The organism is Bradyrhizobium sp. HKCCYLR20261, from assembly GCF_051168435.1.
Lineage (GTDB): Bacteria > Pseudomonadota > Alphaproteobacteria > Rhizobiales > Xanthobacteraceae > Bradyrhizobium.
In genome coordinates, this window is record NZ_JBNPUZ010000002.1 from 623,254 (window position 1) to 680,000 (window position 56,747).

The following is a 56,747-nucleotide window of genomic DNA, read 5'->3' on the forward strand; positions in this document are numbered from 1 at the left end:
GACGCGCCGTGGCCCAGGATGTTATCGTTGAAGCGATAGGCCGGATGATGGCAGTCGTTGCCGTCGCCCATGCCGAGGAAGACGAAGGCGCCGGGACGGGCCTGCAGCATGAAGGCGAAATCCTCCGCGCCCATCAGCGGCGGTGCGTTGTCGACCACACGCTCGACACCGACCACGTCGCGAGCGACATCGGCGGCGATCACGGCTTCACGCGCGTGATTCATCGTGATCGGATAGAGCCGGGTGTATGTCGTCGTTGCCGTGCCGCCATAGGTGCGGGCGATGCCGTCGGCGACCTCGGCGATGCGGCGTTCGACGAGGTCCTGCACGTCGGGATCGAGCGTGCGCACGGTGCCCTTCAGCTCGACCGTCTCGGGAATCACGTTCATCGCCTTGCCGGCCTCGACCATGCAGATCGAGATGACGGCCGATTTGACCGGGTCGACATTGCGCGACACGATCGACTGCAGCGCGGTGATGATGTGCGCGGCGATCAGCACGCTGTCGACCGCCTTGTGCACGCCGGCGCCGGCATGACCGCCCTTGCCGTGCACGGTGATCTCGAGCTGATCGGACGACGCCAGCATCGGACCCGGGCGCAGCGCGAACATGCCCTCGGGCACCCCCGGCGCATTGTGCAGGCCATAGACCTCCTGGATGCCCCAGCGGGTCATCAGGCCGTCGTCGACCATCGCCTTGCCGCCGGCGCCTCCCTCTTCGGCCGGCTGGAAGATCACGATCGCCGTGCCGTCGAAATTGCGGGTGTCGGCGAGATGCTTGGCGGCACCGAGCAGCATCGCGGTGTGGCCGTCATGGCCGCAAGCATGCATCAGACCGGGCGTCTTCGAGGCATAGGGCACGCCCGAGGCCTCCTCGATCGGCAGCGCATCCATGTCGGCGCGCAGGCCGATGATGCGGCCGGAGTCGGTCTTGCGCCCGCGGATGACACCGACCACGCCGGTGCGGCCGATGCCCGTCACCACCTCGTCGCAGCCGAACTCGCGCAACCGATCAGCGACGATGCCGGCGGTGCGGTGCACCTCGTACATCAGCTCGGGATGTTCATGGAAATCGTGGCGCCAGGCCGCCATGTCGTCGGTGAGCGCGGCGATGCTGTTCAGGATGGGCATGGATGATCGTCTCGTTCAGGACATCGAAGCCCGGACCATGGCCGGAACAGCGCACGGACACAAGCTTCGGCCTCGCCCTGGCAAGCCCCCCACGTCCAGCGTCAGCCTCCCACCGGCGATTGCGACAGATACGCCAAGAGCTTCATCTCGCGCCGACCGCGCGTGACGGTGTCGAGCACCAGACCCGACGAGGCCGACAGCAGTGCCATGATCATCAGGCCCATCGACAGCACCGCCGTCGGCAGCCGCGGCACCAGACCTGTCTCGATGAAGGTGACGAAGATCGGAATAGCGAAGCCCACCGAGACCAGCGCGAAGAAGATGCCGATGGCGGTGAAGAAGCGCAGCGGCTTCTCGGAGCGGTACAGTTTCAGGATCGTGTTGAGGATGCGGAAGCCGTCGCGCCAGGTGTTGAGCTTGGAGACCGAGCCCTCGGGACGTGCGTAGTAAGGGGTTGCGATCTCGGCGACCGGCAGCGCCAGCTCCAGCGCATGCACGGTGAGTTCGGTCTCGATCTCGAAGCCGTCGGACAGCACGGGAAAGGATTTGACGAAGCGGCGCGAGAACACGCGGTAGCCGGACAGGATGTCCTTGAAGGCCTGGCCGAACACTTCGGCGAGGAAGCTCGTCAGCATCCAATTGCCGGTGCGATGCCCCATGCGGTAGGCGGCCTGCTCCTGGTCGACCCGCAAGCCCACCACCATGTCGAGCCGCTCGCTCACCAGACGCTCGATCATCGCGGGCGCGCTCGGCGCGTCATAGGTGGCGTCGCCATCGACCAGCACGTAGATGTCGGCATCGACGTCGGCGAACATCCGCCGGACGACATGGCCCTTGCCCTGCCGCCGCTCGCTGCGCACCTCGGCGCCGGCGGCGCGCGCGACCTCGACGGTGCGGTCCTTGGAATTGTTATCGTAGACGTAAACAGTCGCCGTCGGCAGCGCCTGCATGAAGTCGCGGACCACGGTCGCGACCGCCGCCTCTTCATTGTAGCAGGGCACCAGCACGGCAATCCGCATCGGTTGAGAACTCATGGACCCGTCTCCCATGGCCGGGAGATTGCCCGCATTCGGTGCAGAATCTCATAATGAGCCGGCGCGCTCGGGCCGCCATGTCGGAATGATCTTAACGCCATCCATCACCTCGCGCAGGCGGGACAGCGTGCCGAGCGTCGTTCCCTCCGGCAGGGCATCGCGGGCAAAAAAGCCGGTCTCGACGATCTCGCGGTTCGGCTCCGGCGGCCGGTCCTGCGTAAACCTCTTGATAACGAACACGGCGACGTGGTCGCGCGGCGAGACGTGGCTGTTGAGGAAGATGCCGTGCAGCTCCGGCTCGCCGGCCAGCGCGATCCGCCCCTCCTCGAACAGCTCCCGCTCCAGCGCCTGCATGAAGGTTTCGCCGACCTCGACGCCGCCGCCCGGCAGATGCCAGCCCGAGACATAGCCATGCCGGACCAGGAACACGCGGTTCTCGGCATCCAGCACCACGCCGCGGACGCCGAGCGTCATGCCCCTGGCGAAGCGCCAATAGAGATGGAATCCGCGCCGCAGCACCGGCTCGAACCGGATCCGCAACCTGCTGAGCTGTGTTGTCGTCAAATCGCGTCATCCCCGGTTGGTCTTGCGCTCGAAGGCCGGGCTTGCCATGAGAGCGCCAGCATGAGGGATAGCACGACATGATCGTTGAGCGCGCACGCATCCGCCATCGGCGCAGGGACCGGTGATGGCCGCCTTCACGCTCGCGCATCTGTCCGACCCCCACCTCGCCCCGCAATCGCGGCCGCGTCTGTCCGAGCTCGCGGGCAAGCGGGCGCTCGGCTATCTCAACTGGACGCGCAACCGCTACAAATATCACCGGCGCGACATCCTCGACCTCCTGATCTCCGACCTGCACACGCAGATGCCCGACCAGATCGCCGTCACCGGCGATCTCGTCAATTTCGCCCTGGAATCCGAATTCCCGATCGCCCAGGCCTGGCTCGAGACGGTCGGCCCGCCCGACAAGGTCACCGCCATCCCCGGCAATCACGACGCCTATGTGCGCTCGACGCGCCTGCGCTTCGCCGAGAGCTTTGCCGCCTATTTCGGCGGCGATGCCGAGGGCCCGGCGACGTTTCCGTCGTTGCGCCGGCGCGGCCCGCTGGCGCTGATCAGCCTCTCCTCTGCCGTGCCGTCTGCCCCGTTCATGGCCACGGGCAGGATCGGCAGCGCCCAGCTCGCGGCGCTGGATCAGCTGCTCGCGTCGCTGGCGCATGAGCCGCTGTTTCGCGTGCTGCTGGTGCATCATCCGCTGCGCTCGGCCAATCGGATGAAGCGGCTGACCGACTCCAAGGCGCTCATCGCGCTGCTCGCGCGGCACGGCGTCGAGCTGGTGCTGCACGGCCATGACCACGTGCATTCGACACTCTGGATCGATGGCCCGGAGCGCAAGATTCCGGTCGTCGGCGTGCCCTCGGCGTCGTCGCTCGCGCACGGCCACTATCCCGCCGCCGCCTACAACATTTTCGCCGTCGCGCCCGAAGGCAATCATTGGCGTTGCGAGATGACCGTGCGCGCCGTCAACGATGCGATGCGCGTGCGTGAGATCCGCCAGATCCGCCTGCTCTGAGCGCGTCAGAAGTTGATCGGCTTCAGGCTCTCGTAGAGCGCGATGCCGAACAGCGACAGCGCGCCGAGCGCGAAGCCGAGCACGAACGGCCAGAACCGTCCGCGCCTCGGCGTCTCGCTGCTCGCCTGAGCCTGCATGCGCGCCACGCCGAAGGCGCGCTCGCGCTCGACCATGCGGCGGGCGACGTAGTCGGTCACGGCCTTCACGATCGCGCCGATGTCGTGCGACTCGGCGAGCACGATGCGGCCGTTGCGGGTATCCTGCACGAAGCGGTACTGCCGCTTGTCGCGCCCCATCACGACATGGGCGACGACATCGATCCACAGCCGAGGCGTCTCGCCCTGGCTGATCGCGCGATCGAACAGGTCGATCTGACTGGGGATCTCGGCGAACAGCGGGTCGAGCGCCTCGTTGAGGATCTCCAGCCGCGCCACCTCGGCGTCGCGCAGATCGACCACCACGCCCGTCCGGTCGGCGGCCTCGATGCGGGCCTGGCGCAGCGCCTCGCGCAGGCGGACGGGACGCGGTTCGGTGCTGCTGTCGGGGGCCTCGGACATCGCTGACGCTTTCACGGTTCGGCCCTGGTTTCGCCAGGTTTTCTCCCATTAACCTATCAGTAACCCCGTATTCCGCAAACCCCATTTGTCTTCAATGGGTTATAAGCACGTTGATATCATCAGCGGCGCCTAAACGGACGTGGGCGGCCCCCTCCGGTGTGACCCGGCTGAGACCGCCCCGTCCTTGGGCTCTTCCTTGAGCTTTATTCAGATACCTGGCAGTGCCGTCCTTGCTGGCGGTCAGGCCGCCGGCGCGCGCTGCGGCTCCTCGACGATCGAGAAGCGGACGCCGGCCTTGTGACGGTTCTCCTCGGACACTTCGCGCCAGCAATCCTCGGCTTCCTTGCGCGACTTGAACGGCCCCTTCACCTGGGCCGAGCCCTCCACCAGCTTGTGGAAATTCATCGAGCCGAACTCGCCGCCGATCACCCAGAAATTGCTGGTCATGAGACCCTCCATCAACCGTCACAACTTTGACAGTGCATTGCGATTTGCGTGACCAGAGATAAACGCGAAACCGCCAGCTTCGTATAGAGGCCTTGTTTTTGAATGGTGATGTCATGTAACATCATCACTTGTCACAAATGTCATTTTGTAAATCTTGTCACAAATCGAGAGCCGGAGGGCTCTGAAGGGTCGCGATGCCCGGCGAATCCGGAAAGAAGCTGTTCGTCGGTCCGCGATTCCGGCGCATCCGCCAGCAATTGGGGCTGTCACAGACCCAGCTCGCCGAGGGGCTCGGCATCTCGCCGAGCTACGTCAACCTGATCGAGCGCAACCAGCGCCCTGTCAGCGCCCAGATCCTGCTGCGGCTGGCCGAGGTCTACGACCTCGATCTCCGCGACCTCGCCACTGCCGACGAGGACCGCTTCTTCGCCGAGCTCAACGAGATCTTCTCCGATCCCTTGTTCCGCCAGATCGAGCTGCCCAAGCAGGAGCTGCGCGACCTCGCCGAGCTCTGCCCCGGCGTCACCCACGCGCTGCAGCGGTTGTACGCGGCTTACGCCGAGGCGCGGCGGGGCGAGACCCTGGTGGCGGCGCAGATGGCCGACCGCAACGCCGGCGGCCATTTCGAGGCCAACCCGATCGAGCGGGTGCGCGACCTCATCGAGGCCAACCGCAACTACTTCCCTGAGCTCGAGCAGCAGGCGGAAGCCCTGCGCGACGCGCTCGACGTGCCGGCCGAAGGACTCTACGCCGCGCTCGCCGCGCGCTTGCGCGAAAAGCATTCGGTGCAGACCCGCGTGATGCCGGTCGATGTGATGCGCGAGACCCTGCGCCGCTACGACCGCCATCGGCGGCAATTGCTGATCTCCGAACTGGTCGATGGACCAGGCCGCACGTTTCAGCTTGCCGTGCAGCTCGGCATGGCCGAGTGCCTGCCGCAGTTCGAAATCATCATCGGCCGCGCCGGCGCGATCGACGACACCTCGCGCCGGCTCTACCGCATGACGCTGGCGAGCTACTACGCTGCCGCCGTGATGATGCCCTATGCGCCGTTCCTCGCAGCGGCCGAGGCGCTGAGCTACGACATCAACGTGCTGGCGCAACGCTTCAGCACTGGCTTCGAGCAGATCTGTCACCGCCTCACCACCTTGTCGCGTCCGAACGCGCGCGGCATTCCGTTCTTCATGCTGCGCGTCGACAATGCCGGCAACGTCTCCAAGCGCTTTTCCTCGGGAACTTTCCCGTTCTCCAAGTTCGGCGGCACCTGCCCGCTGTGGAACGTGCATTCGACCTTCGACACGCCGGACCGGCTCTTGAAGCAGATCATCGAGCTGCCGGACGGCTCGCGCTATTTCTCGATTGCCCAGATGGTCCGCCGTCCGGTGGCGCCGCATCCGCTGCCGCAGCCGCGTTTCGCCATCGGCCTCGGCTGCGAGATCCGCCACGCCGCGCGTCTGGTCTACGCCGCCGGCATGGACCTGGAAAAAACCGAGGGCACGCCCATCGGCGTCAACTGCCGGCTCTGCGAGCGCGAAAACTGCGCCCAGCGCGCCGAGCCGCCGATCACACGGACCTTGATCCTGGACGAGACGACGCGGCGTGTGAGTTCGTTCGCGTTCAGCAATGCGCGGGAGTTGTAGAGTCACACCCCTATCCTCCGTCATTCCGGGGCGCGCGCAGCGCGAACCCGGAATCCATTTAACAACACGGCCGGCGGCCCGATGGATTCCGGGTTCGCGCTGCCGCGCGCCCCGGAATGACAGCGAGTGTGTAGCACCGACCTCTCCGCGTCATTGCGAGCGCAGCGAAGCAATCCAGGGCTCCGGGCGTGACTCTGGATTGCTTCGCTGCGCTCGCAATGACGCGGACAGACGAAGACCCAAGGCGGAAACTTGTGACGCCGAGATATGCATGCGGTCACCCTCTCGCGGCGCATCCGCGCCCGAGCTTTGCTGTTCGTCTGCCCTCTTAGAAACAGAGGGCGCAGGGAAGACCGGGAGCGCGCCGCCCCCATGGCCCCCGTGCGTGAGAAAATGCACGGGGTAGGAACCACAGGTTCGGCTGGGACATCCCGGCCTTCCCTGCGCGATGGCTTTACGGCTTACTCCGTGCTCTCCCCAGGGACCGGCTGATTGACCCTGTCATCAGCGCCATCGTCGGCGCGAACTTGATCTCGGCACCGGGAGATCAGGACCACACGGCTTGACCGTGCGCGTCGGACCGTTCGTCGGCGCGATTGCTCACGCTGCGATCCAACACGCCCATCGCATCCCGCATCAACGCTCGTGACGACCGCGATACGCCCCTCCGATCGAGGCGGGACGGACGGAAAGATGCAGGTGATTTGGCCGACGCCACAAGCAGAATTTTTTCGCACGCCGATCTGGACGTCAGTTATCCAACTGACCGCCAACACAAAAATCGATTTAGAGCGTCAGAGGAATCTCGGGATGCCAAGCACAATCCTCGCTTCGAGCAGGCGACGCTTTGCCATGAGGGTGGCCGCGAGGTTCCACCGTGTTTGCGGGCGGAGCTGAGGCCCAGCCATATAACTGGGTCTTTCCTGTTACAGCTATCTCTTTGTCACCGTTTGCAGGACGGTGCCAATGACCTCCATCATGACCTTCTGCTGCTCAAGTTTCTGCACACGCTCTTTCTCGGTCTGCTCCAGCTTGACGACTTCCGCCTGATAACATTGGGCAGCCCCCACATGTCCTAACTCCGATGCCCGGCGGCAAAGCTCCATCTTCGTCTCCGACGGATTGGCGGGCGTGGCCTGCCCCCGATCCACCATCTCGGCCAAGCTGACCATTGAATCGACATCTCCAACCTGTACGCCAGCCCGAAACATCGTTACTGCCTGCGCAGGGTTGTTCTTGTCGGTCAGATGCATCCAGCCTAAATTGTCGTAGGATGCAGGGTATCGCTTTGATACCAGCTCTTGAAAAAGAGCGAACGCCCGCGTCCTGTCCGAGAACTGCAGTGCACGAGCGAGCTGATATTTGAAGCGTAACTCGTTCGGAGCCTGCCTCGTGGCGATCTCGCAGCTCTTGACCGCCTCGGACGCTTGGGACTTCAGAACAGCGAACGAGACCCCTCCACTCGCCTTGTTCTTGTCATTTGGGTTGGCAGCGAGTTCATCGCAACGTTGGCCGGCCTCCGACGCACGGGCCGCCTCCACTTCACGAGACTTACGCTCCTCCTCCTGCTTTTTCGCGAGCACCTCTTTGGCCGCAGCATCGCGCGCCTCCCGTTCCGCTCGTGACCTTTCCAACTGCTCCTTTTCCTTACGGATTGCATCCGCTCGCTCGGCATTTTGCTTTTCGAATTTCTTCGCTTCCTCACTGCCGAAAGGCAGCAGCTTCTCGCCGGTACGGGGATGAAACCCCGGACCATCGAAGAACTCGTAGTCGAGGTTGACGCGAGAGAACCAGAGAAGAGGCTTGCCGGTTGCCTGATCGAAGAAAGTCGTCTCGCGCTCGAGCGTCACCCGCTGCGGACCGCGCGCGTTATCGCCTCCGGACATCTTGCGTTCGGGTTGGCCATCCGCCCCTTTCGGCGTCGGATCGTCTGGCTTCCGGGACGCCCCCGTTCCAGCGTCTTTCTTTTCTAACCGTTCCTTTTGCAGGAAGAAGAACTCGCCCGCATTGTTCCGCACATTGAGGAGGTACTGTCGCGGCGACATCCGTTGCTTCATTCCCGAATTCGATCGATACTCATCGATCGACCGGCCAACATCCAGCATGATCTCGCTGAGCGACGCCACTCCATCGGGGGCCGGCCTTCGCGTCCCGCGAGCCGCCTCAATGAACGCCTTGGTGAAAAGACTTTCGCCTTGAACAGCAAAGCTGAGTTCGTTCTCGACCCCGGCCGTCACAAGTTGATGAGCTGGCTGAGAGAGGCGACTGATGGTTTGATCTCGGACGCTTCCCTTTGCTTGCCCTGCCGCAAGACCGCTGAAACAGGCATCAAGAATAAAAAGGCTATGGCGGGATTGGCCGACATTTTCCGCCCACTGCATGACGCGAGGCATATCCAACATCTCATCCCAATCCTCCTTCCCTGCGGGCTTTAGGATCAGATAACCTCGCTTCGAATCGCTAGCCAGCTTCCTGGTCTCTCCATGTCCAGAAAAGTACAGTAGAAACCGATCATTGGTCCCGACCAATTTCGGAAGCGTCTTTTCCATCAAGGTCTCGATCCTGGATCGAGATGCCCGCTCATCGGTCAAGGTGACGATGTAGTCGAACCCAGCATCGTCGCGCAGAAAGTCGCGCATCCGGACCGCATCAGCTGCCGGGGCATCGAGCTTGGGATAGATATCGTAATCCCCCACCCCGATGACAACGGCGTAACTCCTACCAAATTCGTTATTTCCGAAGAATTTCTTGTACACGTCGGACCAGGACGGCAGCCCGTCCGGGCGAACATAGGTCTCGTCGATCCCGGCCAAAGCACAGCCGCAGGACAGGGCTAGAATGGAAAGCGCAAGTGCTACCCGAAGCATGGGACCGCTACCCCTTGCGATGCTGGAGCACCTGAATAGTCGCGGATACGACACCTACGATCATGGAGATGATCGACGTGACAAGGGACGCGATGCTCACCCAATCGTCGCCGCCTTTTGCCTGCACGCCAGGCGGTAATCTGGTATCGTAATAAACATACAAAAGGATGGCAGCCAACAAGAGCATGCCGATAGGGAGTATCTTCCTCATGACGATCTCTGTCCGCCTCAATTCCCGCGGTGAGTGCGTCGCGATCGACTTCGCCACACCCCAGATAAACGCGCCGCATTTCCTCCGAGAGCATCATTGCACAGATAATCTGAAAGGGAATAAGAATAAGGTCTCAATCTCAAATTGACACACGCGTACGTGGTGTAAATATATAGATTCTCGATCAAGTCTGGCGACAGAAAAGCGGAAGTTGCAGTGGCGGACGCCGATCAGCGTCAGCCTCCGTCCGAGGCGGATGGCGCGGATATCTTTGTCGCCACGTCGCGATGCAATTTGCAGCGTCGTAGAATGGGCAAAACGACGGGTCGCAGGCCGGTCGTGTGCCCACCATCCATCCACGAGTCGTGGACATCATGGTGGGCGCGGCGCGCGAGAGAGCAGCGCAACACGCAAACAACGGTGCGCGCCTTTGCCCACCCTACGGACTGCACCCAAGCGGTTTTTTCGCGTAGGCCGCGCGCCGTGCCCATGGAGCTTCATCGCGCAGCAATCGCCACCGTGAACAAAACGGCAGCTGTAAGCGAGACGAGCGTCCGCAGATGATTCCACAGACTCCAGTCGCGGACGTAGCTCGCCCATAGCGCAGCGCCCTGCGGACTTGCCGGGTCGACGGCCGCCAGCGCATTGTTCAGCGGGACATTGAACGCCAGGGTGACGACGAACATTCCAAGCACGTAGAGGATGCCGGCCGTGAGCAGCGCGAGGGAGCCCGGCTCGCCCCAGCGCACGACGGCAAAGACCGCGAGCAACGCAGCCGCGAAGGTCGTCCCCATGAAGAGCGGGATGAAGAGCGAATTGACGATGTCGAGGTTGATCGCATTCATCGCGGCGATGCCGGACGCCGGCGGGATCCGCGACAGCGCCGCCATGACGAAGGTTGAGAAGGCGAAATAGACACCCGCCATCACGCCGCAGCCGATGGCGGCGAACCACAGCAGGCCGGAGACAAGCAAGGAGTTCATCGCGGCGCCTCGCTAAAATACGATAAAGTCTCGTATTCTAAAATGCGATAAACTCTCTTATTATGTCGGTCAAGTCTGATCTGGAGGCGTCATGGCAGGAAGGCGGGTGGGCCGGGGTTCGACAGACGCTCACACCGGTCGAGAGGACAGGATCGCACGGCTGGCGCCGAGCCAGCAGCGCAGCCGCGCGCGCTTCGAGCAGATCCTGGCCTGCGCCGTCGAGCTGATGGCCGAGAAGGGCAGCGACGCGCTCAAGATGAGCGACATCGTCGAGCGAACCGGAATCGGGTTCGGCTCGCTGTATCAGTATTTTCCGGACAAGACCGCCGTGATCGCCACGTTGGCCGAGCGCTACAATGCGATCGGTCGTGACTGCGTGCGCAAGGAGCTGACGCGCCTCGAGACCTTGGATGATCTGCAAAGCGTGCTGGGCCGCATCACCGACAGCTACTACCACTTCTTCATCGATGAACCCGTGGTGCGCGACATCTGGCATGTGACACAGGCCGACCGCGCCCTCCAGGCGCTGGACGCGGAGGATTTCACCGTTCTAACCGGCCTGCTGATCCAGGCCTTGCAGCCGTTCGCGCCGCAGCTTCGTGGGAAAACCCTCGACGAATTCTGTCAACTCATGATGGTCCTGATCGCGGCCGCCGTCCGGCACGCGGTCACGCTGCCGCCGAAGGACGGACGTCGCGCGCTCGCGCGCTTCAAGCAGCTGTTGCCCAGGACGATAGAGGGGTGACGTCGCTGCGGCAGTGACGCTTTCGGGCCCGAGGCCATCGGCACATCATTCCCACGCGAGCCGCAAGAGGCAGACTTCGCAGTAACACGCGCTTTCCTCAGGCATGGTCGTCTGGCCTGCCATTCACGCCATGGCTCCGCGCAAGGGTCATGGCCCGATCGCTGCCGTTCATGTGCCGTTCGGCTGCGCCGTTCCACTGTGCGAGCACGTCAAGCTCCCCCGTGAATGGAACCCGACGCCTCTCAGAATGTTGCTCCGCAGTTCCACTCAGCAAAGCGAGAATAAGTTGAATCGCCGTCAGTTCATTCAATCTGCGGCTGCGATCCCGGTCGTCGCATCCATGGCGCGGCCCGCATCGGCCGCAGCGCCTGCGGCGCAGCCGTTCAATGCGGCCTATGTGCGCGACCTCGCGCGCAATCTCGCGTCCAAGCCCTATGCCGCGCCCGACGACAAATTACCGGACGCGCTGGCGAAGCTCGACTACGACGCCTATCGCTCGATCCGTTTCCTGCCGGATCACGCGTTGTGGCGCGGCGACAATCTGCCGTTCCAGGCGCAGTTCTTCCACCGCGGCTCGATTTACAAGGACCGCGTCGACATCTACGAGGTCGCGGACGGCCAGGCCAAGCCTGTGGCATATCGTCCTGAGGATTTCGCGTTCGGCCAGCAGGTCCCGGCCTTTCCAGCCGCCGATCTCGGCTTTGCCGGCTTTCGCATTCACGCGCCGATGAACCGGCCGGACTATTACGACGAAGTCTGCGTGTTTCTGGGCGCCAGTTATTTCCGCGCGGTCGCCAAGGGCGAGCTCTACGGGTTGTCGGCGCGTGGGCTGTCGATCGATACCGGCGAGGCCAAGGGCGAGGAGTTTCCCGTCTTCAAGACATTCTGGCTGGAGAAGCCGACGCAGGGCGCGACCGCGATGGTCGTGCATGCGCTGCTCGACAGCAAGAGCGCGACGGGCTCGTATCGGTTCACCATCCGGCCCGGCGAGACCACCGTGTTCGACGTCGAGGCCTCGCTGTATCCGCGCGTCGAGATCGCGCATGGCGGGCTGGCGCCGATGACCAGCATGTTCTTCTTCGGACCGAACGATCGCGGCGAGGTCGACGACTTCCGCCCCGCCGTGCACGATTCCGACGGGCTCGCGATGTTCAACGGCAAGGGCGAGCAGCTCTGGCGTCCCCTGAGCAATCCGCGCGACCTCCAGGTCAGCGTGTTCAACGACCTCAATCCGCGCGGCTTCGGCCTGATGCAGCGCGAGCGCAAGTATAGCGCCTACCAGGATCTCGAATCGCATTTCGAAAAGCGGCCGAGCCTGTGGGTCGAGCCGATCGGCGATTGGGGCGAAGGCGCCGTGGTGCTGTTCGAGATCCCGACCAAGCAGGAGATTCACGACAACATCGCCGCGTTCTGGCGGCCGAAGGCGCCGCTCGCCGCCAAGGGCGAGCACAACATGACCTATCGCCTGCATTGGGGCCAGGACGCGCCGAAGCCGCACGCGCTGGCGCGCTTCACACGCACCGGAATCGGCGTTCACGGGGAAGGAAGGCTGTTCGTGCTGGAGCTCGAGGGCGACGCGCTCAAGGGGCTCGATCCGGCGCAGGTCAAGGGCGTGGTCAGCGCCGACAAGGCCGAGGTGACCAACATCGTCACCCAGCCCAATCCCGAGACCGGCGGATGGCGGCTGAGTTTCCAGTGCGCCGCCAAGGATGCGCCGGTCGAGTTGCGCGCCGAGCTGACGGCCGGCGACAAGCTGGTCTCCGAGAGCTGGATCTATCGATGGACGCCGTAGCCGCATCACAGATGCGCGTGCCGCGTCACGCGCCCGGCAACGGCTTCCTTCCCGCCGAGGCGCCGCTTCAGATGGAGCCGTCGCCGCTGCATCACGTCCCTGCCGCGCAGCAGGCGGTCTCGAGCGGACCAGGCGTCGCGCTACGGCGCGCGCTCATATTTGCCGGAACCGCCGGACTGACATTGGCCGGCTGTGTCAAGATGTACGAGGTCGTCGAGGTCGGCGGCGTGACCGTGCTGGAAGGCATGGTTCTCGTGCTGTTCTCGGTTCTGCTGGCCTGGATCGCGTTCGCCTTCGTGTCGGCGCTGGCCGGCTTCGTCGTGATGTTCGCGCGCCGGCGTGACACCATCGCCATCGCTATCGACGGGTCCCTGCCCGACCTTTCCAGCCGCACGGCGATGCTGCTGCCGACCTACAACGAGGATCCGCATGCCGTGATGGTGCGGCTGCGGGCGATGATCGAATCCGTCGCCGAAACCGGTCAGGCCGATCGTTTCGACTGGTTCCTGCTCAGCGACACCACCGATCCCGACATCTGGATCGGCGAGGAGGCCGCGTTCCTGGCGCTGCGCGAGGCCTGCGGCACCGCCCGTGTGTACTACCGGCACCGCGCCGACAATGTCGCGCGCAAGGCAGGCAACATTTCCGAGTGGGTGCGGCGCTTCGGCGCGGCCTATGATCAGATGCTGATCCTCGACGCCGACAGCCTGATGAGCGGCGCGACCGTGGTCCGGCTCGCCTACGCGATGGAGCATGCGCCGCAGGCGGCGCTGATCCAGACGCTGCCGGTGATCGTCAACGGCGCCAGCCTGTTCGCGCGCCTGCAGCAATTCGCCGGCCGGCTGTATGGTCCGATCATCGCCGCCGGCAATGCGTGGTGGTACGGCGCCGAAGGCAATTACTGGGGCCACAACGCGATCATCCGCGTCGAAGCCTTCGCGCAGGATGCCGCCCTGCCAGAGCTGCGCGGCCGCAAGCCGTTCGGCGGCCACATCCTCAGCCACGACTTCATCGAGGCCGCGCTGATGCGGCGCGCCGGATGGGGCATCTACATGACGGTCGATCTCGACGGCAGCTACGAGGAGGTGCCGCCGTCACTGATCGACCACGCGGCGCGCGACCGCCGCTGGTGCCAGGGCAATCTGCAGCATCTCGCGGTGCTGCCGGCGCGCGGCCTGCACTGGATCTCGCGGCTGCATCTCTTGATCGGCATCGGCGCCTACATCACCGCGCCGCTGTGGTTCGTGTTCCTGGTGCTCGGCATCCTGATCTCGCTGCAGGCGAACTTCGTGCGGCCGGAATACTTCCCCAAGGGCTTTGCGTTGTTTCCGAGCTGGCCGGCGCAGGATCCGGTGCTCGCCGCCCAGGTGTTTGGCGCAACGCTCGGGCTGCTCTTCATCCCGAAGCTGCTCGCCCTGCTGATCGCACTGGTCACGCGGGCGCGGCGCCGCGGCTTCGGCGGCGGCATCCGGCTGTGTCTCGCGGTGATCGTGGAGACCGTGCTGGCGGCGCTGATCGCGCCGTCGATGATGATCTTCCAGTCGGTCGCGGTGATCGAGATTCTGCTCGGACGCGATGCCGGCTGGCAGGTGCAGCGGCGCAACGACGGCGGCATCAGCCGTGCGGAGATCATGCGCAAGCTCGCGCTGCCGACCGCGTGCGGCCTCGTGATGGCAGCCAGCGCCTATGCCGTTTCGCTGCCGCTGCTCGCCTGGATGTCGCCGGTCGTCGCCGGCCTCATGCTGTCGATCCCGATCGGATTGCTGACGGGCAGCCGCCGCCGCGGCGCCGGCCTGTTCACCACGCCGGAGGATACCTCGCCGCCGCCGGTGCTGGTCCGCGCGCGGGAGCTCGCCACCACAGCTTCGCCCCACACCGGCGCCGCGCTGCTCGAACTGCAACGCCATGCCGGACTGCGCCGCCAGCATCTCGACGCGCTGCCGGCGCGGCCGCTGCGCAAGGCGGGGGATATCGACGTCGAGCTGACCACGGCGAGAGCGCGGCTCGCCGACGCGACTTCGGTCGCGCAGGCGGTCGGCTTCCTGTCCCGCCGTGAGACCATGGCCGTGCTGAACGATCGCGCCACGCTCGAGCAGCTCGCCGAGCTGCCCGAGGCGTGAGGCGGGACCGGCTTACTTGGTGAGATGTGCGGAGGCGATCGCCTGCTGGAACAGCGCGGTCAGGGCGGCGCCGATGCTACCGCTGGAGTCGACCTCGTAGTAGTAGCCCGGGCTGGCGCAGGACTTCATCACGGTGCCGATGTCGTTGCGCCACGGCGCGATATAGGTCGTGTACCAGCTATTGTTGGTGATCGCGAGATAGGTGGTGTAGAGCACCGCGATCTTGATGCCGCGCGCCTTCAGCGCGGTGCAGGTCGCGGTGTTCAGCGGCTCCTGGCAGCGTCCGCCGGAGACCGTCGTCTTGCTGCAGGTGGTCGGATAGTTGTAGTCGGCGACGCCGTCGGAGACGAAGAACAGCCACTTCTGCGGGCTGGTGGACGAGCCGTCGCCCTGCGCCGGGATGACGCCGCTGATGGCCGACATCGCGCCGTCGAAATCGGTGCACTGGTCGTTGTTGTAGCCGCTATAGGGAATGGTCATCAGGTCCAGCGAGCCGACCGACGACTTCACCGACGACATGCTCGACGACAGGCTGGCGACCGTCGTCAATCCCAGCGAGCCGCAGTCGCTGCCCAGGCTGTAGACCGCCATGCGGTACTGGTTGCTGACGACCTGGCTGGCGGTGGCGGTGTCCGTCAGCGATTGGGTCGCCGAGCGCACCACGTCGATCCGCATCGTCACGCCCTTGTTTTTGGCGATCTGGTAGTAGCTGTTGGTCTGCAGCGTCTTCTTCGTGCTCGACGTGTAGACGTCGTGGCAGGCGAAGGCGCATTTGTCCGACGTCGCGTTCTGCAGCTTGGTCATGTCGGCGGTCGTCGCGCCGAGGCCCTGTGACGGCGAATTGTCGACCAGCACGTAGAAGTCCATGTAGGTCGGGAACGACGCGGAAGCCGAGGACGAGGCCGAGACGGTCATGGTCGGGAAGCCGAACATATACATGAAGGCCGTCTTGACCACGACGCTGCCGGTCCCGGTCACCGTCCGGGCGCTCACGCTGTCGGTCACCGTGATGTTCAGCGAATCGGATTTCAGATTGTGCGCCGCCATCTGGCCGTTGAACATGTTGGTCGCAGCGGTCTTGGCGTCGGCCGTGGTTCCACGCATCGCGGTGTAGCCGGTTGCCGCCAGCATCGCGGCGTCGATCGAAGCCGACAGCTTCGCCTTGGCGCGCACCGCCATCGAATAGTCGATGGCCGAGCCGACGAAGGTGAGGATCGGCAGCAGAGCGAGCGCGAAGATGATCGCGATATTGCCATTCCGGTCGCGGCTGAAGCGCGACAGAAGCCTGAGGTATCGGTATCCGGGCCGCACGGCCGCAACTCCAACAAACGGTGATGTCGGCGGCGATGTTGCGGATCAACCGTTGCTTTGAAATTTATTGAATTGCCGAATCTCCGTTACGTTTCGTTTCCGAATGTCGTAAGCCGACTTGGAGCGGTGCCTTCGCACCAGCAGGCGCGGCATGACTGCCATGCGCGAGGGCGGTGGGCCGGCGGTCGCACGGTACGCGCTGGCCCCCTCCCTCGCGCCGGCCGCCCCCGGCGCATGCCCGCCCCTCTCATGGTACCCCGATTGCAATGCGGCCGCGCCGATTGCATAGTCCGCGCGCTTTGCAGCGCGGGGGAGCGCTGATTCTCTGGGGTTTGAGGACGACGATGGCGGATGCCGATCTTGATGCCGTGATCCGGCAACTGGCCAAGCAGCAGAACAAGAGCCTTCTGGCAGCGGCAAAGAAACGGAAGGACCGCTTCAACGGCTTGGCCATGAAGGCCAAGGACAAGGACGCCAAGGAGCGCTTCAAGCTGCTCGCCCGCGAGGTGGTCGAGCAGGCCAGCGCCGCGGCGCGCCGGCTCCTGATCTCCGCCGACAACGTCGCCGACAGCTACGCCCGGGCGATGCGCCAGGCGGCGGCCGCCGAGCTGCCGAAGAAGGCAGAACTCAAGAAGGCCGAGCCGAAGAAGGATGAGATCGCGCCGGCGAAGTCGAAGGCGGACAGCAAACCGGCGAAGAAGTCCGCAAAGTCCAAGAAGGCCGCCTGACCGCCGCCGCCTCCATCGTTGTTGCCTAGCGAAAGCCTGCGGAATCCTCTGGCGCGCATCTGCGCCGGCGGACAGCCTGACGTTGACTCAGATCAATGCGCACGTGCGACAGCGGGCCTTCCCTTCCCATCCATAGAGCTGGCATCGGCTCCGGGCGCATCGCGCGCCCGCCGACGTGGAACCGAAGCCGCCGCATCAGCGAGGGAGGTCACCCATGGCGCGTTTCCAGTCGCTCGTCCTGCTCGGCTCCATCATCCTCGTCTCCTGCGTTGCCTCGGCCGCACGCGCCGAGGTTCTCGCGCATTATGAATGCAGCATCATCGGCCCGTCGCTGCCCGAGCCGATCGGCGATCGTCCGGGACACGCGCTCGCCACGGTGCAGTTCTCCTGCTTTGCCGTCGACGGCGCCATGAAGGGCGCGGTCTACACCGCGGTCAACGTCGCCGAATGGGACGGTCCGAAAGGGACGTATCAGTTCGCCGGCGGCGTTCACCGCATCACGGGCGGCTTTGCTGTCACACAGATGAGTGAAGGCAGCGCGACCGTCGTGCTCAACGACGGTCAGCCGGCGGGCACGGCGGGCTTCGGCAAGGCGGTGATCAAATATGCCGCGGGCACGCTGGCGCAGCTGAACGGCAGGACCGTCGCCTTCACGACGAAGACCACCAGCCTCGGCCGCTTTAGCCTCGATTTCACCGACTGAACGCGGTGCATGCGCGCGGCGCAAAAACGCCGCGCCGCTAGCAACCATCCAGCGCTTGCCGACTTTCCCCCGGGACATTCTCCGGAGGATTGCATGAAGGCGCTGGTCTGGCATGGCAAAGAGGACATCCGCTGCGACACGGTCAGCGATCCCGAGATCGAGCACAGCAGGGACGCGATCATCAAGGTGACGAGCTGCGCGATCTGCGGCTCCGACCTGCACCTGTTCCACAACTACATCCCCGCGATGATGCCCGGCGACATCATGGGCCACGAGACCATGGGCGAGGTCGTCGAGGTCGGTTCCGGCGTCAACGGCAAGCTGAAGAAGGGCGACCGCATCGTCGTGCCCTTCACCATCATCTGCGGCGAGTGCGAGCAGTGCAGGCGCGGCAATTTCTCGGTGTGCGAGACCACCAACCGCAACAAGCACATGGCGGAGAAGGTGTTCGGCCACACCACCGCCGGCCTGTTCGGCTACACGCATCTCACCGGCGGCTATCCCGGCGGCCAGGCCGAATATCTGCGCGTGCCGTTCGCCGATGCTACGCACATCAAGGTGCCGGACAGCATGACGGACGAGCAGGCGCTGTTCCTCAGCGACATCTTCCCAACGGGCTGGCAAGGGGCGGCGCAATGCGACATCGAGCCAGACGATACGGTCGCGGTGTGGGGCTGCGGCCCGGTCGGCCAGATGGCGATCCGCAGCGCCATCCTGCTCGGCGCGAAACAAGTGATCGCGATCGACCGCATTGCGGAGCGGCTGGCGATGGCCGAGGCCGGCGGTGCGATCACGATCAATTTCGACAAGGAGAGCGTGGTCGGCCGGCTGAACGAGCTGACCGACAACAAGGGCCCGGAGAAATGCATCGACTGCGTCGGCTTCGAGAGCCATGTCAGCATGGCGCAGCCGGACAGCGTGCTCGACCGCGCCAAGCAGATGTTCATGCTCGAGAACGACCGGCCGCACGTGCTGCGCGAGATCATCTATGTCTGCCGGCCCGGCGGCATCGTTTCGATCCCCGGCGTCTACTCGGGGCTCTCGGACATGGTGCCGATGGGCGCGCTGATGAACAAGGGCCTGACGATCAGGACCGGCCAGACCCATGTCAACCGCTGGACCGATGAGCTCACGCGGCGCATCGAGGACGGCCAGATCGATCCGTCCTTCGTCATCACCCACACCGTACCGCTGGCGCAGGGCCCTGAGATGTATCGCGCCTTCCGCGACAAGCAGGATAGCTGCGTCAAGGTCGTGTTGAAGCCATAAGGGATCGCATCGCATGTTCCATTTTTCGAATCTCGTCAGGCCCAAGGGCGATCCGAAGATCATCTCGACCGGCCCGAGCTCGCTGACCTCAGCGGATCGTCTGGCCCGCGGCCTCGGCTGGTTCTCCATCGCACTCGGCACGCTCGAACTGCTGGCGCCGCACCGCGTCACCAACGCCCTCGGCATGCAGGGGCGCGAAGGCCTCGTGCGCGCCTATGGACTGCGCGAGCTGTTCACCGGCGTCATGACGTTGTCGGTGGAGAAGCGGGCCGGCCTGATGAGTCGCGTCGCGGGCGACGGGCTCGACATGGTGACCTTGGCGAGCGAGCTCAGGCCAAGCAACCCGCGCGCGGGCACCGTGCTGGCGGCGATGGTCATGGTCGGCGGCCTCACCGCGCTGGACTACATGTGCGCGCAGGACTTGAAGGCGCAGCATGATCCCAGGCGCGGCCGCAAGCGGCTGTACACCGACCGCAGCGGCTATCCGAAGGGCATTGCTGCCGCGAGGAAGGCCGCCTTGCCACGGCCGGCGCAGAGCACGGCCGCGAGCTAGACTACGCCCGAGCCAGACTGCGGCTCAAGGCTTCAGCGCGAGCGTGAACAGGCGGAAGCCCGCGATTTTCGGAAAGGCTTCCGCCGCCTCGGGCGACGCCAGCGCCACGACGGCTGCGTTCACCTCGCCGTTGCTGAGCCGGGTGATCGCCGTCGCCTGCCCCTCGAGCAGCAGCACCTCGGCGGCGCCGGCGGCATTGATGGCCGCGGTGATCTTGGCGTTCGACTTGGCATAGCGCTCATCGATCGCGATCACCTTGCCGGCCAGATCGCTCACGGCGTTCACCATGGGACGCGCGAGCAGCACGGCGACCAGACGAGTGTCGGCGGGCCCCTCGGGCACGCGCAGCGCCGTCATCCGCTCGGCCAATTCGGCCGCCACCTTCACCGCTGCGAGGGTCACCTCGCTCTGGATCTTGGCTGAGCTCGACGGATTCGCGGTCACGGGCGATGGGATCTTGACGACGGGAGCGGACGCGCCGTCGGCGGGCGGGAGCGGCTCCGGCCGCTTGTCTCTCGGCTTCTGTACGGGCGTCGCAACAACGACCTTCGCCGGCGTTTGCTTTTGAGCGGCCCGGGCGTGCTTGCGCTGGTGAGCCGCGCGGCGCGCGACGGCTGCTTTCCGCGTGACCTTCGCGGCGGCTTCCGGCAGCTTCGGCTGATCGACCGGCGGCACTTGCACGCAGGCTCTTCCGCTCTCGTCCACGCAAGGCAACGTTGCCTGCGGCGGTGGCTGATGGCTGCATCCGGCCAGTGCCAAGGTTGAAACGACGGCCAACGCGCCGAGACAAAGCGCTCTCACTTCCCCGCTCCTGACGACATCCCCTCGCGCAAACCGCGCGTCTTCGTTGGCCTCCTATTTCTCCTATGATGCGTTAAACTCAGCCTTAAACGACGCGGCTCGGTCCGCTCTCCGCACAAAGTGGTTAATGTCGCGCGCACAGGTCGGCCATTACTGCCATCGCGCGAGTGTCATCAGGTGGGGCTTCGACCCAGGCCGCCCGCAGCGGGCTTTGCGCGCGCAAGTCGCCCCCTCCCACAAATTCCATTGATCGGATCACCGCCGGCCGCCATGTTGGGCCGCCTGCCGGGTGGCGGCGGAACGAACCGCCTCCCCCGCTGTTTTTCGAACTTGCGAAGGATGCTCCATGGCCAAGACAGACCCCGCTGCCGGAAAGCCGATCGCCAACGCCGCGCTCGCCAACATTCCGCGGCTGATCACGGCCTATTATGCCCTGAAGCCCGATCCGCACGAGCCGACCCAGCGCGTCGCCTTCGGCACCTCGGGCCATCGCGGCTCGTCGCTGAAGACCGGCTTCAACGAGAACCACATCCTCGCCACCACGCAGGCGCTCTGCGACTACCGGCGCCAGCAGGGCCTCGACGGTCCGCTGTTCGTCGGCATCGACACCCACGCGCTCGCCGAGCCCGCGCTCGCCAGCGCGCTGGAGGTGTTCGGCGCCAATGGCGTGGAGGTGATGGTCGACAAGGACGGCGGCTACACGCCGACCCCGGTGATCTCGCACGCCATCATCTCCTACAACAAGGGACGCACGGCCCATCTCGCCGACGGCGTCGTCATCACGCCGTCACATAACCCGCCGGAGGACGGCGGCTACAAATACAATCCGCCGCATGGCGGCCCCGCCGACACCGACGCGACCGCCGAGATCGAGCGCCAGGCCAACGTCTATCTCGCCAACGACCTCGATGGCGTCTCGCGCATCAGCTACAAGCAGGCCAAGCAGCGCGGCTCGGTGCATGCGCACGACTACATCACGCCCTACGTCGCCGATCTCGCCAACACCGTCGATCTCGACGCCATCAAATCCGCCGGCATCAAGATCGGCATCGATCCGCTCGGCGGCGCGGCGATCGCCTATTGGGCGCCGATCATCGAGCGCTACGGGCTGAACGCCACGATCGTCAACGACCTCGTGGATCCGACCTTCCGCTTCATGACCGCGGACTGGGACGGCAAGATCCGCATGGACTGCTCGTCGCCCTATGCGATGGCGAGCCTGATCGGCATGCGCGAGCGCTTCGACGTCGCCTTTGCCAACGACACAGACGCCGATCGCCACGGCATCGTGACCCGCTCGGGCGGACTGATGAACCCGAACCATTATCTGGCGACCGCGATTGCCTATCTGTTCGCGCATCGGCCCGACTGGCGCGGCGATGCCGCGATCGGCAAGACCATCGTGTCAAGCTCGCTGATCGACCGTGTCGCGCAGAAGCTCGGCCGCAAGCTGGTGGAGACGCCGGTCGGCTTCAAATGGTTCGTCGAAGGCCTCGGCTCCGGCAGCTTCGGCTTCGCCGGCGAGGAGAGCGCCGGCGCGTCGTTCCTGAAGCGCGACGGCACGGTGTGGACCACCGACAAGGACGGCCTGATCCTCGGCCTGCTCGCCGCCGAGATCATGGCCAAGCGCGGCCGCGATCCGAGCGAACTCTACAAGGAGATGACCTCGGAGCTCGGTGCGCCGGTCTATGAGCGGATAGACGTGCCGGCGAGCCCGCCGCAGAAGGCGGCGTTGAAAGCGCTGACACCCGAAAAACTGAACCTCAAGGAGCTGGCCGGCGATCCCGTCCGCGTCGTCCACACCAAGGCGCCCGGCAACGGCCAGTCGTTCGGGGGCATCAAGGTCGAGACCGAGTACGGCTGGTTCGCCGCGCGCCCCTCGGGCACCGAGGACGTCAACAAGCTCTATGCCGAGAGCTTCCGGGATGCGGAACATCTGAAGCGCATCCAGAGCGAGGCGCAGGCGGCGCTGGCGAAGGTCGCGTAGCTTCGCGAACGAACGCATATCGACGAACAAGCCCGCAACGCAAACGCCTTGCGGGCTTTCGTTTTGCCCGAGTCGAGTCTCGGCACGCGCGCCTCACGCAGGCGCCGCAGCTGGGCGTCATTCGCAACGCCCGGCCCTCACGTGAGCCGCATCACATGCGCTCGCTGAACTTCGAGCCATGCTGCGCCCACCACCACGATCGACACCGACATCAAGATCAAGACGGGATCATCCCATGACCACACGCATCTGCTCGATCGCTCTGGCCGTTCTGCTCGGCCTCGCCGCCGGCACCGCAAGCCTCACCTCGGCCGACGCCGCCCAGAAGGTCGTGACCGGCCGGGAGTCCGCGACCGACATCCCCGACCGCCAGAGCGCCAAATCGCCCGTCGTCAAGACGACGGTGTCCCAGAGGCCGCCCTGCACCGGCGCGGTTCGCTGGCGTCCCTGCCGCAACTGACGGCTCGCGTTCGAGCAGATCAGTCCCTCCCACTCAGGACCTCAGCCCATCATGACCAGATCCATCTCCGCGGTCACAGCCGCCCTGCTCGCCATCGCAGTGACCTTCGCTGCCGCGCCGATTCCAGCCGAGGCGGGACGTTTCGTCACCGGACAAGGCGACATCAGCAACAAGCCGGTAACTTCCGTCAGGCTGCCCCCTCGCGTCAATCCAGACCTCACCAAGGAGCGCGTGTGTCGCGACAGATACGGCAGACGGGTGACGTGCCGCTGATCCGACAAGCGCGCCCATAGGCCAATCAAGGCATGATCCGCCGGCGCGCCCACGACACGTGCCCATGGCCGTTTCCCTTTTCCCCCGGTTCGGATATCGATGGAGGCACAAGGGATTAGACAGCCATCGGTGAGACCGGATGCGAAGCTCTTCGACTGCCTTGCGCGTGACCTTCAGCGCGCTCGCAACCTCCTTCATGCTGGCTGCGAGCGCGTCGGCGCAGATGGCACCGGAGGCGGCAGCGCCGCGGCCGAAGCCGGCGCCGTCGATGCGCGCCGCGGCCTGCCATAACGGCCAAAGCTTCGATCGCTTCCTCGCCGAGCTGAAGCAGCGCGCCATTGCCGACGGCGTCTCGCAGCGCGCGATCGCGTCCGCCGCGCCCTACCTCACCTACGACCAGGGCATCGTCAACCGCGACCGCGGCCAGCGCGTGTTCGGCCAGTTGTTCACCGAGTTCGCCGGCCGCATGGCGGCGGTCTACCGGATGCAGAACGGTCAGCAGCACATCAGGATGCATGCGGCGGCGTTCGCGCGCGCCGAGAAGGAGTATGGCGTGCCGCCGGCGGTCATCGCCGCGTTCTGGGGGCTGGAGAGCGATTTCGGCGCCAACATGGGCAATCTGCCGGTGCTGCCGTCGCTCGTGTCGCTGGCCTATGACTGCCGCCGCAGCGAGCGGTTCCAGAACGAGACCATCGCCGCGCTGAAGGTGATCGACCGCGGCGATCTCACGCCGACCGAGATGATCGGCTCCTGGGCCGGCGAGCTCGGCCAGACCCAGTTCCTGCCGACGCATTACGTGACCTACGCCATGGACTATGATGGCGACGGCCGGCGCGACCTCTTGCGCAGCCCCGCCGACGTCATCGGCTCGACCGCGAACTACATCGCCACGGGGCTGAAATGGCGTCGCGGCGAACCGTGGCTGGAGGAGATCCGCGTGCCCTCGAGCTTCCCCTGGGAGCAGGCCGATCTGACCGTCAAGGCGGCGCGCAGCAAATGGGCCGGTCTCGGCGTCACCTATGCCGACGGGCGGCCGCTGCCAAACGATGCGCTGGAAGCCTCGGTGCTGCTGCCGATGGGCCGCAACGGCCCGGCGTTCCTGGCCTACGCCAACTTCGCCGCCTACACCGAGTGGAACAACTCGCTGATCTATTCGACCACCGCGGCCTACCTCGCCACCCGCATCGCCGGCGCCGCCCCGATGCGCAAGCCCACCGCTCCCGTCGTCCAGCTGCCGTTCAACGAGATCAAGGAACTGCAGCAGCTCCTGGTGAAGGCCGGCTTCGACGTCGGCAAGGTCGACGGCGTGCTGGGACAGCAGAGCCGGATCGCGGTCAAGACCATGCAGCAGCGGCTCGGGCTGCCGGCGGATTCCTGGCCGACGGCGGAGCTGCTGGCACGAATGCGCGGCGGCACGCCGCGGGCGCAAGCCGCGCCGGCTCCTGCCACGGCGTCGCGCTGATCATCAACGTCGAAGGATAAGGCCAATGCCTCACGTCATCGTCAAGCTCTACCCGGGCAGGACCGAACAGCAGAAGCAGGCGCTCGCGAAGGCGCTCACCGAAGCGGTGATGCGCACGCTGAACTCCACCGAAGATTCCATTTCGGTCGGCATCGAGGATGTCGCCGCGAATGAATGGACGGCCAAGGTGTACGGGCCCGACATCATCGACAAGGCCGGTACGATCTACAAGAAGCCCGGCTACGAGCCGCAATGAGCTGATGGTGCCATGATCGCGCCCGGAGCGTTGTGATTTGCCGCTGCGACGATCGAGCGGGACAGCCTGACGCGTTCGGAGGATCATCCATGGCCATCGTCTTCATCACCGGCAGCACCGATGGGCTCGGCCGCGCCGCCGCGCAATCGCTGCTCGATCTGGGACATCGCGTGGTGCTGCACGCGCGGACAGCCGACCGCGCCGCAGTCCTGGGCGAGTTGGGATCGCGGGCGGCCGGGATCGCGGTGGGCAATCTCAGCAGTGCTGAGGAGACACGGCTTGTTGCAGACCAGATCAACGCCATCGGCCGCATGGACGCGGTCATCCACAATGCCGGCGTCTATACGCAGCCGGGCCGCGGCGACACTCCGGAAGGCCACGCCATCACCTTCGCCGTCAACACCCTCGCGCCCTACATACTGACCGCGCTGATCGAGCGCCCGGCCCGGCTGGTGTATCTCAGCAGCGGGCTGCATCGCGGCGGCGAAGGCTCGCTGGCGGATCTCGACTGGACCAAGCGGCCCTGGGATTCGGCCAAGGCCTATGCCGAGACCAAGCTGCAGGTCGTGGCCCTGGCATTTGCGCTGGCGCGACGCTGGCCCCAGGTGCTGAGCAACGCCGTCGACCCCGGCTGGGTGCGCACACGCATGGGCGGAGCGGGCGCGCCTGTCGACATCGACACCGGACAACGGACGCAAGCCTGGCTCGCCGTCAGTGAGGATGCCGAGGTGCAGGTCAGCGGCCGCTACTGGCATCACCTCCGGCAGCAGGAGCCGGCGCGCGAAGCGGCCGATCCGGCGTTCCAGGACGGGCTGATCGCGAGACTAGGCGAATTGACCGGAATTGCTCTGCCGTAGGCCCGCGCTCGTAGCTGTCGCGCTGTACCGCAACAGGCTTCTCGCTTGCCGGACGCGGAAGCCGAGACGGTTCCAACGCGACCGAATACCTCATGTCATACCGACCTCTTGACCATATATCCGGGGGGGATGACGAGAGGGACGATCATGACGCGACGACAGGCTGTGTTTCCCGCCGGGCGCCAAGCGCTGTACGACAAGTATAAATATTCGGCGGCGATCCGCTCGGGCGACCTCCTGTTCGTCTCGGGGCAAGTCGGGTCTCGCGAAGACGGCTCTCCGGAGCCGGATTATCAACGTCAGGTCAGGCTTGCCTTTCAGAACCTGGAGGCGGTGTTGAGTGCTGCGGGCTGCACCTCCGCAGATATCGTCGATGTCACGATGTTTCTCACCGATCCTCCATCGCAAATGGACACCCTGCTGAAAGTCCGCGACGAATTTCTTGGTGAACCACCCTATCCGAACATCACCGCTGTCGGCGTTAATTGGCTGGCCGGGTTCGATTTCGAGGTGAAGGTCGTTGCGCGCATTCCTGACGCCTGATGGCTTCTCCCCTGTCCTCCAGAGCCACCGGGAGCATGCGGTCGAATCGATCGGGCCGACGGTCCAGGATGCTCTGACGACCGGAGTGGTGCTGCCGTAATCCCGCGCGCGGGACCATCGTGACTGGCCACGAGCATGATCTCCTCCCACGAGAGCGCTGGAGATGACATCCGTTCTGCACAGCTCGCGCGGAACCCGTCTGCATTTTTTGAATGGCTCTGCCCATTGTGCCGTCTGCGGCGATGCACAATTCACCCTGACCTGTCCCCTCCGCAAAGGAAAAGCCGATGAGCACATCCAAACTGTTCGAGCCCGCCAAGCTCGGTGCGATCACGCTGGCCAATCGCATCGTGATGGCGCCGCTGACGCGCAACCGCGCTGGCGAAGGCCTCGCCGCCGGGCCGCTGACGGCCACCTATTATGCCCAGCGCGCGGACGCGGGCCTGCTGATCTCCGAGGCCAGCCAGGTCTCGCAGCAGGGCCAAGGCTATCAGGACACGCCCGGCATCTATTCGAAAGAGCAGATCGCCGGCTGGCGCAAGGTGACCGACGCCGTGCACGCCAAGGGCGGGCGCATCTTCATTCAGCTCTGGCACGTGGGCCGCATCTCGCACGTCTCGCTGCAGCCGAACGGCGGCGCACCGGTCGCGCCCTCGGCCATCGCGGCCAAAACCAAGACCTTCGTCGGCGGCACCTTCGCCGATGTCTCGGTGCCGCGCGCGCTCGAGCTCAACGAGATCCCGGGAATCGTCGAGGCGTTCAGGCAGGCGGCCCTGAATGCGGTCGAGGCCGGCTTCGACGGCGTCGAGATCCACGGCGCCAACGGCTACCTGCTCGACCAGTTCGCCAAGGACGGCGCCAACAAGCGCACGGACGGTTACGGCGGATCGATCGAGAACCGCGCCCGGCTGATGCTGGAGGTCGCCAAGGCTGTCTCGGGCGCCATCGGCGCCGACAAGACCGGCATCCGCCTGTCGCCGGTGACGCCGGCCAACGACATCAGCGATTCCAACCCGCAGGCCTTGTTCGACTACATCGTCGACCAGCTCAACGCGCTGAACCTCGTCTACATCCACGTCATCGAGGGCGCCACCGGCGGCCCGCGCGACGTCGCGCCGTTCGACTATGCCTCGCTGCGCAAGCGCTTCAAGGGCACCTACATCGCCAATAACGGCTACGATCGCGCGCTCGCCGACAAGCAGCTCGACGCCAATGCCGCCGACCTGATTGCCTTCGGCCGTCCCTTCATCGCCAACCCGGACCTCGTCGAGCGCCTCAAGGCGAATGCCCCGCTCAACGAACTCGACCGGGCCACGCTCTACGGCGGCGGCGAGAAGGGCTACACCGACTATCCGACGCTGAAGACGTCGCAGGCGGCCGAGTAGTCGTGGTCTCGTCGGGTGGGCAAAGCGCCGCCGTGAGGCGGCGCGTGCCCACCATGCGTCCACGCAAGCGGAGCCAATGGTGAGCACGGCGCGCGAGCAAGCGGAGCATGATGCCGGCAGGCATCTCGCCTTGCGCCTTTGCCCACCCTCCCGCTCAGCGACAAGCGGTGCATTCGCGGCGCCGATCGAACTAGATCATGCTTCCCGGCAGGAAGCAGCGGATGTCGATCCGCAGGCCCGTATTGAGCTCGCGATAATACACCGGCCACACCATCGGCTTGCCGACGCGGTTGGGCTCGGTCACCACCGCCTCATCCGGAACGGTCCACCAGATGCCCTCGATGCGCACGCGGTAGCGGCCGTCCTTCATCTCCCAGTCGACATCCGCCAGCGCCGTGCCGTCGGCATCCGAGCAGCAGGGCCCCTTGCTCGAGCGCAGGCCCTCGAACCAGCCCTTCAGCGGCGAGTTGACGTAGCGACCGTCCAGATCGCGCGCCATCGCGCCGGGAGCCGGAAAACCGCCCATGAGACCGTGCGCGAACGCCGCTGCAAAAACGCTCGCGGCAGATATCGACGACTGACTTCTCATGTTCATCACCTCATGGCTCGCTGCGACGGATGCGCAATAGCTCTGTGAGATCTGTGGCCGAACTACGTAGTTGATCCCGGCTCATTGCACGCGACCCGCAAATTCCTGGCACGCCCGGCGATCTCTCCCACCACGGCCGCGGGACGATTGCCCGACGTGAACCTCACGGATAGGAAGCGTGCCTGTCGTCCGGCGTGAGCGGCGGCGCGGGCGCGCCCTTCCCCACCCCAGCCTCATTCGCGCGCGCCAAACAAAAGGCCGGGATCGCTCCCGGCCTTTCGCCCATTGGACTTTGGATGCGCCCGCCTCAGAACTCCGCGCGCACCTTCAGCACCGCGGATTGTTCGAGATATTGGCTGCCGACGACGGCATTGTAGCCGAGCGAGATCGACTGGCGTTCGCCGAACGCCACGAGCTTGAGCGCGGCACCGAGTTCGGCGAGGTTGCGTTCGGGCGACGGACCCGCGGCCACGAAGGTCGCGCCGCCGCCGGCGAAGCTCGCGGTGACGTTCTGCGCCGTGTTGCCGAACTCGTGGCGCCACGCCGCCAGGGTCTCCAGGCCGAAGCCGTAGGTCGATGTCACGAGCAAGGGGACGGTCGCGCGCAGGCCGAGGTTTGAGCGCACCGAGTTGGTCGTCTGCTTGGCGACCGCCAGGGCCGCGCCGGCAGCGCTGGTCTCGGTGTAGGCCTGCTGATCGAGACGCGCATAGGTCACGCCGGCAAACGGGGTCAGCACGGCCTGATCAACCCGGACCGGCATGCCGAACTCGCCGCGCACCGTCGTCAGCCAGCCCTTGTGGCTGCCCGAGGCGGCGTCGCTGAAGCCTGCAAAGTTGATGCGCCGCGTGGTGGTGTAGTCGACCAGCGCGATGCCGGCAGAGCCGTTGACGTACCATGACGGCTGCACATAGGCGCCATAGACCGTGCCTTGATAATGCTGCATGCCGACGGCGTCGCCCGGAGCGGTCCGGTCGTCCATGCTGGAGGTGGCGTAGCCGAAGGCGGCGCCGATGCGGGACGCAGCATCGATCCGCTGATCGATACCCGCCACCAGTCCGCCGGTGTTTCCGGAATAGCCCGCGACGCCGGCCACATCATGCTGCGAGACATTGGTGCCGATCAGGCTGCCCCACACGGTCCGCTCCGGCTCTGGCACGAGCGCCGGCGCCTTCAGCGCCGGGCGCGCCTTGGTCGCACCAAACGCCATCAGCATCGAGGTCAAAGGATCGGTCTCCGCTGCGAACGCGGAGGCCACCCGCGAATTCGGCGACGCGGCCGCGGCCGTCAGTCGGTTGTCGATCTGGGTCTGGAACAGCGCGGCGGTGCTGAGCGGCACCTGGACCTGTGCGCCATTGACGAACGGACGCAGCTGGTCGCCGGCATTGCGCACCTCCCGGTCGGTGCCGAGGCTCTGCACGGCGCCGCCGAGCGCCTGCACCTGCGCATTGCCGCCGGTGGAGGCGAACAGGCCGTTCAGGGCGGCCAGCGTGCTCGGCGAGATGCCGGCGATCGTGGCAGGCGAGCGCACGGACGCCTTCAACAGCAAGGCGCCGGTCGACGTATCCGCGGTCAAGCCGACCAGCGCGCTGGAGAAGTCGACGTCGAGCGGGGTCGCCGACACCGAGGTCGCGACGCGATAGACGTCACCGTTGCGGACGATGCCTTGCAGCGTCGGCGCGATCGTCCCCGCCCCCGCAAAGGTCACGTCGCCCGTGATGTTGCCGAGCCTGGTCGACGGCGACGCCGCCGTGCCGCCCGGGCCGAAGATCGTCGTGCGCAGCACCGCGCCGTCGACGAGTTGCACGCCGGCGCCGCCGCTGACCGTGACCTGCGACTTCATCAGATCGAGCATGCCGAAATTGACCACGCTGGCCAGACTGGTCACGCCGTCGAGCGTCAGCTCGTTGGTGCCGAGCCCATTCTGCGCGACGACATTGCCGCTGAAGCCGGTTCCCTTGAGCAGGATGGTGTTGGTCGCGCCGTCCTGGTCGTTGATCACGATGTCGCCACCGAGTTTGCCGGTGTTGACCAGATTGAAGACGCGCTCGCCGAAGAAGGTGGCGGCAACCGAGGTCGTCGCGGCGCAGAGCGGATCGGCCGTGTTGGCCCCTGCCGCCGGACAGGCGTTGCCATTGGCGTCGGTGCCCGAGCCTGAGCTGCGGAATGTGCCGTCAACGGTGCCCGCCGTGCCCTTGGCGAACGATCCGCGCGAAGCGCTCTGATCGACCGAGATCGATCCGGCGATAGTGCCGCTGTTGGTGATCTCGTGCTCGCCCGAACCGAGATAGAGATTGCCCTGGATCAGGCCGGCATTGGTGATGACGCTGTCGCGCGGGCCGGAGTTCGAGCCGCTGCCGGTCAGCGGGAAGGTCGCGCCCGTCGCAAGGCCTGCGGCCGTGGTCAGCGGATTGGTGTCCAGCGCCAGGATGTCGCCCTTGATGACGCCCGTGGCATTGTTGGTCAAGGTCAGCGCCTTGGTCTCGGCGACGGTGACGTTGCCGCTGGAGTCGAACTTGTAGAGTGGCGAATCCGGGTTGCTGCCGGGGATGGTTTCGAACTCGGCGCCGGCGAAGGCTGCGATGGCCCAGTGGCCGTCATAGAACCGGCTGGCCGCCGTCCAGCTGGTGTTGCCGATGGTGCCGGAGTTGGTCACCGTGGTGTCGGCGCGGCCAAAATAGGCGGCGGCGAAGTTGCCGGCCGCGGAGATGGTGCCGCCGGCCTTGTTGTTCACGACGAAGCTGTTGGTGTTGTCGTCGGAGAACAGCGCCGAGATGATCGCGAGGTTCGTGCCGTTGTAGCGAGCGGACGCCGTCGTGCCGACCGAAACCGTCAGCTTGGTCGGATCGAACGTGCCGAAGAAGTTCTGGGTGACGGCAAGCGTCCCGGTATTGTTGACGGTAAACTTGTTGACCTGGCTGTCGGCCACGATGACATGCAGCCGGCCGGCGCTGAGCTGGCTGGTGGTGAGGCTGAGCCAGCCGGCATTGTTGATGATGACGTTGTTGACCGCGGGGTCCTCGTCATTGGAGAAGTTGGCCGCGATCATGCCGCGGTCGGCCAAGCCCGTCTGGGTGTTGGTGGTAAGATTGCGGACGGCGGTGGAATCGAGCGTGATGGTCGCCGTCGGCGGATTTGGATTGTAGCCCGTCGCCGGGAAAGCCGGGTTGGCCGGCGTGTAGCCGTTGCCGCCGCCGGCCGGCGTCGCCATCGCGGCCGCCGCATCATACACCGTGATCGCTGTGCTGATGGTGCCGCTGCAGGTGACGGTCACGCCGGGCGTCGTGCATTCCGCCCTCGCCTCGCCGGCAGCCATCCATGTCGACAACAGCACGACACTCGCGGCGGCTGCTTCGCTGCGCTTCCTGTTCTTCGAACTCACCTGACGCCCCCAACACTACGCAATACATACGCTTCTTGTTGATGAGCGATTGCATCGAAACCTTGGCAAGAGGCTGCGAGGCGAAACTTTCTCGAAATAATAGGGACAAATTCCAACTAACAATCTAATTAGTCGGCACACCTATATTTGTTGCGATGGGAGAGCGCCGCATCGACACAACTGATTGGATAGGAAGACACCCCGCTCCGGAGCGAAGACGACCGCGACGCGCCGGCGCCTGCCCCTCCCGGCATCGAGCCAAAAACGAAAAGGCCGGGATTTCTCCCGGCCTTCCTGCCACGGTGGGGGGCTTTCCGTGGCGCGGCGCGACTGCGCCTATGCGATGCCGCCGTCCTCGACGCGTCAGAACTTGGCGCGGATGCCGGCATAGGCGGCGAGCGGCATGCCCGGCACCATGCTGCGCGGATCGTTGAAGGCGAACGCGTTGCCACCGCCGGCCGTGTTGAAGCCGGCCGTGTCGAATACGGCGCCCGCCGAGTAGTAGCGCTGGTTGAACAGGTTCTGGACCAGACCGAACACCTCGACGTTCTTGGTCACCTGATAGGACGTGTTCAGATTGACGACCCAGTAGGACGGTACCTTCGGATAGACATTGGTCTCGTCCCGCAGCAGATACTGGGTGCCGACATAGTTCACGCTGGCGCCGACCTTCCAGGCATCCGTCACGGCATATTCGGCCCCGAACTTCAGGCGATGCGCCGGAATGCCGGGAATGTGGTTGCCGGACACGACGCCGACCGGAATGCCCAGGAACGGATCGTTCACGTCGAAGGCGCTGCGGAAGGTGGCGTCGATGAAGGTGTAGTTGGCGTAGGCGCTCCACCGGTTCCAGGCGAGATCGAGCTTGGCCTCGACACCCTGGCGCAGGGTGGTGCCGGCGTTCTTGAAATAGCCGCGCACGGGGTTCGCCGGATCGACGACGTTGATGATGTCGTCCGAATTCTCGGTGCGGAACACGCTGAGGCCCCAGCGCAGCCGCCAGCCATCGTCGAGGATCGGGGCCTTGACCGGCGCCTTGCGATAGGCCGGCAGATCGGCGGCCAGCGCCGAGCGGCCGCCGGAGATCTCGCCGCGCAGGCCGCCCTCGATGGTGCGGGACACCACCTGCTTCAGCGGCGGATCAGCGATCAGGAAGTTGTCGATCAGGCACGGATTGGCGGGATCCGAACAGCCGAGCTCGAGCGGCGTCGGCGCGCGGTTGGCCTCGGAGTAGCCGGCATAGGCGGTCATGTTGGGCGTGATCTTGTAGGTCAGGCCGACCACCGGGTTGAAGCGCTGGAAGTTGTTGTTGCTGTTGAGCAGCGGCGCGAATCCGGTCTGATCGCGCAGGTTGATCTGCGCCCAGTTGAAGCGGCCGCCGGCGGTCAGCGCCAGCTGCGAGGTGATGTCGAAGGTGTTGGTGGCGTAGATGCCGAGATAGGTGTTCTTGGCGTTCAGGTTGACCGGCGCAAGGCCGGCATCGGGCTGATCGATGTAGACACCGAGGCCGGTCACGAACAGCCGGTCGTCGATGGTGCCGAGCTCGGAGGTCGCCCGGAAGTTGGTGTTGCCGTGATCGACGCTGGCGCCGACGACGAAATGATTGTCATGGCCGAACAGCTGGGTGGTCGAGGTCGCCTGCAGCGAGCCGCCATAGCTGTCGGTATTTACCGTATTGCGGTCGATCTGGCCAAGCGCGATATTGCCCGCCAGCGTGTTGGCGGTCGGGCCCGCGCGATTGATCGGGAGGTCGTTTCCGTTGGCGTCCTCGATGACGAACTCGCCGTTGTCGTCCTCCACTTCGGAGCCGTTGCCGTCGATGCGCGAGGATTTGTAGTTGCGGTAGTAGCCATTGGCCTGGACCGACAGCGTATCGGTCGGCGCCCATTTGAGGCTGGCCTGCACCATCTGCATCTGCAGATGCAGCGACTGCGGCCAGGTGTAGACGCTGGACCAGCGCCGGTTCAGCATCTCGATCGGCGTCGCCGCCACCGAGCCGAGCTTGTTGTCGGCGCCGGTGAAGGAGAGATGGAATTCCGTCGTGTCGCCGCGCGCGCCGAAATCGGCATACATGCGCCGGATCTGCGAGGCCGAGGAATAGTCGCGCCAGCCGCGGTCATAAGCGCCTTCCGCCGCGATATAGGCCGAGTAGGTGCCGTTGTTCCAGCCATATTGCGCGCCCGACTGGACGCGGCCGAACGAGCCGCCGAACAGCTGCGTCTCGGCGCCCTGGTAGTTGAAGCCGTTCTTCATCTCGATCGACATCGCGCCGCCGGTGGCGTTGAGGCCGAACAGCGGATTGTTCGGCATCAAGGTCATGCGCGCGATCGCCATCTCCGGGATCAGGTCCCAGTTGACGATGTCGCCGAAGGCCTCGTTGATGCGGGTGCCGTTCTGATAGACGGCGATGCCCTGCGGCGTGCCGAGCACCGGCGAGGCGGTCTGGCCGCGGTAGTCGAGGTCGCGCTGGAACGGGTTGCCGGTCTGGTCGCTGAGCGAGACGCCCGGCATCGACTGCAGAATGCCGTCGAGCAGCGACGGAGTCCGGGTGCGATCGAGATCCTTCGCGGTGATCGTCTGGACGTTGGAGGGGATCTTGTCTCTCGCCATTTCGCTGCCCTGTACGGGCGAGACGTTGACGACATCAAAGGTCGGTAGAGCATCCTGCGCGGATGCCATTGCAGGCAGAAACGCACACGTCGCGAGAAGTGCGCTCTTCAGCGCCGAGAGTCTGGTCAAGACGTCCCCCAGTTTCTGATCGACCCGACCCGGCGCCAGCTCGCCCCACGAGCTGCACCCCCGCCAAATCCAGTCGATTCACACGATTTTACGAACGGTAATATTGGTAAATAGCGCCCATAGCGGCCGCAACGGGCAATATTCTTCCCTCCCTAGGGAGATTCTTCCCGAATCCGGAAATCGGCGATCATTTTGCCTTGGTGCGCCCTCGGCTCCGCCGCATTGTCGCACCCGGTGCTGGTTTGCAACGGAACCGGGATGATAGAACACATCGGCGCCGCCTGCGCCTTCAGGGCAAGACCGTCACTCGGATGTATCGCGTTCTGCTTGTTGATGACCACCCGGTCGTGATCACGGCCTGCCGCTGGCTGCTCAATGCGGCCGGAATCGGCGCCGTGTCCGAGGCGCATGACGCGGACAGCGGCTACGAGGCCTATGTTCGCGACCGGCCCGATGCGGCCGTGGTCGATCTGCGCCTGCACGGCGATGAGCGCCGCGGCATCGGCCTGATCGAGCGCATGCGCTCGCATGATCCGCGCGCCCGCATCCTGGTGTTCAGCATGCTGGCCGACCCCCGCATCGTCCGCTCCGCGATCGACGCAGGCGCCAGCGGCTATCTGCTCAAGGATGCACCGCCGCATGAACTGCCCAGGGCGCTGGAGCAGATCAGGAGCGGCGGCACCTATCTCGACCCGGATCTCGCAAAGCGTATTGCGCTGTTGGGCACCGAGGCCGATGGAGGCGCGACCGCACAGCTCACGCCCCGCGAGCGCCAAGCGATCGCCCTGCTGGCGCAGGCGAAATCCTATCAGGCGATCGCCGACCAGCTCGGCATCAGCTACAAGACGGTCATCAACCTGACCTACCGGCTGCGGCAAAAACTCGGTGCCCGCAGCCTGCCGGACCTGGTCCGCCTCGCGGTGGAGATGTCACGGCCGGGCGCGTGATCAAGCCGCGCCCACAAGCAGAAGGCCCACGACGGTGTCCCGTCGCGGGCCTCATCCCATGTCGAACGGTCCGGGACGGACCGCGTGCTTACTTCAAAAGCTTGGCAACCGACTTCAGCTCTTTCGCGTCGAGCGTGCCGTCATTGTCAGGATCGGCAGCCTTGAAGCGGCCCTCGACCAGCGCCATGTACTCGCCCTTGGTCAGGGTCCCGTCATTGTCGGGATCGGCGGCCTTGAGATCCTTGGCCGAGACGCGGCCGCGCAGTTCCTTGACATCCAGCGTGCCGTCATGGTCGCGATCGAGGCGATCGAACAGCGCGAGGGCCGCGGCGCGAACCTCGTTCATGTCGGCGGTGCCGTCCTTGTCCGGGTCGATGGATACCAGCAGCTTCGAGGGAGCCGGTGCGCTCACCGCCATCGTGGAAGCGCCGACAATCGCAGCCATGCCGACGGCGGCTGCCGTCATCATCAGTTTCCAATTCATCGAATTGATCCTTTGTCTCCGCCGTCCAACGGGGGCGGCGATGAAGGGCGCGGTAACAACGTTGACGCGCACCAGCGGTTTCACCGCGGCGACGCGTGACGTTGACCTATGGGACGTGTTCCAATTTCGCAAGTGCAAGAACGAGACGTCCGGGAATTTACTGTAGGCGGGCCGGGACTAGAACCTGGGCCCATGCAGGAAATATCTCCCGGGTCGGTCGCGACGCGGCCCATCCTCACGGGCGACGGGGCCTGCTCCCGCCTCGGCACGGGCATTGGCGGCAAGGTGGCGCCCCCGCTTCGCTGCGCGTCGCGGCTTTGGCGCCTCGGCGATACTCATGTCCGCTGCCGGCGCCGCCTGCCCTGCGGCCTCGACGTCCTTTCCGGACGACGCGCGCCTGACATGCGTGACGCGACCATGCTCCGCCTCGGGCGGCGCCATCGCGGCTTCGCGTCCGTTGCGCGATCGGGCGATCACGGGCTTGGCGCAGCCGTGCTCGGATCTGGCGCAGCCCTTCCTCGCGTGCTTGCCGACCTGGGTCTGCTTCCACCAGGCCTCCAACTGATCTCGCAGCGATTCTTCCGCAACGGCGGCCCCAGGCACCACACTCAGCAGGGACAACAGGAGTGCGATCGTCAGTCCCGACCGCATCGGCTGGAGAGATAGGCGGCGACGATGACCGAAAGTGCGAAGCACGGGCACATCCATTCTCTGGCTGATGCGGCGATCAGCGATACATGCTGCAGCGCATGTTTTCCCCGCTCTATGACCTCAATGTGTTTGCAACACGCCACATTCATCGCAGCGCTGAGATTCATTCGCGGATGGGACGCCATATTGTATCGGTGAAGATATCCCGATCGGCTTGCCGAAACATCCCTATTGCCTTCGAACCAAACAATCAGCTGAGAAATGCGGCGATCCGCAACGGATCGTTCCCGATTGCGTCACCTTTCAGCCGAGACCACCGCATTTTTTTGCCGCTCCGACTCGTTAGCTGCTGAAGTCACGGGGAGCGCGAGGATATGCAATCGGCGGGCATTGCAAGACGACGATCTGGACGAGGAGGATCGCGATGGATCATGGCCGCCGCCACCCTCCTGTTCGCGCCGTTCGCTGCGCGGGCCGAAGAGATCCAGGGTAACGATCCCGCCTCCCCCGGTCACTTCCAGATCGAGCAGCGGTTCGGCTATCTCACCACGTTCAATCCGCAGCAGAACGGCGGACGCCGCGTGCCGCAGCGCGCGCTGACCGGTGAGACCGAGATCGGCTATTCGCCGACCGAATGGTACGAAATCGCGCTGACCTCGCCTTATGCGTTCGCGCGCGCCAACGTCCCGATGGCACTGGGCAACGTGATGGACAATGGCGTGCCCGGCTACTCATTCCAGTCCGGCGGCGTGACGATACGCCAGACCTTCATCCAGGGCGACCGGCTCGAGCGCACGGTGTTCCTCGGCCTCGTCTCACGCACCATCCTGGCGCCGCAGGGCGGCCTGACGCCGGATCTATGGGTCGCCAACAAGGGCGCCGCCGGTCAGCCGGGCGCGCCTCGTTTCGTGCAGGAGGCCATGCCGCGCGTGTCGCAGATGATCACGCCGATCGTCGGCGTCAATCTGCCCAACGACTACCAGTTGATCTTCAACGCCAACATGACCTTCGGCGTCGTCGGCGCCGGCTCGGCCTTCGAGCCATCGGTCCGTTTCGTCAAGCGCCTGAGCGACCGCTGGACGGTTGGCATCGAGCATTTCTCCAATCTCGGGCCGATCGGCCACATCCTGCCCTGGCATCAGCAGATGCAGACGCTCTATGCGGTGGCCGACACCCGCTTCAAGGGTTTCGAGTTTAGCTTCGGCGTCGGCTACGGCCTGACGAATGCCTCGCGCGGCCTCGCGATCAAGACCAGCATCGGCAAGGATTTCTGAATCTCCGCGCGCCCTGCTCATACCAACTCCATCCAAGCAAAAGGATTCGTCATGCGTCGCTCCGTCACCGTCTGTGCCGTTCTCCTCCTGGCTGGCTCCGCCGCCTCAGCCGAGGACGGGCCGCGCTTTCTCAACCGCACCGGGCAGACGATCGTGAAAATGTACCTGGCGGCCGCGGGCACCAAGAACTGGGGTGCCGACCAGTGCAAGAACGACGACGAGGGCATGGTCGACCACAACGAGCGCATGACCCTGGCCGGCGTCAAGTCAGGGCGCTACGACATCAAGCTGTCCGAACAAGGCGGCCGCACCTGCATCGCCAAGAACATCGAGCTGAAGGAAGGCGCGCAGTTCGTCGTGCGCGACACCGATTTGACAGACTGCTCCAAATAGCGCGAGCGCTATCTCATTCGGCATCCCAAGCCGCTGTCGCCGCTCACGATCTTGCTTACTGGGGACGCATGCGGATCGGGATGACCAGCGACGTTTGCGCCTGGGTCATCTCGGCCGGAAATGGCGGGAACGGCTGGGCACGATCGACCAGTTCGAGCGCGGCTCGGTCCACGGTGGCGGAGCCGGAACTCGCGGCGATCCGGCGCGAGACGAGGCGTCCGTTGCGCGCGATGACAGCGCTGACGCTGACCAATCCTCCCTCTTTGCCGCCGGCCGCCGCGGTGTTGTAGCGCCGGAAATGGGCGATGAACTCGCTATTCCAACTGGCCCTGCCCTGACGCGCCCCCTCGCTATCGGCACCGGCATTCGGCGCAGCAGCCGAACGCGCCGGGCGGCTTGGCAGTGCCGCAACCTGCTTGGCTGGCGCAGGCTTCTTCTCCGCCTTCTCCTTGGCGTCTTTCTTCTCGACCGGCTTGCGCTCGACGCGCTCCGGCTGAGGAGCGGGCTTTGCTTCCGGCGGCTTGGCCTCGACCGGCTTCGGCGGCGGTGGCGGCGGCAGCACGACGTCGTCGGCGCGCGGCGGTTCGGGCGCGAGCGCGACCTGCGGAGCGGGCTCCGGCGATGGCATCACGTCGGGCACCGGCTCCGGCTGCGCCATGACCTGCGGCTCGGGCTCGGAGGACGGCTGCGGCGCGGGCTCGGCGACGGCCTCGCGCGCAACGGGCTCCTCCTTGACCTCTTCCTTTGGCGGTTCGACCGGTGTCGATGGCTCGGCCTGTGGCGTGTCCTGGATCGCGGGAGCGGGTTCGCTCACGACCGCCGGCGTGAACACGACATCGAACGCCGGAGCTTCGGCGCGCCCTTGCGGAGCAGGACGCAGCAGCAAATAGCCGATGGCGAGTCCGACATGCAGCCCCGCCACCACCAGCGCCGCCGTCGTCCACAGCGCCCGCTCGCGGCGGTCTTCATTGTCGAACGGATCGAGCGTCAGGACGCTCACGGCGCGGCCCGGTCTTCCAGCGCGACCAGCGCCACCTTGGTGTAGCCGGCGCGACGCAGCGTGTTCATCAGCGCCATCACCTCGCCATAGGGCAGCGTCTGGTCGGCGCGCAGCAGCACGCGCTGGCCGTGATCGGACTTCGTCGCCGCATCCAGCGTGGCGGCGATGTCGGCCTGCGCGACGCTTTGATCACCCACGGCGAGCGACCGGTCAGCCTTGAACGTCACGAACACCGGCGTCTCCGCGCGCGGCTGCGGCTCGGCCGAGATCGCCGGCAGATTGACGGGAATATCGACGGTGGCGAGCGGCGCGGCCACCATGAAGATGATCAGCAGCACCAGCATGACGTCGATGAACGGCGTCACGTTGATGTCGTGCGTCTCCTCGAACTCGTCGGGACGCTTGGCGAGCTTGACCGCCATGGCTCACTCCGCGGGATTGACGATCGACATCAGCGGCGCGTCGACCGCGCGGATGGCGCTGCGCCGGGCCTCAGCGGGGCCCGCGTGCTGCCGGTCGAGATCGCGGCTGAGCAGGCGCATCACGGCGACCGACGCATCGGCGATGACGGCGCGATAGCCGCCGGTGGCGCGCGCGAACAGGTTGTAGATGACGACGGCGGGAATCGCGGCGGCGAGGCCGAACGCGGTCGCGAGCAGTGCCTCGGCAATACCCGGCGCGACCACGGCAAGATTGGTCGTATGGGCATGCGAGATGCCGATGAAGCTGTTCATGATGCCCCAGACCGTGCCGAACAGGCCGACGAAGGGCGCGACGGCGCCGACGGTCGCGAGGATGCCGATGCCGCGGCCGATGCGCGACACGGCGGCCGCCTCGATCCGCTCGAACTGCCAGGCGACACGCTCCTTAATGCCGTCGGCCGGCAGCCCGCGCGACTTCTCGATCTCGTCCTCGGCGGTGGCAAGCAGGCGGCTGACGACGCCGCCTTCGGCGGAAACGCCGCCCGTCGCGTCGGAGAGCGAGCGCGCCGCGACCGCGATGCTCAGCGCCGCCCGCCCCTTGCGCAGCGCCGAACGCAGCTGGATCGTCTTGACGACGAGCACGGTCCAGGTCGCAACCGAGGCCAGCGCCAGCCCGATCATGACGGCCTTCACGACGAAGTCGGCCTGCAGGAACATCGTCCAGGGCGACAGCGCCTCGGGCAGCGGGCTCGCCAGACTGGCGATCTGTGCCTGGTCCATGATCGTACTCCCTCGTGGCCCCGCGAGATTGGTGATCACGATCGTCGCGCCGTCACGGAATCGCGCAGCGCCGGATCGTGTCGAGGCCTTGTTGTGTCGCGTTCTTGGGGCAAAGTCGCGGCGAAGGTCGCGATCATCCCGATCGTGAAAGAGTGCCGCCTGTGCCTATCGGCTTCAAGGCACTTGAGGTGTGGAAGTTGTCCCCAACGATCCGGGAAAAAATCCCGACCAGAACGGGAGTCGTTGACGTCGTAGGCAAAGGAAAAGGCCGGGATTGCTCCCGGCCTTCTTGATTTGGATCGCCTCTGTCCAGGCGAGCGAGGGTCGAGCGCGAAGGCTTACTTCGCCTCGGCGCGCTTCGGCGGCGAGGCCGGCCACGACTTGATCAGCGTGTCGTAGTCGACGGTCTCGCCCTTCGGCTTCTCGTTCGCGAGCTTGCGCTGCGGAGCGATGTTGCCGTCCTTGGCCGACTTGTTGAACCAGAACTCGGCCGATTCCTTCTTGTTCAGCTTCGGACCGCAGTCGCCCTGGACCTTGGACTTCTCGAGACGCTCGAGGACGGAGTCCTGGGCGGCTGCGAGCGCGTCCATCGCGGCTTGCGGGGTCTTCGCACCGGACGACGCATCGCCGATGTTCTGCCACCACAGCTGCGCCAGCTTCGGATAGTCGGGCACGTTGTTGCCGGTCGGGGTCCACTGCACGCGCGCGGGCGAGCGGTAGAACTCGATCAGGCCGCCGAGCTTCGGCGCACGCTCGGTGAACGACTTGTCCCAGATGTCGGATTCACGGATGAAGGTGAGGCCGACATGGCTCTTTTTCAGCGACACCGACTTCGACACGATGAACTGCAGGTACAGCCAGGCGGCCTTGCGGCGATCCGGCGGGGTCGACTTCAGCAGCGTCGCCGAACCGGCGTCCTGGTAGCCGAGCTTCATGCCCTCCTTCCAGTACGAGCCGTGCGGCGACGGCGCCATGCGCCACTTCGGCGAGCCGTCCGCATTCACCACCGGCAGGCCGGGCTTCACCATGTCGGCGGTGAAGGCGGTGTACCAGAAGATCTGCTGGGCGACGTTGCCCTGCGCCGGGACCGGACCGGCCTCGGAGAAGGTCATGCCCTGCGCCTGCGGCGGCGCGTACTTCTTCATCCAGTCGAGATATTTGGTGATCGAGTAGACGGCCGCGGGACCGTTGGTGTCGCCGCCGCGCTCGATCGAGGAGCCGACCGGACGGCAGCCTTCCATGCGGATGCCCCATTCGTCGACGGGCAGGCCGTTCGGGATGCCCTTGTCGCCGTTGCCGGCCATCGACAGCCAGGCGTCGGTGAAACGCCAGCCGAGCGAGGGATCCTTCTTGCCGTAGTCCATGTGACCATAGACCTTGACGCCGTTGATCTCCTTGATGTCGTTGGTGAAGAACTCGGCGATGTCCTCATAGGCAGACCAGTTCACGGGAACGCCGAGCTCGTAGCCATACTTGGCCTTGAACTTGGCCTTGTAGTCCGGGTTGGTGAACCAGTCGTAGCGGAACCAGTAGAGGTTCGCGAACTGCTGGACCGGGAGCTGATACAGCTTGCCGTCCGGCGCGGTCGTGAACGACTTGCCGATGAAGTCGTCAACGTCGAGACCGGGATTGGTGACGTCCTTGCCCTCGCCCTTCATGTAGTCCGAGAGCGCGACGGTCTGGCCGTAGCGGAAGTGGGTGCCGATCAGGTCGGAGTCGTTGATCCAGCCGTCATAGACGTTCTTGCCGGACTGCATCTGGGTCTGCAGCTTCTCGACGACGTCGCCTTCCTGGATCAGGTCGTGCTTCAGCTTGATGCCGGTGATCTCGCTGAACGCCTTGGCCAGGGTCTTGGCTTCATACTCGTGCGTCGTGATGGTCTCGGAGACGACGTTGATCTCCATGCCCTTGAAGGGCTCGGCCGCCTTCGCGAACCACTGCAGCTCCTTGAGCTGCTGTTCCTTCGACAGGGTCGAGGGCTGGAATTCGCTGTCGATCCACTTCTGGATCGTGGCGTCGTCGGCGAGCGCCGGGATGGACAACGTCATGGTCGCGGCAAACAGCGCCACCGCGCTGGTCATCGCAAGATAGCTGGCCTTGCCTGGGTGATGCTTCCGTTTCAAGTGTCGCATGGTTTCCTCCTTGCAGCGACAGACGTATCCAGGTCCGGGTTGGCCCCGGATCTGCCCTTCTTCGCTTGCGTCAGACGGTGCGAAAGATCGCAACGGCTGATGCCAGCGAAATTGCGGTCGCGAGCCACAGGCTCGAAACCTCAAAACCTTCCTCGCCGATCGGCAAGGTCGCAATCGTATCGGTGCCGACCAGCCCGATCCATGCGAGATGAATAACGGCGGCTGTTATCAGCGAGATGAACAGGCGATCACCGCGCGTCGTCGGGATGCGCAGCACACCGACCCGCTCCGCCTCCGGATAGCGCGCCGCAAGCAGCGTCATGATCCCGAGCGTGCAGGCCAGCGCGGCGAAGAAGATCGCGGTCGGCAGGGTCCACGCCATCCATGCGATGCTGTCCATGGCTAGTAGCTCCAGGCGATGGTGAGCCCCCTCCCCCGCTTGCGGGGGAGGGTTGGGGTGGGGGCGCCCCGATTCGGACGGCCCGAGTGGATAGAGGCCCCCACCCGCATCGCATCTGGCGATGCGATGCGACCTCCCCCGCAGGCGGGGGAGGTGCAGAGGCCGCGAAGATCGGAGCACGCCATCATCACACCCGCCCCAGCGCGAAGCCGCGCGCGATGTAGTTGCGGACGAACCAGATGACCAGCGCGCCGGGGATGATGGTGAGCACGCCGGCGGCCGCCAGCAGGCCCCAGTCCATGCCCGCCGCCGACACCGTACGGGTCATCACCGCAGAGATCGGCTTGGCGTCCACGGATGTCAGCGTGCGCGCGAGCAGGAGTTCGACCCAGGAGAACATGAAGCAGAAGAACGCCGCGACGCCGATGCCGCTCGCGATCAAGGGCACCAGGATCTTCACGAAGAAGCGCGGGAACGAATAGCCGTCGAGGAACGCGGTTTCGTCGATCTCGCGCGGCACCGACGACACGAAGCCCTCGAGGATCCACACCGCCAGCGGGATGTTGAAGATGCAATGCGCCAGCGCCACCGCCCAGGGCGTATCGAACAGGCCGATCGCCGAGTACAGGTTGAAGAACGGCAGCGCATAGACCGCGGCCGGCGCCATGCGGTTCGACAGCAGCCAGAAGAACAGATGCTTGTCGCCGAGGAAGCGGTAGCGCGAGAACGCATAGGCCGCCGGCAGCGCCACCAGGATCGAGATCACGGTGTTGATGATGACGTATTTCAGCGAGTTGATGTAGCCGGAGTACCAGCTCTCGTCGGTGAAGATCCTGACGTAATTGGCCAGCGTCGGCTGATGCGGCCAGAGCGTCATCGTCGTGACGATCTCGTTGTTGGTCTTGAAGCTCATGTTGACGAGCCAATAGATCGGCAACAGTAGGAAGACCAGGAACAGCGAGATGATGATACGGCGGCCCGGAATAGTGTTCATCACGCGCCCCCTTCCACCGGCCGGCGCTCGGCGCCGGCATTGGTCATGATGGTGTAGAACACCCAGCACACGATCAGGATGATCAAATTGTAGACCAGCGACAGCGCGGCCGCCTTGCCGAGGTCGAACTGTCCGAGCGCGATCTTGACGAGCTCGATCGAGATGAAGGTCGTCGAATTGCCCGGCCCGCCGCCGGTGACCACGAACGGCTCGGTGTAGATCATGAAGCTGTCCATGAAGCGCAGCAGCACGGCGATCAGCAGCACACGGTGCATCTTCGGCAACTGGATCGCGGTGAACACCGCCCAGCGTGACGCGCCGTCGATCTGCGCGGCCTGGTAATAGGCGTCGGGGATCGACTTCAGGCCGGCATAGCACAACAGCGCCACCAGGCTGGTCCAGTGCCAGACGTCCATGACGATGACGGTGAACCAGGCATCGGCCTCATTCGACACGTAGTTGTAGTCGAACCCGACGGCGTTGAGCGTATAGCCGAGCAGGCCGATGTCGGAGCGTCCGAAGATCTGCCAGATCGTGCCGACCACGTTCCACGGAATCAGCAGCGGCAGCGCCAGCACGACCAGGCAGAACGCAACCGTCCAGCCTGCGCGGGGCATCGACAGCGCCACGACGATGCCGAGCGGCACCTCGATCGCCAGGATGGCGAGCGAGAAGATCAGATTGCGGCCGAGCGAGGCCAGGAAGCGGCCGCCGAGATCGGTGGAGGGATCGAGCAGCTCCTTGAACCAGCCGACGCCGTTCCAGAAGAACTGGTTGTTGCCGAAGGTGTCCTGCATCGAATAGTTCACCACCGTCATCAGCGGCAGGATCGCGGAGAACGCGACCAGCAGGAACACCGGCAGCACCAGGAACCAGGCCTTGTTGTTGATGGTCTTGTCCATCACTCAGGCTCCCTCGACCAGACGGCTGTCGGCATAGACGTGGACATAGGCCGGATTGAACTTCAGGCCGATCGCCGAGCCCGATGGCGAGAACCCGGCCGGCAGCCGCGCGGCGAACTTGGCGTCGCCGACGCGGACGCGCGCGAAGCGGATACGGCCGAGATCGTCGACCCGTTCGATGTTGGCATCGAGCAGTCCCGGCCCGGGCTGCGCAACGTCGACGAATTCCGGGCGGACACCGATTTCGATCTTGGCGCCCGCCGGCAGCGCATCGTAGCTCCGCTCCAGCGACAGCGTGTGACCGGCGATGCGCGCCTCGCGCCCCTTCACTTCGGCGGAGAGAATGTTCATGCCGGGCGAGCCGATGAAATAGCCGACGAAGGTATGCGCGGGCTTGTCGAACAACTCGGCCGGCGTGCCGCTCTGCACCACGCGGCCGTCATGCATGACGACGACGGTGTCGGCGAAGGTCAACGCCTCGGTCTGGTCGTGGGTGACGTAGATCATCGTGAGATCGAGCTCGCGATGCAGCGCCTTGAGCTTGGAGCGGAGCTGCCATTTCAGTTCGGGATCGATCACCGTCAGCGGCTCGTCGAACAGCACGGCGGCGACGTCGGAGCGCACCAGGCCGCGGCCGAGCGAGATCTTCTGCTTGGCGTCCGCGGTCAGCCGCGTCGCCTTGCGATTGAGATCCGGCGTGAGGTCCAGGAGACGCGCGATCTCCGCGACGCGCTTGTCGATCTCGGCCCTGGGCACGCCGCGGTTCTTCAGCGGGAAGGCGAGGTTCTCGCCGACGGTCATGGTGTCGTAGATGACCGGGAACTGGAACACCTGCGCGATGTTGCGCTCGCGGGTCGATGCCTGCGTGATGTCCTTGCCATCGAACAGGATCTTGCCGCGCGACGGCGTCAGGATGCCGGAGATCAGGTTCAGCAGCGTGGTCTTGCCGCAGCCGGACGGGCCGAGCAGCGCATAGGCGCCGCCCTGCCGCCAGGTCATCGTCACCGGCTTCAGCGCGAAGCTTTCGATGTCGGCATCGTTGCCGTGATAGGACTGGGCGAGGTCGACGAGGTCAATGCGGGCCATGCGGCGTCTCCCTCAGATCGCCGGTGCCGCGACCAGGCGGTCGCCGGCGTCGAACACGAAGACGTTGGTGGGATCGAGCACGGCGTCGAGGACCTCGCCGGGCTCGTATTCATGGACGCCGTGCAGCACCGCCACCCAGTTCAGGCCATCGCGCGTCAGATGCACGAAGCTCTCCGAGCCCGTGATCTCGGTGACGGAGACCGTGGCCGGGAAGGCATGGCGCCCGTGGCTGCCGTCGCCCTTGGCCAGACCAAGCTGATGCGGCCGGAAGCCGACGCGATAGCTGCCGTCCGGCAGATCGGCATACAGGCCGGCCGCGGGAGCGGTGATGTCGCCGGCATAATGCACGCTGTCCCCGCGCTTCTGAATATCGACGGTGTTCATCGGCGGGTCCGAGAACACCTGGCCGACGCGCAGCGTGTCGGGACGGCGATAGACCGCCGCGGTGTCGCCGACCTGGAGCGCCTGGCCTTCCCACATGCAGACGGTGCGGCCGCCGAGCAGCAGCGCCTCCGACGGCTCCGTGGTGGCATAGACGAAGATCGCGCCGGACGCCTCGAAGATGCGCGGCAGCTCGGCGCGCAATTCCTCGCGCAGCTTGTAGTCGAGATTGGCCAGCGGCTCGTCGAGCAGCACGAGGTCGGCGCCCTTCACCAGCGCGCGCGCGATCGCCGTGCGCTGCTGCTGGCCGCCGGAGAGCTGCAGCGGCGTGCGCTTGAGATAGGGCTCGAGACGGAGCAGCCTGGCGGCTTCCGCCACGCGCTTCTCGATCTCCTCGCGCGGCTTGCCCTGCACGCGCAGCGGCGAGGCGATGTTCTCGTAGACGGTCAGCGAGGGGTAGTTGATGAATTGCTGATAGACCATCGCGACCGAGCGCTGCCGCACGTCGGCGCCGGTGACATCCTTGCCGTCGACCAGCACCTTACCCCTGGTCGGCTTGTCGAGCCCTGCCAGCAGCCGCATGATCGAGGTCTTGCCGGACAGCGTGGGCCCGAGCAGCACGCTCAGCGTGCCGCGCTGCAGGGTCAGCGAGACGTCGCGAATCGTGGTGACGCCGTCGACGACTCGGGAGACGTGATCGAGCGTGACGCTCATGCGCGCGCCCCCGATTCACGCGCCGTCACGGCTGCGCGCTCGCGGTTGGCGTTGATCCACGCATCGAGCGCGGCGATCTCGGCCGCCGACATTCGCAATCCCAGCTTCGATCGCCGCCACACGATGTCCTCGGCCGTCAACGCCCATTCATTCGTCATCAGGTACCTGACTTCACGCTCCGTCAAGGTGCCACCGAAATCCTGGCCGAGATCGGCCGAAGATGTCGCACCCGCGAGCATGCTCTTGGCGCGCGTGCCATAGGCGTGCGCGATGCGCTTCGCATGCGGATCCGACAGGAACGGATGGGCCTTGCGGAGATCCGCGATCAGCGAGGCGACCGCGTCGACTGCCATGTCACCGCCGGGCAGCTTTGACTTGCCGGTCCAACCCTCCTCCGCCTTCGCGCCCTTCAGATAAGGACCAAGGCGTTCGAGCGCCTCTTCCGACAGGCGCCGATAGGTCGTGATCTTGCCGCCATAGATCGACAGCAGCGGCAGACCGCCCGGCGTATCGAGCTCGAACACGTAGTCGCGCGTGGCGGCCTTGGCTTCGCTGGCGCCGTCGTCATACAGCGGGCGCACGCCGGAATAGCTCCACACCACGTCGGCCGGCGTCACGGGCTTTGCGATGTATTCGCCGAGCGCCGCACAGAGATAGGCGATCTCCTCGTCGGTCGCCTTCACCTTGGCCGGGTCGCCCTGGTAGTCGCGATCGGTGGTGCCGATCAGCGTGAAATCCTGCTGATAAGGGATCGCGAAGATGATGCGGCCGTCGGCATTCTGGAAGATGTAGGCGCGGTCGTGATCGTACAGCTTGCGCACCACGATATGCGAGCCTTGCACCAGCCGCACCTTCGCCTTGGCATTGACGCCGGCGCCGGTCGACAGCACCTGCTCGACCCAGGGGCCGGCGGCATTGACGAGCGCGCGTGCCTTGATGGTCTCGCGCTCGCCGGTCTGCGTGTTCTCCGTCGTGACCAGCCAGACCTGGCCGTCCTGCCGGATCTCGGTGGCGCGCGTGCGCGTGCGGATCTCGGCGCCACGGTCGGCGGCGTCACGCGCCGTCAGCACGACCAGGCGCGCATCGTCGACGAAGCAATCGGAATATTCGAAGCCGCTGTTGTAGCGTCCGGAGATCAGCGGACGGCCGACCTCGTCGTTGCGCAGGTTCACCGAGCGGGTCGGCGGCAACAGCTTGCGGCCGCCGAGATGATCGTACAGGAACAGGCCGAGGCGCAGCAGCCAGGCCGGGCGCAGGCCGGAATGGTGCGGCAAAACGAAACGCAGCGGACGAATGATGTGGGGCGCGATCTGCCACAGGATCTCGCGCTCGATCAGCGCCTCGCGCACCAGGCGAAACTCGTAATATTCGAGATAGCGCAGGCCGCCATGGACGAGCTTGGTCGACCAGGACGAGGTCCCGCTCGCCAGATCGTTCATTTCACACAGGAAAACGGAGTTTCCACGGCCGGCGGCATCGCGCGCGATACCGCAGCCATTCACGCCGCCTCCGATGATGGCGAGGTCGTAGATCCGCTCCAAAAGACGCATCCCCCGAGCAATCGCCTTCAATCGGCGATTTCACTTTCGGTTTCGAGTTAAACACAAACGAAAGTGAAAGCAAATCGAAAATCGTACATTGGGCCGCGATTGGGCAAAACCTGCCCAAACCGGAGTCAAACAGCCTTGAGGGGTGGCGGGCGATCAGGCTCGGCGGAGCACGGAGGACGACGCGGTTTCGTTTGCCTCGGCGGTGTCCTCCGCCTCGTCGGCGGGCATGGCCGAGATCACCTCGATGCCCCTGGTGTGGCACAGGCTGGCCAAGCCGTCCGGCAGGGGACGGTCGGTGACGAAGGTCTGGATCTGGCTGAGATGGGCGATGCGCACCGGCGCGCTGCGGTGAAGCTTGGTGGAATCGGCCACCAGCATCACGCTGCGCGCATTGGCGATGATCGCCTGCGCGACCTGCACCTCGCGATAGTCGAAGTCGAGCAGTGCGCCCTCCTCGTCGATCGCGGATGCGCCGATGATCGCGTAGTCGACCTTGAACTGGCCGATCAGCTGCGTCGCGGTCGAGCCGACCACGCCGCCGTCCGAGCGCCGCACGCTGCCGCCGGCGACGATCACCTCGATGCGCGGATGCGGATAGAGCAGCATCGCGACGTTGAGATTATTGGTGATGACGAGCAGGTCCTGATGCGAGGTCAGCGCGCTCGCCACCTCCTCCGTCGTCGTGCCGATATTGATGAAGAGCGAGGAGCCGTTGGGAATCCGCGCCGCGGCGATCGCGCCGATCGCCTTCTTCTCGTCGGCAGCGACGAAGCGCCGCGCCTCATAGGCAAGGTTCTCGACCCCCGAGGCGATGATGGCCCCGCCGTGGATGCGGGTCAGCGCGCGCTGCTCACAGAGATCGTTGAGGTCCTTGCGAATCGTCTGCGCCGACACCTCGAAGCGGCGCGACAGATCCTCGACCATGACGCGGCCGGAGGCACGGGCGATGTTGAGGATGTCGGTCTGACGCTGGGAGAGCACGGCCATGGCAAGCTTTCGAATTGAGCTGCACCATGGTGATGCTGATCGAGTCAAGGGTCAATCAGGGAGGCGACGCGCGCAGTGCAGCAATCCCCTTGCCCGCATTCTGCAGGCCGCCACGTCGGCCAACGTGGGCAGCCTTGGCGCCGAGCTGTTGGCGCGCTCAGGCGGCCGCACTCAACTCGCCCGCGGCGATGCGCATGGCCGCACGTTCCGCTTCACGGGCGTTGCGGAAGATCTGGCCCTCGAGCGCATTGAAGCGGTGCGACGCCGCGAAGAAACGGAAGCCGCCGCGATCGCGAATCACGATCCCCGCCGCCTGAGAGCTGACCTCGATGATGTAGGTGTCGGACATTGCGAATCCCGTGGTTCATTCCGGGGCGTATAACCGGACTCCATGACGTTTGTTCCGGTCAGGGAGCAGCCGGGCATTCCGATGTGATGAACCGATTCCGACAGCAAATTGTGTGGATGTTATGTTGGCTGCAACGCACGCGACGACGCCGTACGACCGCGAGCTTCGCTCGGCGAATCAGCGCGTGGCATCCGGGACGAGCGTTGCGTCGCTCAGCGACGCCTTGGCTCCGTGCAGACGGTCATGATGCTGACCGAGCAGTTGGAAGATGGTGCGGAGATCTCGCAGCATCTCCACATAGTGGTCGCGAAACATGCCGAGCTGCACTTCGTAAATGCCGATTCGCTCCTCGGCATGATGCAGCCGCTGCTGGAGCTTCCGCAGAACTTCAGTCGTCAGCTTCTCATCGACGTTGGACATCACCCACTCCCGGCGTTCGATCCCTCGTTGGACCAGCTATTCCCCCCGGGAGACAGCTCCCTTCCTCTTCTCCTGGCGGCGGCCAGGAGATTATCGACCGTGTACCCCCAACGGTCGGCGCGACAATAACTACGATAATACCGTCGATGCAACAAGTATTGCGCGACCTGGTTGTGGATGAATTCCCGCAAGCCACGGACATCAACATTCCGACACACATCGAAGTGTGTCCGCCACGGCAAGTGCTTGCGACGAGCGAACGCCGTCACGGAAGCCGGGTTCCGTGGCCGTGAGCCAGTTAGGTTACCAGAGGGTTAACGATCATCCGGCGGCAGAGCGGCCGCCGCGTCACGCGGACAGCACGCCGGGATCACGCTTGATCGGCTGCGGACGGCCGTCATCATCGATCGAGACGTAGGTGAAGTTGCCGTCGGTGACGAGGATCGGCTGCTCCTCCTTCCGGCGCAGCACCCAGGCTTCGAGCCGCACCGTCATCGACGTGCGGCCGATGCGCACGAGATGCGCATAGACCGAGACGAGGTCGCCGACATAGACCGCCTTGCGGAAGTTCATCGCCTCGATCGCGACCGTCACCGTGCGCGACTTCGCGACCTTGGCGGCGAACACGCCGCCACCGACGTCCATCTGGCTGAGCAGCCAGCCGCCGAAGATGTCGCCGTTGGCGTTGGTGTCGGCCGGCATCGCAAGCGTGCGGATGCAGAGATCGCCGCGCGGCTCGGTCGGCGCCGACGATGCGGCAGTGGCGGTCGCTTCGGTCACGTCAGTCGGTCTCCAGTGGCGGCGTGCGATGGTGAAAACAGGCGATCAGTCCGGCCTGATCATCTCGAACATGTCTTCCGCCTTGATCTCGAAATAGTCGCCGCGGCGGCCGGCGCGGACGATCGGATGCGCCAGCGCGGTCTGGTAGACGCCATCCTTGATCAGCGCCTTGTCGATATGCACCGCGACGACCTCGCCGAGCGTCAGCCAGGCCTGGGCCTTTTTGCCGTCGGCTCCCTGCAGCTGGATGATCTGCGTGACCTTGCACTCGAACGCAACCGGGCTCTCCCCGACACGCGGGACGTTGACGAACTTGCTCGGCACCGGCGTGACGCCGGCGAGCGCGAACTCGTCGACCTCGCGGGCGACGTGGGCGGCGGAGGCATTCATGTGCTTGGCGAGATCCCGCGTCACCAGGTTCCAGACAAATTCGCCGGTGTCCTGGATGTTGGCGACGGAATCCTTCCACTGCGTGGAAGAGAAGCCGATGATCGGCGGCGTGTAGTTGAAGGCGTTGAAGAAGCTGTACGGGGCAAGGTTGGCATTGCCTTTGCCGTCCCGCGAGGAGATCCAGCCGATCGGGCGCGGCGCGATGATGGCGTTGAAGGGGTCGTGCTTGAGGCCGTGGCCGTTCTTCGGCTCGTAGAAGTGCAAGTCGCGTTCGGTCACGCCGTGGTCCCTTCCGTCATGTGCTCCTGACGTCATTGCGAGGAGCGCAAGCGACGAAGCAATCCAGGGCTGCGCATACGGCCCTGGATTGCTTCGCTCGCAATGACGGAGAACTTAGCTTGCAGCGCCGCTGGAACCAAGCCCCACCAGGACGAAATCGATCATCTCATCGACCGTGGGACCCGGCTTGGTCGCGCATTGCGCGATCATCTGGGGATGGAAGAACCGCATCATCGCCGTCGTGGCGCATTTGGCCGCCAGCGGCAGGTCGGTGACGGCGAATTCGCCCGAAGCGGCACCCTGCCCGATCACGCGGCCGATGATCTCGGTGATCAGCATCATGTGCGCCTCGCACACCTCCCAGCTCTCCTCCATCGCCACCGCGACCATCTCGTGCAGCTTGCTGTCGCCGACATAGCGCTCGGTGTTCATGCGATGGATGGTGCCGAGCAGCTCGCGCAGCCGCGGAGCCGCCGGTCCGGCGCGCTCGGCAATCGCGATCGCGGCCGCCTCGACCTGGCCCATCAGTTCGCGGGCGACGCCCTGGTGGATCGCCTTCTTCGAATCGAAGAACCGGTACACGTTCGCCGGGCTCATGCGGAGCTCCTTGGCGATGTCGGCGACGGTCGTCTTCTGGTAGCCGATCTGTCGAAACAGGCGCTCGGCAACAACCAGGATGCGTTCGCGCGTATCGGGTTCGATGTGTTCGGAAACCAGCGTCATCATGCCTGCGATCTTGTTGATCCCTTATTCGGCCGCCTCGGCGAGCGGGAGCGCGGGAGCCGGCCCGTCAACGTGCTGCGCTGCAGAATGATCCTGCGCAGCTGCCCCGCGCTCATCCAGGCTCTTGCGGAACCATAGGGCATACAGGCCCGGCAAGTACAGCAGCGTCAGGAAAGTTGCAACGAACAAACCACCCATGATGGTGATCGCCATCGGCCCCCAGAACGCCGAGCGCGACAGCGGGATCATGGCCAGGATCGCCGCCAGTGCCGTCAGCACCACGGGGCGGGCGCGCCGCACCGTGGCCTCGATGATCGCCTCGCGCCGGGTCAGGCCGGAGGCGACGTCGTGCTCGATCTGGTCGACCAGGATCACGGTGTTGCGCATGATCATGCCGGCGAGCGCGATCAGGCCGAGCAGCGCGACGAAGCCGAACGGCGCGTTGGCGACGTTGAGGCCGAGCGATGCGCCGATGATGCCGAGCGGCGCGGTCAGGAACACCAGGAACAGCCGCGAGAAGCTCTGCAACTGGATCATCAGCAGGGTCAGCATCACGATCGCCATCAGCGGGAAGAGCGCGAAGATCGACGCATTGCCCTTGGCCGATTCCTCGATCGCGCCGCCCATCTCGATGCGATAGGCCGGATCGAGCTTGGCCCTGATGTCGGCGAGCTTCGGCCAGATCTGATTGGTGACGTCGGGCGCCTGCACGCCGTCGGCGACGTCGGCGCGCACGGTGATCGCCATGTCGCGGTTGCGCCGCCACAGGATCGGCTCCTCATGCGCATACTCGATCTTGGCGATCTGCTGCAGCGGCACGGCGACGCCGTTGCGCGAGGTGATGGTGAGGTCGCCGACGCCGGCGAGGTCGAGCCGCTCGGACGGCACCGCACGGGCGATGACCCCGACCTTCTCGATGCCGTCGCGGATCGTCGTCACCTGCACGCCGGAGATCAGCATCGCGAGCGACTGCGAGACGTCCTGCGGGGTCAGGCCGAGCGCGCGGGCGCGATCCTGGTCGACGACGAGCTTCAGGTACGGCGACTGCTCGTTCCAGTCGAGCTGCGGATCCCTGACATTCGGATTCTGCCGGACGACGTTGCGCACCTCGCGCGCGATCTCGCGCACCTTGGCGGTGTCCGGGCCGATGACGCGGAACTGCACGGGGAAGCCGACCGGCGGACCAAAATTGAAGCGATCGACGCGGACCCGCGCTTCGTTGAGGTCGCCATTGGCCGCGGCCGTCTCGATCTTCGCCTTGATGCGCTCGCGCGCGGCGACGTCCTTGGCGACGATGACGATCTCGGCGAAGGCCTCGTTCGGCAGCTGCGGCGACAGGCCGAGCCAGAACCGCGGCGAGCCCTGGCCGACATAGGCCGTGAAGGTCTCGATGTCCTTGTCGTCCTTCAGCAGCGCCTCGGCCTTGCGCGCGGCCTTCTCGGTGACGTTGAAGGCGGTGCCCTCCGGCAGGCGCAATTGCAGGAACAGCTCGGGCCGCTCCGACAGCGGGAAGAACTGCTGCTGCACGTGGCCAAAGGCGACGATGGAAGCCGCGAAGACGCCGACGGTCGCGGCGACCGTGGTGATGCGATGCGTGACGCACCAGCGCACCACGGCGCGCAGGCCGCGATACATGCGCGTGTTGTAGACGGCGTGCTCGTCATGGCCATGGTGCGCCTTCATGTCCGGCAGCAGCTTGACGCCGATATAGGGCGTGAAGATCACGGCGACGAACCATGACGCCACCAGCGCGATCGCGACGATCCAGAAGATGCTGCCGGTGTATTCGCCGACCGCCGAATTGGCGAAGCCGATCGGCAGGAAGCCCGCAGCGGTGACCAGCGTGCCCGTGAGCATCGGAAAGGCCGTGGATTCCCAGGCGTAGGATGCCGCGCGGACGCGGTCCCAGCCCTGCTCCATCTTCACCACCATCATCTCGACCGCAATGATCGCGTCATCGACCAGCAGGCCGAGCGCGATGATCAGCGCGCCGAGCGAGATGCGATGCAGGTCGAGGCCCATCGCGCTCATCGCGATGAAGACGATGCCGAGCACCAGCGGCACCGACAGCGCCACGACGATGCCGGTGCGCCAGCCGAGCGCCAGGAACGAGACGAACAGCACGATGATCAGCGCCTCGACGAAGGAGTGCACGAACTCGCCGACGGCGCGCTCGACCACCTTGGGCTGATCGGCGATCTGGGTGAGCTCGATGCCCTGCGGCACGGCCTTCATAAAATCGTCGGAGGCGGCGTGAACGTCCTTGCCGAGCTCGAGAATGTTGGCGCCCTTGGCGGTGACGACGCCGATGCCGAGCGCCGGCTTGCCCTCCTGATGCACCTTGTAGCTCGGCGGATCGACGAAGCCGTGGGTGACGGTGGCGATATCGCCGAGCCGGAAGACGCGGCCGTTGCTCTCGACCGGCGTCTCGGCCACCGCCTTGGCGCCGTCGAGCGCGCCGGTGACGCGCAGCGGCACGCGCTGCGACGTGGTCTCGACGGTGCCGGCCGGCGTCACATTGTTCTGCTTGGCGAGCGAGTCGAACAGCGCCTGCGGCGTGATGCCGAGCGTCGCCAGCTTGGCGTGGCTGAACTCGACATAGATGCGCTCGTCCTGGGTGCCGTAGAGATTGACCTTGGTGACGCCGTTGACCTTGAGCAGCCGCTGGCGCAGGCCTTCGGCGACCTTCTTGAGCTGCGCGTAGTCGGCGCCGTCGCCGGTCATCATGAACAGGATGGAATCGACGTCGGAGAATTCGTCGTTGACGAACGGCCCGAGCACGCCCGAGGGCAGCGAGGTCTGCGCATCCGCGAGCTTCTTGCGCAGCAGATAGAACAGATACGGCACGTCCTTCGGCGGCGTCGAATCGCGGAAGGTGACCTGCATCGCGGTGAAGGCCGGCTTGGAATAGGTCTGCACCTTCTCGAAGTAAGGCAGCTCCTGCAGCTTCTTTTCCAGGGGATCGGCGACCTGGCTCTGCATTTCCTGCGAGGTAGCGCCGGGCCACATCACCGAGACGTTGACGACCTTCACCGTGAAGAACGGATCCTCGGCGCGCCCGAGCCGCTCATAGGAGATGAAGCCGAACAGACCGAGCGCGACGATCAGGAACAGCACCAGCGGCGGATGATTGACCGCCCAGGCCGACAGATTGAACCGCTTCATGGCACGCTCCCCGATGATCCGAAGTCGTTAGTTCAGGCCGACAGTCTCAGTGACCGTCATTGCGAGCGAAGCGAAGCAATCCAGAGTCGCACGCGTAGCCCTGGATTGCTTCGTCGCTGCCGCTCCTCGCAATGACGACCGGGTTTGGTCTCGTCATTCCGGGGCGCCCGCATCAGCGAGCGAACCCGGAATCTCGAGGTTCCGGGTTCGATGCTGCGCATCGCCCGGAACGACGATCGTCAGAACGTCAGCGCCGAGACCACGCGCACCTTCTGCGCGGGGTCGATCTTCTGCACGCCGAGCGCGACGACCTTTTCGCCCTCGTCGACGCCGGAGGTGATCAGCACGTCCTTGCTGTCGTAAGCCTTCACCTTGACCGGCTTGAGCATCACCTCGCCCTTGTCGTTGACGACGTAGAGCGAGGGATCGCGGCCGTCGTTGAACAGCGCCGACAGCGGCAGCCGCGCGACGCGCGTGGTCGCCGGATCGGACAGCGTGAGCGTCGCGGTCATGCCGAGCGAGACGCTGTCGTTTGCATCCGGCAGCGAGAATTTTGCGAGATAGGTGCGCGTCGCGGGATCGGCGGCCGGCGCGATCTCGCGCAGCCGCGCCGTGTAGGTCTTGCCGGACTCCGACCACAGCGACACCGTCGCCTTGCCGTTCTTGGCGCGGTCGAGCAGGGTCTCGGGGATCGCGACCACGGCTTCCTTCTCGGCAAAGCGCGCGACGCGGATGGCAGCCTGGCCGGCGGCGACGACGACGCCCGGTTCGATCATCGAGGCGGTGACGACACCGCGGGCATCTGCGACCAGCGTCGCGTAGGACAGCGAGTTGCGTGTCAGTTCGACCGAGCGCTCGGCGCGATTGAGCCGCGCACGGGCTTCATCCGCGGACGCCTTGGCCTGATCCATCTGCGCATCCGTGGTCCAGCCCTTGGCGCGCAGCTCTTTCGCCCTGGTCTCGGCCGCGGAGGCCTGCGCCAGCACGCCGGTGGCGGCGCGGAATTCAGCCTCCGCCTGCTCGGCCTGCAGCTTCAGATCGACTTCGTCGAGGGTCGCGAGCGGCTGGCCGATGTCGACGGTCTGGCCGACCTCGACCAGCCGCTTGGCGACCTTGCCGGCGACGCGAAAGCCGATGTCGGCCTCGATGC

53 protein-coding genes (2 of these 53 only partly in view) are annotated in these 56,747 nt (G+C 65.3%); 21 read left to right on the plus strand and 32 right to left on the minus strand.

The genetic code is table 11. The features are described from left to right. The 3 genes from ACQR1L_RS06505 to ACQR1L_RS06515 form a co-directional block, all read right to left on the minus strand. Positions 1-1,130: the 5' portion of a M20 aminoacylase family protein gene (locus ACQR1L_RS06505; RefSeq protein WP_434857099.1), read on the minus strand. Its footprint begins 43 nt before the window's first position; the window shows 1,130 of its 1,173 coding nt (coding positions 1-1,130); it begins with the start codon at positions 1,128-1,130; its stop codon lies beyond the left edge, outside the window. Between the two features lie 101 nt (positions 1,131-1,231). After that, the gene (locus ACQR1L_RS06510; RefSeq protein ID WP_434857100.1) at positions 1,232-2,164 is read right to left on the minus strand and encodes a glycosyltransferase family 2 protein; all 933 of its coding nucleotides are present in this window, start codon (positions 2,162-2,164) and stop codon (positions 1,232-1,234) included. A gap of 48 nt (positions 2,165-2,212) precedes the next feature. After that, positions 2,213-2,728, minus strand: coding sequence for an NUDIX domain-containing protein (locus tag ACQR1L_RS06515; RefSeq protein ID WP_434857101.1), 516 nt, complete (start codon positions 2,726-2,728; stop codon positions 2,213-2,215). A 124-nt stretch (positions 2,729-2,852) separates the two neighbouring features. Between ACQR1L_RS06515 and ACQR1L_RS06520 the strand changes: the two genes are divergently transcribed. Then, positions 2,853-3,737 carry a metallophosphoesterase family protein gene (locus tag ACQR1L_RS06520; protein WP_434857102.1) on the plus strand — a complete coding sequence of 295 codons (885 nt, stop codon included), beginning with the start codon at positions 2,853-2,855 and terminating at the stop codon, positions 3,735-3,737. A gap of 5 nt (positions 3,738-3,742) precedes the next feature. On the opposite strand, the gene ACQR1L_RS06525 is transcribed toward ACQR1L_RS06520, so the two are convergent. Continuing rightward, positions 3,743-4,294 carry a hypothetical protein gene (locus ACQR1L_RS06525; RefSeq protein WP_434857103.1) on the minus strand — a complete coding sequence of 184 codons (552 nt, stop codon included), beginning with the start codon at positions 4,292-4,294 and terminating at the stop codon, positions 3,743-3,745. Between the two features lie 240 nt (positions 4,295-4,534). Next, complete coding sequence (locus ACQR1L_RS06530; protein ID WP_006612464.1) at positions 4,535-4,741, minus strand: DUF4170 domain-containing protein; 207 nt, start codon at positions 4,739-4,741, stop codon at positions 4,535-4,537. A 194-nt stretch (positions 4,742-4,935) separates the two neighbouring features. Here ACQR1L_RS06530 and ACQR1L_RS06535 point away from each other — a divergent pair, with 194 nt between their 5' ends. Continuing rightward, positions 4,936-6,381: a helix-turn-helix domain-containing protein gene (locus ACQR1L_RS06535; RefSeq protein WP_434857104.1), complete on the plus strand. Its 1,446-nt coding sequence runs from the start codon at positions 4,936-4,938 to the stop codon at positions 6,379-6,381. Between the two features lie 932 nt (positions 6,382-7,313). On the opposite strand, the gene ACQR1L_RS06540 is transcribed toward ACQR1L_RS06535, so the two are convergent. From ACQR1L_RS06540 to ACQR1L_RS06550, 3 genes are all read right to left on the minus strand, one after another. Beyond that, entirely contained in the window at positions 7,314-9,248 is a 1,935-nt protein-coding gene (locus ACQR1L_RS06540; protein ID WP_434857105.1) for a caspase family protein, read from the minus strand. A gap of 7 nt (positions 9,249-9,255) precedes the next feature. After that, positions 9,256-9,459, minus strand: a complete 204-nt coding sequence (locus ACQR1L_RS06545) for a hypothetical protein (protein ID WP_434857106.1) — start codon at positions 9,457-9,459, stop codon at positions 9,256-9,258. A 497-nt stretch (positions 9,460-9,956) separates the two neighbouring features. Continuing rightward, positions 9,957-10,442 (minus strand): DUF1772 domain-containing protein, encoded by a 486-nt coding sequence (locus ACQR1L_RS06550; RefSeq protein WP_434857107.1) that lies wholly within the window; start codon positions 10,440-10,442, stop codon positions 9,957-9,959. 91 nt (positions 10,443-10,533) lie between these two features. On the opposite strand from ACQR1L_RS06550, the gene ACQR1L_RS06555 reads away from it, so the two are divergent. The 3 genes from ACQR1L_RS06555 to mdoH all read left to right on the plus strand — a co-directional run bounded on the left by ACQR1L_RS06555 (position 10,534) and on the right by mdoH (position 15,099). Next, on the plus strand, positions 10,534-11,187 hold the full coding sequence (locus ACQR1L_RS06555) for a TetR family transcriptional regulator (protein WP_434857108.1): 654 nt from the start codon (positions 10,534-10,536) through the stop codon (positions 11,185-11,187). A 340-nt stretch (positions 11,188-11,527) separates the two neighbouring features. Then, complete coding sequence (locus ACQR1L_RS06560) at positions 11,528-12,979, plus strand: glucan biosynthesis protein G (protein WP_434857255.1); 1,452 nt, start codon at positions 11,528-11,530, stop codon at positions 12,977-12,979. Beyond that, a complete protein-coding gene (mdoH, locus tag ACQR1L_RS06565; RefSeq protein ID WP_434857109.1) occupies positions 12,967-15,099 on the plus strand; it encodes a glucans biosynthesis glucosyltransferase MdoH in 2,133 nt (710 codons plus the stop codon). The genes ACQR1L_RS06560 and mdoH overlap by 13 nt, the downstream gene beginning before the upstream one ends. A 12-nt stretch (positions 15,100-15,111) precedes the next feature. On the opposite strand, the gene ACQR1L_RS06570 is transcribed toward mdoH, so the two are convergent. Further along, entirely contained in the window at positions 15,112-16,410 is a 1,299-nt protein-coding gene (locus ACQR1L_RS06570; protein ID WP_434857110.1) for a TadE/TadG family type IV pilus assembly protein, read from the minus strand. Between the two features lie 344 nt (positions 16,411-16,754). Between ACQR1L_RS06570 and ACQR1L_RS06575 the strand changes: the two genes are divergently transcribed. From ACQR1L_RS06575 to ACQR1L_RS06590, 4 genes are all read left to right on the plus strand, one after another. Next, a complete protein-coding gene (locus tag ACQR1L_RS06575; RefSeq protein ID WP_434857111.1) occupies positions 16,755-17,138 on the plus strand; it encodes a hypothetical protein in 384 nt (127 codons plus the stop codon). A 214-nt stretch (positions 17,139-17,352) separates the two neighbouring features. Continuing rightward, positions 17,353-17,841, plus strand: a complete 489-nt coding sequence (locus ACQR1L_RS06580) for a hypothetical protein (protein ID WP_434857112.1) — start codon at positions 17,353-17,355, stop codon at positions 17,839-17,841. A gap of 93 nt (positions 17,842-17,934) precedes the next feature. Then, positions 17,935-19,110, plus strand: coding sequence for a zinc-dependent alcohol dehydrogenase (locus ACQR1L_RS06585; RefSeq protein ID WP_434857113.1), 1,176 nt, complete (start codon positions 17,935-17,937; stop codon positions 19,108-19,110). 13 nt (positions 19,111-19,123) lie between these two features. Beyond that, the gene (locus tag ACQR1L_RS06590; RefSeq protein WP_434857114.1) at positions 19,124-19,663 is read left to right on the plus strand and encodes a hypothetical protein; all 540 of its coding nucleotides are present in this window, start codon (positions 19,124-19,126) and stop codon (positions 19,661-19,663) included. 24 nt (positions 19,664-19,687) lie between these two features. Here ACQR1L_RS06590 and ACQR1L_RS06595 read toward each other — a convergent pair whose 3' ends face one another. Then, positions 19,688-20,344: a hypothetical protein gene (locus ACQR1L_RS06595; RefSeq protein WP_434857115.1), complete on the minus strand. Its 657-nt coding sequence runs from the start codon at positions 20,342-20,344 to the stop codon at positions 19,688-19,690. Between the two features lie 466 nt (positions 20,345-20,810). Between ACQR1L_RS06595 and pgm the strand changes: the two genes are divergently transcribed. From pgm to ACQR1L_RS06635, 8 genes are all read left to right on the plus strand, one after another. Further along, the gene (pgm, locus tag ACQR1L_RS06600) at positions 20,811-22,451 is read left to right on the plus strand and encodes a phosphoglucomutase (alpha-D-glucose-1,6-bisphosphate-dependent) (protein ID WP_434857116.1); all 1,641 of its coding nucleotides are present in this window, start codon (positions 20,811-20,813) and stop codon (positions 22,449-22,451) included. 235 nt (positions 22,452-22,686) lie between these two features. Further along, entirely contained in the window at positions 22,687-22,911 is a 225-nt protein-coding gene (locus ACQR1L_RS06605) for a hypothetical protein (RefSeq protein ID WP_434857117.1), read from the plus strand. Positions 22,912-22,962: 51 nt separating this feature from the next. Further along, positions 22,963-23,184, plus strand: a complete 222-nt coding sequence (locus ACQR1L_RS06610) for a hypothetical protein (protein ID WP_434857118.1) — start codon at positions 22,963-22,965, stop codon at positions 23,182-23,184. Between the two features lie 223 nt (positions 23,185-23,407). Then, positions 23,408-24,646, plus strand: a complete 1,239-nt coding sequence (locus ACQR1L_RS06615; RefSeq protein ID WP_434857256.1) for a lytic murein transglycosylase — start codon at positions 23,408-23,410, stop codon at positions 24,644-24,646. Positions 24,647-24,671: 25 nt separating this feature from the next. Then, complete coding sequence (locus ACQR1L_RS06620) at positions 24,672-24,902, plus strand: tautomerase family protein (protein WP_434857119.1); 231 nt, start codon at positions 24,672-24,674, stop codon at positions 24,900-24,902. Between the two features lie 89 nt (positions 24,903-24,991). Then, positions 24,992-25,759 (plus strand): SDR family NAD(P)-dependent oxidoreductase, encoded by a 768-nt coding sequence (locus ACQR1L_RS06625; RefSeq protein WP_434857120.1) that lies wholly within the window; start codon positions 24,992-24,994, stop codon positions 25,757-25,759. Between the two features lie 147 nt (positions 25,760-25,906). Further along, positions 25,907-26,302 carry a RidA family protein gene (locus ACQR1L_RS06630; RefSeq protein WP_434857121.1) on the plus strand — a complete coding sequence of 132 codons (396 nt, stop codon included), beginning with the start codon at positions 25,907-25,909 and terminating at the stop codon, positions 26,300-26,302. Between the two features lie 287 nt (positions 26,303-26,589). Next, positions 26,590-27,687, plus strand: coding sequence for an alkene reductase (locus ACQR1L_RS06635; RefSeq protein ID WP_434857122.1), 1,098 nt, complete (start codon positions 26,590-26,592; stop codon positions 27,685-27,687). 190 nt (positions 27,688-27,877) lie between these two features. Here ACQR1L_RS06635 and ACQR1L_RS06640 read toward each other — a convergent pair whose 3' ends face one another. After that, positions 27,878-28,213, minus strand: a complete 336-nt coding sequence (locus tag ACQR1L_RS06640; RefSeq protein ID WP_434857257.1) for a hypothetical protein — start codon at positions 28,211-28,213, stop codon at positions 27,878-27,880. Positions 28,214-28,583: 370 nt separating this feature from the next. Then, positions 28,584-31,547, minus strand: coding sequence for an autotransporter domain-containing protein (locus ACQR1L_RS06645; RefSeq protein ID WP_434857123.1), 2,964 nt, complete (start codon positions 31,545-31,547; stop codon positions 28,584-28,586). Between ACQR1L_RS06645 and ACQR1L_RS06650 the strand changes: the two genes are divergently transcribed. Further along, positions 31,537-31,659: a hypothetical protein gene (locus tag ACQR1L_RS06650; RefSeq protein ID WP_434857124.1), complete on the plus strand. Its 123-nt coding sequence runs from the start codon at positions 31,537-31,539 to the stop codon at positions 31,657-31,659. The genes ACQR1L_RS06645 and ACQR1L_RS06650 overlap by 11 nt on opposite strands. A 359-nt stretch (positions 31,660-32,018) precedes the next feature. Here ACQR1L_RS06650 and ACQR1L_RS06655 read toward each other — a convergent pair whose 3' ends face one another. Beyond that, positions 32,019-34,394: a TonB-dependent receptor gene (locus ACQR1L_RS06655; RefSeq protein ID WP_434857125.1), complete on the minus strand. Its 2,376-nt coding sequence runs from the start codon at positions 34,392-34,394 to the stop codon at positions 32,019-32,021. Between the two features lie 311 nt (positions 34,395-34,705). On the opposite strand from ACQR1L_RS06655, the gene ACQR1L_RS06660 reads away from it, so the two are divergent. Beyond that, positions 34,706-35,341 carry a response regulator transcription factor gene (locus ACQR1L_RS06660; protein WP_434857126.1) on the plus strand — a complete coding sequence of 212 codons (636 nt, stop codon included), beginning with the start codon at positions 34,706-34,708 and terminating at the stop codon, positions 35,339-35,341. An 88-nt stretch (positions 35,342-35,429) separates the two neighbouring features. On the opposite strand, the gene ACQR1L_RS06665 is transcribed toward ACQR1L_RS06660, so the two are convergent. Continuing rightward, positions 35,430-35,786 carry an EF-hand domain-containing protein gene (locus ACQR1L_RS06665; RefSeq protein WP_434857258.1) on the minus strand — a complete coding sequence of 119 codons (357 nt, stop codon included), beginning with the start codon at positions 35,784-35,786 and terminating at the stop codon, positions 35,430-35,432. A 1,121-nt stretch (positions 35,787-36,907) separates the two neighbouring features. On the opposite strand from ACQR1L_RS06665, the gene ACQR1L_RS06670 reads away from it, so the two are divergent. Together ACQR1L_RS06670 and ACQR1L_RS06675 are read left to right on the plus strand one after the other, a co-directional pair. Continuing rightward, the gene (locus ACQR1L_RS06670) at positions 36,908-37,750 is read left to right on the plus strand and encodes a hypothetical protein (protein ID WP_434857127.1); all 843 of its coding nucleotides are present in this window, start codon (positions 36,908-36,910) and stop codon (positions 37,748-37,750) included. A gap of 51 nt (positions 37,751-37,801) precedes the next feature. Next, positions 37,802-38,143, plus strand: coding sequence for a hypothetical protein (locus ACQR1L_RS06675; RefSeq protein ID WP_434857128.1), 342 nt, complete (start codon positions 37,802-37,804; stop codon positions 38,141-38,143). Positions 38,144-38,198: 55 nt separating this feature from the next. Here the strand turns inward: ACQR1L_RS06675 and ACQR1L_RS06680 are convergent, their stop codons facing one another. The 18 genes from ACQR1L_RS06680 to ACQR1L_RS06765 all read right to left on the minus strand — a co-directional run. Continuing rightward, a complete protein-coding gene (locus tag ACQR1L_RS06680) occupies positions 38,199-39,143 on the minus strand; it encodes a TonB family protein (protein WP_434857129.1) in 945 nt (314 codons plus the stop codon). Continuing rightward, a complete protein-coding gene (gene exbD / locus ACQR1L_RS06685) occupies positions 39,140-39,565 on the minus strand; it encodes a TonB system transport protein ExbD (RefSeq protein ID WP_434857130.1) in 426 nt (141 codons plus the stop codon). The genes ACQR1L_RS06680 and exbD overlap by 4 nt, the downstream gene beginning before the upstream one ends. Positions 39,566-39,568: 3 nt before the next feature. Then, entirely contained in the window at positions 39,569-40,345 is a 777-nt protein-coding gene (exbB, locus tag ACQR1L_RS06690) for a tonB-system energizer ExbB (RefSeq protein WP_434857131.1), read from the minus strand. Between the two features lie 338 nt (positions 40,346-40,683). Further along, on the minus strand, positions 40,684-42,426 hold the full coding sequence (locus ACQR1L_RS06695; RefSeq protein ID WP_434836470.1) for an ABC transporter substrate-binding protein: 1,743 nt from the start codon (positions 42,424-42,426) through the stop codon (positions 40,684-40,686). Between the two features lie 121 nt (positions 42,427-42,547). Further along, on the minus strand, positions 42,548-42,877 hold the full coding sequence (locus ACQR1L_RS06700) for a DUF2160 domain-containing protein (protein WP_434857132.1): 330 nt from the start codon (positions 42,875-42,877) through the stop codon (positions 42,548-42,550). Positions 42,878-43,064: 187 nt separating this feature from the next. Further along, positions 43,065-43,871 (minus strand): carbohydrate ABC transporter permease, encoded by an 807-nt coding sequence (locus tag ACQR1L_RS06705; RefSeq protein ID WP_315721400.1) that lies wholly within the window; start codon positions 43,869-43,871, stop codon positions 43,065-43,067. Further along, positions 43,871-44,773, minus strand: coding sequence for a carbohydrate ABC transporter permease (locus tag ACQR1L_RS06710; protein ID WP_434836420.1), 903 nt, complete (start codon positions 44,771-44,773; stop codon positions 43,871-43,873). Before ACQR1L_RS06710 ends, ACQR1L_RS06705 begins: the two co-directional genes overlap by 1 nt. 3 nt (positions 44,774-44,776) lie before the next feature. Beyond that, on the minus strand, positions 44,777-45,859 hold the full coding sequence (locus ACQR1L_RS06715; RefSeq protein ID WP_434857133.1) for an ABC transporter ATP-binding protein: 1,083 nt from the start codon (positions 45,857-45,859) through the stop codon (positions 44,777-44,779). Between the two features lie 12 nt (positions 45,860-45,871). Beyond that, on the minus strand, positions 45,872-46,954 hold the full coding sequence (locus tag ACQR1L_RS06720) for an ABC transporter ATP-binding protein (protein WP_434857134.1): 1,083 nt from the start codon (positions 46,952-46,954) through the stop codon (positions 45,872-45,874). Continuing rightward, complete coding sequence (glpD, locus tag ACQR1L_RS06725; RefSeq protein WP_434857135.1) at positions 46,951-48,504, minus strand: glycerol-3-phosphate dehydrogenase; 1,554 nt, start codon at positions 48,502-48,504, stop codon at positions 46,951-46,953. The genes ACQR1L_RS06720 and glpD overlap by 4 nt, the downstream gene beginning before the upstream one ends. A 153-nt stretch (positions 48,505-48,657) precedes the next feature. After that, on the minus strand, positions 48,658-49,491 hold the full coding sequence (locus ACQR1L_RS06730; RefSeq protein WP_434857136.1) for a DeoR/GlpR family DNA-binding transcription regulator: 834 nt from the start codon (positions 49,489-49,491) through the stop codon (positions 48,658-48,660). A gap of 157 nt (positions 49,492-49,648) precedes the next feature. Further along, complete coding sequence (locus tag ACQR1L_RS06735) at positions 49,649-49,840, minus strand: hypothetical protein (protein ID WP_434857137.1); 192 nt, start codon at positions 49,838-49,840, stop codon at positions 49,649-49,651. A 177-nt stretch (positions 49,841-50,017) separates the two neighbouring features. Continuing rightward, positions 50,018-50,260 carry a hypothetical protein gene (locus ACQR1L_RS06740; protein WP_434857138.1) on the minus strand — a complete coding sequence of 81 codons (243 nt, stop codon included), beginning with the start codon at positions 50,258-50,260 and terminating at the stop codon, positions 50,018-50,020. 348 nt (positions 50,261-50,608) lie between these two features. Then, positions 50,609-51,040 carry an acyl-CoA thioesterase gene (locus ACQR1L_RS06745; RefSeq protein WP_434857139.1) on the minus strand — a complete coding sequence of 144 codons (432 nt, stop codon included), beginning with the start codon at positions 51,038-51,040 and terminating at the stop codon, positions 50,609-50,611. Positions 51,041-51,085: 45 nt separating this feature from the next. Beyond that, positions 51,086-51,709: a flavin reductase family protein gene (locus ACQR1L_RS06750; RefSeq protein ID WP_434857140.1), complete on the minus strand. Its 624-nt coding sequence runs from the start codon at positions 51,707-51,709 to the stop codon at positions 51,086-51,088. A gap of 114 nt (positions 51,710-51,823) precedes the next feature. After that, complete coding sequence (locus tag ACQR1L_RS06755) at positions 51,824-52,435, minus strand: TetR/AcrR family transcriptional regulator (protein WP_434857141.1); 612 nt, start codon at positions 52,433-52,435, stop codon at positions 51,824-51,826. 21 nt (positions 52,436-52,456) lie between these two features. Next, positions 52,457-55,597 (minus strand): efflux RND transporter permease subunit, encoded by a 3,141-nt coding sequence (locus ACQR1L_RS06760; RefSeq protein ID WP_434857142.1) that lies wholly within the window; start codon positions 55,595-55,597, stop codon positions 52,457-52,459. 239 nt (positions 55,598-55,836) lie between these two features. After that, positions 55,837-56,747, minus strand: the 3' portion of a protein-coding gene (locus tag ACQR1L_RS06765) for an efflux RND transporter periplasmic adaptor subunit (protein ID WP_434857143.1). The gene runs 196 nt beyond the window's last position; 911 of the gene's 1,107 nt are visible here — the last part of the coding sequence; its start codon lies off the right edge, out of view; it ends in the stop codon at positions 55,837-55,839.

What these genes read in the sequence shown, in the direction of transcription:
- ACQR1L_RS06550 (WP_434857107.1), bottom strand. Translation starts at nt 10,442, where the DNA reads ATGAACTCCTTGCTTGTCTCCGGCCTGCTGTGGTTCGCCGCCATCGGC.
- ACQR1L_RS06740 (WP_434857138.1), bottom strand. Translation starts at nt 50,260, where the DNA reads ATGTCCAACGTCGATGAGAAGCTGACGACTGAAGTTCTGCGGAAGCTC.
- ACQR1L_RS06735 (WP_434857137.1), bottom strand. Translation starts at nt 49,840, where the DNA reads ATGTCCGACACCTACATCATCGAGGTCAGCTCTCAGGCGGCGGGGATC.
- ACQR1L_RS06540 (WP_434857105.1), bottom strand. Translation starts at nt 9,248, where the DNA reads ATGCTTCGGGTAGCACTTGCGCTTTCCATTCTAGCCCTGTCCTGCGGC.
- ACQR1L_RS06560 (WP_434857255.1), top strand. Translation starts at nt 11,528, where the DNA reads ATGGCGCGGCCCGCATCGGCCGCAGCGCCTGCGGCGCAGCCGTTCAAT.
- ACQR1L_RS06730 (WP_434857136.1), bottom strand. Translation starts at nt 49,491, where the DNA reads ATGGCCGTGCTCTCCCAGCGTCAGACCGACATCCTCAACATCGCCCGT.
- ACQR1L_RS06615 (WP_434857256.1), top strand. Translation starts at nt 23,408, where the DNA reads ATGGCACCGGAGGCGGCAGCGCCGCGGCCGAAGCCGGCGCCGTCGATG.
- ACQR1L_RS06535 (WP_434857104.1), top strand. Translation starts at nt 4,936, where the DNA reads ATGCCCGGCGAATCCGGAAAGAAGCTGTTCGTCGGTCCGCGATTCCGG.
- ACQR1L_RS06530 (WP_006612464.1), bottom strand. Translation starts at nt 4,741, where the DNA reads ATGACCAGCAATTTCTGGGTGATCGGCGGCGAGTTCGGCTCGATGAAT.
- ACQR1L_RS06755 (WP_434857141.1), bottom strand. Translation starts at nt 52,435, where the DNA reads ATGATGACGCTGGTTTCCGAACACATCGAACCCGATACGCGCGAACGC.
- ACQR1L_RS06635 (WP_434857122.1), top strand. Translation starts at nt 26,590, where the DNA reads ATGAGCACATCCAAACTGTTCGAGCCCGCCAAGCTCGGTGCGATCACG.
- glpD (WP_434857135.1), bottom strand. Translation starts at nt 48,504, where the DNA reads ATGCGTCTTTTGGAGCGGATCTACGACCTCGCCATCATCGGAGGCGGC.
- ACQR1L_RS06610 (WP_434857118.1), top strand. Translation starts at nt 22,963, where the DNA reads ATGACCAGATCCATCTCCGCGGTCACAGCCGCCCTGCTCGCCATCGCA.
- ACQR1L_RS06695 (WP_434836470.1), bottom strand. Translation starts at nt 42,426, where the DNA reads ATGACCAGCGCGGTGGCGCTGTTTGCCGCGACCATGACGTTGTCCATC.
- ACQR1L_RS06660 (WP_434857126.1), top strand. Translation starts at nt 34,706, where the DNA reads ATGTATCGCGTTCTGCTTGTTGATGACCACCCGGTCGTGATCACGGCC.
- ACQR1L_RS06555 (WP_434857108.1), top strand. Translation starts at nt 10,534, where the DNA reads ATGGCAGGAAGGCGGGTGGGCCGGGGTTCGACAGACGCTCACACCGGT.
- ACQR1L_RS06620 (WP_434857119.1), top strand. Translation starts at nt 24,672, where the DNA reads ATGCCTCACGTCATCGTCAAGCTCTACCCGGGCAGGACCGAACAGCAG.
- pgm (WP_434857116.1), top strand. Translation starts at nt 20,811, where the DNA reads ATGGCCAAGACAGACCCCGCTGCCGGAAAGCCGATCGCCAACGCCGCG.
- ACQR1L_RS06520 (WP_434857102.1), top strand. Translation starts at nt 2,853, where the DNA reads ATGGCCGCCTTCACGCTCGCGCATCTGTCCGACCCCCACCTCGCCCCG.
- ACQR1L_RS06625 (WP_434857120.1), top strand. Translation starts at nt 24,992, where the DNA reads ATGGCCATCGTCTTCATCACCGGCAGCACCGATGGGCTCGGCCGCGCC.
- ACQR1L_RS06585 (WP_434857113.1), top strand. Translation starts at nt 17,935, where the DNA reads ATGAAGGCGCTGGTCTGGCATGGCAAAGAGGACATCCGCTGCGACACG.
- ACQR1L_RS06605 (WP_434857117.1), top strand. Translation starts at nt 22,687, where the DNA reads ATGACCACACGCATCTGCTCGATCGCTCTGGCCGTTCTGCTCGGCCTC.
- ACQR1L_RS06670 (WP_434857127.1), top strand. Translation starts at nt 36,908, where the DNA reads ATGGCCGCCGCCACCCTCCTGTTCGCGCCGTTCGCTGCGCGGGCCGAA.
- ACQR1L_RS06580 (WP_434857112.1), top strand. Translation starts at nt 17,353, where the DNA reads ATGGCGCGTTTCCAGTCGCTCGTCCTGCTCGGCTCCATCATCCTCGTC.
- ACQR1L_RS06705 (WP_315721400.1), bottom strand. Translation starts at nt 43,871, where the DNA reads ATGAACACTATTCCGGGCCGCCGTATCATCATCTCGCTGTTCCTGGTC.
- ACQR1L_RS06710 (WP_434836420.1), bottom strand. Translation starts at nt 44,773, where the DNA reads ATGGACAAGACCATCAACAACAAGGCCTGGTTCCTGGTGCTGCCGGTG.
- ACQR1L_RS06720 (WP_434857134.1), bottom strand. Translation starts at nt 46,954, where the DNA reads ATGAGCGTCACGCTCGATCACGTCTCCCGAGTCGTCGACGGCGTCACC.
- ACQR1L_RS06545 (WP_434857106.1), bottom strand. Translation starts at nt 9,459, where the DNA reads ATGAGGAAGATACTCCCTATCGGCATGCTCTTGTTGGCTGCCATCCTT.
- ACQR1L_RS06760 (WP_434857142.1), bottom strand. Translation starts at nt 55,597, where the DNA reads ATGAAGCGGTTCAATCTGTCGGCCTGGGCGGTCAATCATCCGCCGCTG.
- ACQR1L_RS06665 (WP_434857258.1), bottom strand. Translation starts at nt 35,786, where the DNA reads ATGGCTGCGATTGTCGGCGCTTCCACGATGGCGGTGAGCGCACCGGCT.
- ACQR1L_RS06510 (WP_434857100.1), bottom strand. Translation starts at nt 2,164, where the DNA reads ATGAGTTCTCAACCGATGCGGATTGCCGTGCTGGTGCCCTGCTACAAT.
- ACQR1L_RS06675 (WP_434857128.1), top strand. Translation starts at nt 37,802, where the DNA reads ATGCGTCGCTCCGTCACCGTCTGTGCCGTTCTCCTCCTGGCTGGCTCC.
- ACQR1L_RS06630 (WP_434857121.1), top strand. Translation starts at nt 25,907, where the DNA reads ATGACGCGACGACAGGCTGTGTTTCCCGCCGGGCGCCAAGCGCTGTAC.
- ACQR1L_RS06525 (WP_434857103.1), bottom strand. Translation starts at nt 4,294, where the DNA reads ATGTCCGAGGCCCCCGACAGCAGCACCGAACCGCGTCCCGTCCGCCTG.
- ACQR1L_RS06700 (WP_434857132.1), bottom strand. Translation starts at nt 42,877, where the DNA reads ATGGACAGCATCGCATGGATGGCGTGGACCCTGCCGACCGCGATCTTC.
- ACQR1L_RS06575 (WP_434857111.1), top strand. Translation starts at nt 16,755, where the DNA reads ATGGCGGATGCCGATCTTGATGCCGTGATCCGGCAACTGGCCAAGCAG.
- ACQR1L_RS06640 (WP_434857257.1), bottom strand. Translation starts at nt 28,213, where the DNA reads ATGGGCGGTTTTCCGGCTCCCGGCGCGATGGCGCGCGATCTGGACGGT.
- exbD (WP_434857130.1), bottom strand. Translation starts at nt 39,565, where the DNA reads ATGGCGGTCAAGCTCGCCAAGCGTCCCGACGAGTTCGAGGAGACGCAC.
- mdoH (WP_434857109.1), top strand. Translation starts at nt 12,967, where the DNA reads ATGGACGCCGTAGCCGCATCACAGATGCGCGTGCCGCGTCACGCGCCC.
- ACQR1L_RS06590 (WP_434857114.1), top strand. Translation starts at nt 19,124, where the DNA reads ATGTTCCATTTTTCGAATCTCGTCAGGCCCAAGGGCGATCCGAAGATC.
- exbB (WP_434857131.1), bottom strand. Translation starts at nt 40,345, where the DNA reads ATGGACCAGGCACAGATCGCCAGTCTGGCGAGCCCGCTGCCCGAGGCG.
- ACQR1L_RS06715 (WP_434857133.1), bottom strand. Translation starts at nt 45,859, where the DNA reads ATGGCCCGCATTGACCTCGTCGACCTCGCCCAGTCCTATCACGGCAAC.